General features: G+C 57.5%; 58 protein-coding genes (2 of these 58 cut by a window edge). 32 read left to right on the forward strand and 26 right to left on the reverse strand.

Going from position 1 to position 55,235, the window contains the following annotated elements:
- The 3 genes in view from ACR0AA_RS15025 to ACR0AA_RS15035 are tightly spaced (at most 1 nt apart) and all read left to right on the forward strand, a layout consistent with a single transcriptional unit that may run on beyond the window.
- A protein-coding gene (locus ACR0AA_RS15025; RefSeq protein ID WP_480665374.1) for an NAD(P)H-dependent glycerol-3-phosphate dehydrogenase crosses the window boundary here: on the forward strand, positions 1-292 show its 3' portion. It extends 671 nt beyond the left edge of the window; 292 of the gene's 963 nt are visible here — the last part of the coding sequence; the start codon falls outside the window, past its left edge; its stop codon occupies positions 290-292.
- 1 nt (position 293) lies between these two features.
- Positions 294-563: a YciI family protein gene (locus ACR0AA_RS15030; RefSeq protein ID WP_170563928.1), complete on the forward strand. Its 270-nt coding sequence runs from the start codon at positions 294-296 to the stop codon at positions 561-563.
- Positions 563-985: an EVE domain-containing protein gene (locus tag ACR0AA_RS15035; RefSeq protein WP_480665373.1), complete on the forward strand. Its 423-nt coding sequence runs from the start codon at positions 563-565 to the stop codon at positions 983-985. Before ACR0AA_RS15030 ends, ACR0AA_RS15035 begins: the two co-directional genes overlap by 1 nt.
- Positions 986-994: 9 nt before the next feature.
- On the opposite strand, the gene ACR0AA_RS15040 is transcribed toward ACR0AA_RS15035, so the two are convergent.
- Both ACR0AA_RS15040 and ACR0AA_RS15045 read right to left on the reverse strand, forming a co-directional pair.
- On the reverse strand, positions 995-1,984 hold the full coding sequence (locus ACR0AA_RS15040) for an alpha/beta hydrolase (protein WP_480665372.1): 990 nt from the start codon (positions 1,982-1,984) through the stop codon (positions 995-997).
- 278 nt (positions 1,985-2,262) lie between these two features.
- Entirely contained in the window at positions 2,263-2,604 is a 342-nt protein-coding gene (locus ACR0AA_RS15045) for a DUF2853 family protein (RefSeq protein WP_480665371.1), read from the reverse strand.
- A gap of 200 nt (positions 2,605-2,804) precedes the next feature.
- Between ACR0AA_RS15045 and ACR0AA_RS15050 the strand changes: the two genes are divergently transcribed.
- Positions 2,805-3,452, forward strand: a complete 648-nt coding sequence (locus ACR0AA_RS15050; protein ID WP_480665370.1) for a DUF899 family protein — start codon at positions 2,805-2,807, stop codon at positions 3,450-3,452.
- Between the two features lie 59 nt (positions 3,453-3,511).
- Here the strand turns inward: ACR0AA_RS15050 and ahcY are convergent, their stop codons facing one another.
- Both ahcY and ACR0AA_RS15060 read right to left on the reverse strand, forming a co-directional pair.
- Positions 3,512-4,900 (reverse strand): adenosylhomocysteinase, encoded by a 1,389-nt coding sequence (gene ahcY / locus ACR0AA_RS15055; RefSeq protein ID WP_480665369.1) that lies wholly within the window; start codon positions 4,898-4,900, stop codon positions 3,512-3,514.
- 100 nt (positions 4,901-5,000) lie between these two features.
- Positions 5,001-5,315 carry a hypothetical protein gene (locus tag ACR0AA_RS15060; protein WP_239339490.1) on the reverse strand — a complete coding sequence of 105 codons (315 nt, stop codon included), beginning with the start codon at positions 5,313-5,315 and terminating at the stop codon, positions 5,001-5,003.
- 206 nt (positions 5,316-5,521) lie between these two features.
- Between ACR0AA_RS15060 and ACR0AA_RS15065 the strand changes: the two genes are divergently transcribed.
- Positions 5,522-6,115, forward strand: coding sequence for an HD domain-containing protein (locus ACR0AA_RS15065; protein ID WP_480665380.1), 594 nt, complete (start codon positions 5,522-5,524; stop codon positions 6,113-6,115).
- A gap of 37 nt (positions 6,116-6,152) precedes the next feature.
- Here the strand turns inward: ACR0AA_RS15065 and ACR0AA_RS15070 are convergent, their stop codons facing one another.
- The 3 genes from ACR0AA_RS15070 to ACR0AA_RS15080 form a co-directional block, all read right to left on the reverse strand.
- Positions 6,153-7,079: a DMT family transporter gene (locus tag ACR0AA_RS15070; protein WP_480756351.1), complete on the reverse strand. Its 927-nt coding sequence runs from the start codon at positions 7,077-7,079 to the stop codon at positions 6,153-6,155.
- A 145-nt stretch (positions 7,080-7,224) separates the two neighbouring features.
- On the reverse strand, positions 7,225-7,779 hold the full coding sequence (locus ACR0AA_RS15075) for an ActR/PrrA/RegA family redox response regulator transcription factor (protein ID WP_142637470.1): 555 nt from the start codon (positions 7,777-7,779) through the stop codon (positions 7,225-7,227).
- Positions 7,780-7,865: 86 nt separating this feature from the next.
- Entirely contained in the window at positions 7,866-8,486 is a 621-nt protein-coding gene (locus ACR0AA_RS15080; RefSeq protein WP_480665367.1) for an SCO family protein, read from the reverse strand.
- 92 nt (positions 8,487-8,578) lie between these two features.
- On the opposite strand from ACR0AA_RS15080, the gene regB reads away from it, so the two are divergent.
- The 8 genes from regB to trxA all read left to right on the forward strand — a co-directional run bounded on the left by regB (position 8,579) and on the right by trxA (position 20,409).
- On the forward strand, positions 8,579-9,976 hold the full coding sequence (regB, locus tag ACR0AA_RS15085) for a sensor histidine kinase RegB (protein ID WP_480665366.1): 1,398 nt from the start codon (positions 8,579-8,581) through the stop codon (positions 9,974-9,976).
- A 68-nt stretch (positions 9,977-10,044) separates the two neighbouring features.
- The gene (locus tag ACR0AA_RS15090) at positions 10,045-11,553 is read left to right on the forward strand and encodes a PAS-domain containing protein (protein ID WP_480665365.1); all 1,509 of its coding nucleotides are present in this window, start codon (positions 10,045-10,047) and stop codon (positions 11,551-11,553) included.
- A gap of 41 nt (positions 11,554-11,594) precedes the next feature.
- Positions 11,595-12,068: a tRNA (adenosine(37)-N6)-threonylcarbamoyltransferase complex ATPase subunit type 1 TsaE gene (tsaE, locus tag ACR0AA_RS15095; protein ID WP_480665364.1), complete on the forward strand. Its 474-nt coding sequence runs from the start codon at positions 11,595-11,597 to the stop codon at positions 12,066-12,068.
- Positions 12,065-13,069 (forward strand): aminoglycoside phosphotransferase family protein, encoded by a 1,005-nt coding sequence (locus ACR0AA_RS15100; protein ID WP_480665363.1) that lies wholly within the window; start codon positions 12,065-12,067, stop codon positions 13,067-13,069. The genes tsaE and ACR0AA_RS15100 overlap by 4 nt, the downstream gene beginning before the upstream one ends.
- A complete protein-coding gene (locus tag ACR0AA_RS15105) occupies positions 13,066-13,752 on the forward strand; it encodes a nucleotidyltransferase family protein (protein ID WP_480665362.1) in 687 nt (228 codons plus the stop codon). Before ACR0AA_RS15100 ends, ACR0AA_RS15105 begins: the two co-directional genes overlap by 4 nt.
- On the forward strand, positions 13,745-16,672 hold the full coding sequence (gene addB / locus ACR0AA_RS15110) for a double-strand break repair protein AddB (protein ID WP_480756352.1): 2,928 nt from the start codon (positions 13,745-13,747) through the stop codon (positions 16,670-16,672). Before ACR0AA_RS15105 ends, addB begins: the two co-directional genes overlap by 8 nt.
- Entirely contained in the window at positions 16,669-20,028 is a 3,360-nt protein-coding gene (addA, locus tag ACR0AA_RS15115) for a double-strand break repair helicase AddA (RefSeq protein ID WP_480665360.1), read from the forward strand. Before addB ends, addA begins: the two co-directional genes overlap by 4 nt.
- A 60-nt stretch (positions 20,029-20,088) precedes the next feature.
- The gene (gene trxA, locus ACR0AA_RS15120) at positions 20,089-20,409 is read left to right on the forward strand and encodes a thioredoxin (RefSeq protein WP_170410773.1); all 321 of its coding nucleotides are present in this window, start codon (positions 20,089-20,091) and stop codon (positions 20,407-20,409) included.
- Between the two features lie 101 nt (positions 20,410-20,510).
- Here the strand turns inward: trxA and ACR0AA_RS15125 are convergent, their stop codons facing one another.
- Positions 20,511-20,867 carry a hypothetical protein gene (locus tag ACR0AA_RS15125; protein WP_480756353.1) on the reverse strand — a complete coding sequence of 119 codons (357 nt, stop codon included), beginning with the start codon at positions 20,865-20,867 and terminating at the stop codon, positions 20,511-20,513.
- A gap of 173 nt (positions 20,868-21,040) precedes the next feature.
- Here ACR0AA_RS15125 and ACR0AA_RS15130 point away from each other — a divergent pair, with 173 nt between their 5' ends.
- Complete coding sequence (locus ACR0AA_RS15130) at positions 21,041-21,391, forward strand: Lin0512 family protein (RefSeq protein ID WP_480756354.1); 351 nt, start codon at positions 21,041-21,043, stop codon at positions 21,389-21,391.
- On the forward strand, positions 21,388-21,750 hold the full coding sequence (locus ACR0AA_RS15135) for a Lin0512 family protein (protein WP_480665357.1): 363 nt from the start codon (positions 21,388-21,390) through the stop codon (positions 21,748-21,750). The genes ACR0AA_RS15130 and ACR0AA_RS15135 overlap by 4 nt, the downstream gene beginning before the upstream one ends.
- 61 nt (positions 21,751-21,811) lie before the next feature.
- Here ACR0AA_RS15135 and ACR0AA_RS15140 read toward each other — a convergent pair whose 3' ends face one another.
- Positions 21,812-22,006 carry a DUF1127 domain-containing protein gene (locus tag ACR0AA_RS15140; RefSeq protein WP_480665356.1) on the reverse strand — a complete coding sequence of 65 codons (195 nt, stop codon included), beginning with the start codon at positions 22,004-22,006 and terminating at the stop codon, positions 21,812-21,814.
- Positions 22,007-22,203: 197 nt separating this feature from the next.
- Between ACR0AA_RS15140 and hslV the strand changes: the two genes are divergently transcribed.
- Positions 22,204-22,755: an ATP-dependent protease subunit HslV gene (gene hslV, locus ACR0AA_RS15145; protein WP_480665355.1), complete on the forward strand. Its 552-nt coding sequence runs from the start codon at positions 22,204-22,206 to the stop codon at positions 22,753-22,755.
- On the opposite strand, the gene ACR0AA_RS15150 is transcribed toward hslV, so the two are convergent.
- Both ACR0AA_RS15150 and ACR0AA_RS15155 read right to left on the reverse strand, forming a co-directional pair.
- Positions 22,752-23,993, reverse strand: a complete 1,242-nt coding sequence (locus ACR0AA_RS15150) for an MFS transporter (RefSeq protein WP_480756355.1) — start codon at positions 23,991-23,993, stop codon at positions 22,752-22,754. The genes hslV and ACR0AA_RS15150 overlap by 4 nt on opposite strands.
- 116 nt (positions 23,994-24,109) lie before the next feature.
- On the reverse strand, positions 24,110-24,511 hold the full coding sequence (locus tag ACR0AA_RS15155) for a DM13 domain-containing protein (protein ID WP_480665353.1): 402 nt from the start codon (positions 24,509-24,511) through the stop codon (positions 24,110-24,112).
- A 199-nt stretch (positions 24,512-24,710) separates the two neighbouring features.
- Here ACR0AA_RS15155 and hslU point away from each other — a divergent pair, with 199 nt between their 5' ends.
- The 3 genes from hslU (at position 24,711) to ACR0AA_RS15170 (ending at position 28,434) form a co-directional block, all read left to right on the forward strand.
- A complete protein-coding gene (hslU, locus tag ACR0AA_RS15160) occupies positions 24,711-26,018 on the forward strand; it encodes an ATP-dependent protease ATPase subunit HslU (protein WP_480665352.1) in 1,308 nt (435 codons plus the stop codon).
- A gap of 98 nt (positions 26,019-26,116) precedes the next feature.
- A complete protein-coding gene (locus ACR0AA_RS15165; protein WP_480756356.1) occupies positions 26,117-27,217 on the forward strand; it encodes an alpha/beta hydrolase in 1,101 nt (366 codons plus the stop codon).
- The gene (locus ACR0AA_RS15170; protein WP_480665350.1) at positions 27,214-28,434 is read left to right on the forward strand and encodes an MFS transporter; all 1,221 of its coding nucleotides are present in this window, start codon (positions 27,214-27,216) and stop codon (positions 28,432-28,434) included. The genes ACR0AA_RS15165 and ACR0AA_RS15170 overlap by 4 nt, the downstream gene beginning before the upstream one ends.
- Here the strand turns inward: ACR0AA_RS15170 and ACR0AA_RS15175 are convergent.
- From ACR0AA_RS15175 to ACR0AA_RS15185, 3 genes are read right to left on the reverse strand one after another with little or no spacing between them, the layout of a single operon-like run.
- Positions 28,431-29,018, reverse strand: a complete 588-nt coding sequence (locus ACR0AA_RS15175; RefSeq protein ID WP_480665349.1) for a Smr/MutS family protein — start codon at positions 29,016-29,018, stop codon at positions 28,431-28,433. The genes ACR0AA_RS15170 and ACR0AA_RS15175 overlap by 4 nt on opposite strands.
- The gene (mltA, locus tag ACR0AA_RS15180; protein WP_480665348.1) at positions 29,018-30,052 is read right to left on the reverse strand and encodes a murein transglycosylase A; all 1,035 of its coding nucleotides are present in this window, start codon (positions 30,050-30,052) and stop codon (positions 29,018-29,020) included. Before mltA ends, ACR0AA_RS15175 begins: the two co-directional genes overlap by 1 nt.
- On the reverse strand, positions 30,049-30,708 hold the full coding sequence (locus tag ACR0AA_RS15185; protein WP_480665347.1) for a Tim44/TimA family putative adaptor protein: 660 nt from the start codon (positions 30,706-30,708) through the stop codon (positions 30,049-30,051). The genes mltA and ACR0AA_RS15185 overlap by 4 nt, the downstream gene beginning before the upstream one ends.
- 107 nt (positions 30,709-30,815) lie before the next feature.
- On the opposite strand from ACR0AA_RS15185, the gene ACR0AA_RS15190 reads away from it, so the two are divergent.
- A complete protein-coding gene (locus tag ACR0AA_RS15190; RefSeq protein ID WP_480665346.1) occupies positions 30,816-31,316 on the forward strand; it encodes an FxsA family protein in 501 nt (166 codons plus the stop codon).
- A 54-nt stretch (positions 31,317-31,370) separates the two neighbouring features.
- The gene (gene secB, locus ACR0AA_RS15195) at positions 31,371-31,868 is read left to right on the forward strand and encodes a protein-export chaperone SecB (protein WP_475200587.1); all 498 of its coding nucleotides are present in this window, start codon (positions 31,371-31,373) and stop codon (positions 31,866-31,868) included.
- 27 nt (positions 31,869-31,895) lie between these two features.
- Here the strand turns inward: secB and dnaQ are convergent, their stop codons facing one another.
- From dnaQ to ACR0AA_RS15215, 4 genes are read right to left on the reverse strand one after another with little or no spacing between them, the layout of a single operon-like run.
- Entirely contained in the window at positions 31,896-32,618 is a 723-nt protein-coding gene (gene dnaQ / locus ACR0AA_RS15200) for a DNA polymerase III subunit epsilon (RefSeq protein WP_480756357.1), read from the reverse strand.
- Positions 32,611-33,204: a dephospho-CoA kinase gene (coaE, locus tag ACR0AA_RS15205; protein ID WP_480756358.1), complete on the reverse strand. Its 594-nt coding sequence runs from the start codon at positions 33,202-33,204 to the stop codon at positions 32,611-32,613. The genes dnaQ and coaE overlap by 8 nt, the downstream gene beginning before the upstream one ends.
- Entirely contained in the window at positions 33,201-34,034 is an 834-nt protein-coding gene (locus tag ACR0AA_RS15210; protein ID WP_480756359.1) for a shikimate dehydrogenase, read from the reverse strand. The genes coaE and ACR0AA_RS15210 overlap by 4 nt, the downstream gene beginning before the upstream one ends.
- Positions 34,031-34,630, reverse strand: a complete 600-nt coding sequence (locus ACR0AA_RS15215) for a Maf family protein (protein WP_480665342.1) — start codon at positions 34,628-34,630, stop codon at positions 34,031-34,033. The genes ACR0AA_RS15210 and ACR0AA_RS15215 overlap by 4 nt, the downstream gene beginning before the upstream one ends.
- A 404-nt stretch (positions 34,631-35,034) precedes the next feature.
- On the opposite strand from ACR0AA_RS15215, the gene ACR0AA_RS15220 reads away from it, so the two are divergent.
- The 7 genes from ACR0AA_RS15220 to ACR0AA_RS15250 all read left to right on the forward strand — a co-directional run bounded on the left by ACR0AA_RS15220 (position 35,035) and on the right by ACR0AA_RS15250 (position 42,400).
- The gene (locus tag ACR0AA_RS15220) at positions 35,035-35,484 is read left to right on the forward strand and encodes a CopD family protein (RefSeq protein WP_480756360.1); all 450 of its coding nucleotides are present in this window, start codon (positions 35,035-35,037) and stop codon (positions 35,482-35,484) included.
- A 122-nt stretch (positions 35,485-35,606) separates the two neighbouring features.
- Complete coding sequence (gene rho, locus ACR0AA_RS15225) at positions 35,607-36,878, forward strand: transcription termination factor Rho (protein WP_480665341.1); 1,272 nt, start codon at positions 35,607-35,609, stop codon at positions 36,876-36,878.
- A 30-nt stretch (positions 36,879-36,908) separates the two neighbouring features.
- The gene (gene mnmE, locus ACR0AA_RS15230) at positions 36,909-38,195 is read left to right on the forward strand and encodes a tRNA uridine-5-carboxymethylaminomethyl(34) synthesis GTPase MnmE (RefSeq protein ID WP_480756361.1); all 1,287 of its coding nucleotides are present in this window, start codon (positions 36,909-36,911) and stop codon (positions 38,193-38,195) included.
- Positions 38,196-38,207: 12 nt separating this feature from the next.
- Entirely contained in the window at positions 38,208-40,076 is a 1,869-nt protein-coding gene (mnmG, locus tag ACR0AA_RS15235; protein WP_480665339.1) for a tRNA uridine-5-carboxymethylaminomethyl(34) synthesis enzyme MnmG, read from the forward strand.
- Positions 40,073-40,687 carry a 16S rRNA (guanine(527)-N(7))-methyltransferase RsmG gene (gene rsmG, locus ACR0AA_RS15240; protein WP_480665338.1) on the forward strand — a complete coding sequence of 205 codons (615 nt, stop codon included), beginning with the start codon at positions 40,073-40,075 and terminating at the stop codon, positions 40,685-40,687. The genes mnmG and rsmG overlap by 4 nt, the downstream gene beginning before the upstream one ends.
- Positions 40,680-41,483, forward strand: a complete 804-nt coding sequence (locus ACR0AA_RS15245; RefSeq protein WP_480665337.1) for a ParA family protein — start codon at positions 40,680-40,682, stop codon at positions 41,481-41,483. Before rsmG ends, ACR0AA_RS15245 begins: the two co-directional genes overlap by 8 nt.
- 20 nt (positions 41,484-41,503) lie before the next feature.
- Positions 41,504-42,400, forward strand: a complete 897-nt coding sequence (locus ACR0AA_RS15250; RefSeq protein WP_480665336.1) for a ParB/RepB/Spo0J family partition protein — start codon at positions 41,504-41,506, stop codon at positions 42,398-42,400.
- Here the strand turns inward: ACR0AA_RS15250 and ACR0AA_RS15255 are convergent.
- Genes ACR0AA_RS15255 through rph form a run of 4 tightly spaced genes read right to left on the reverse strand, consistent with a single transcriptional unit; the run spans position 42,390 to position 45,215 of the window.
- Positions 42,390-42,743, reverse strand: a complete 354-nt coding sequence (locus ACR0AA_RS15255; RefSeq protein WP_480665335.1) for a YbaN family protein — start codon at positions 42,741-42,743, stop codon at positions 42,390-42,392. The genes ACR0AA_RS15250 and ACR0AA_RS15255 overlap by 11 nt on opposite strands.
- 3 nt (positions 42,744-42,746) lie before the next feature.
- Positions 42,747-43,901, reverse strand: coding sequence for a radical SAM family heme chaperone HemW (gene hemW, locus ACR0AA_RS15260; RefSeq protein WP_480756362.1), 1,155 nt, complete (start codon positions 43,899-43,901; stop codon positions 42,747-42,749).
- The gene (rdgB, locus tag ACR0AA_RS15265; protein ID WP_480756363.1) at positions 43,891-44,505 is read right to left on the reverse strand and encodes an RdgB/HAM1 family non-canonical purine NTP pyrophosphatase; all 615 of its coding nucleotides are present in this window, start codon (positions 44,503-44,505) and stop codon (positions 43,891-43,893) included. The genes hemW and rdgB overlap by 11 nt, the downstream gene beginning before the upstream one ends.
- The gene (rph, locus tag ACR0AA_RS15270; protein ID WP_480430059.1) at positions 44,502-45,215 is read right to left on the reverse strand and encodes a ribonuclease PH; all 714 of its coding nucleotides are present in this window, start codon (positions 45,213-45,215) and stop codon (positions 44,502-44,504) included. Before rph ends, rdgB begins: the two co-directional genes overlap by 4 nt.
- A gap of 112 nt (positions 45,216-45,327) precedes the next feature.
- Here rph and hrcA point away from each other — a divergent pair, with 112 nt between their 5' ends.
- Together hrcA and ACR0AA_RS15280 are read left to right on the forward strand one after the other, a co-directional pair.
- Positions 45,328-46,392 carry a heat-inducible transcriptional repressor HrcA gene (gene hrcA / locus ACR0AA_RS15275; RefSeq protein WP_480665332.1) on the forward strand — a complete coding sequence of 355 codons (1,065 nt, stop codon included), beginning with the start codon at positions 45,328-45,330 and terminating at the stop codon, positions 46,390-46,392.
- Between the two features lie 10 nt (positions 46,393-46,402).
- Positions 46,403-46,966: a nucleotide exchange factor GrpE gene (locus ACR0AA_RS15280; RefSeq protein ID WP_170468241.1), complete on the forward strand. Its 564-nt coding sequence runs from the start codon at positions 46,403-46,405 to the stop codon at positions 46,964-46,966.
- Between the two features lie 31 nt (positions 46,967-46,997).
- On the opposite strand, the gene mutS is transcribed toward ACR0AA_RS15280, so the two are convergent.
- Positions 46,998-49,613, reverse strand: a complete 2,616-nt coding sequence (mutS, locus tag ACR0AA_RS15285) for a DNA mismatch repair protein MutS (protein ID WP_480756409.1) — start codon at positions 49,611-49,613, stop codon at positions 46,998-47,000.
- 163 nt (positions 49,614-49,776) lie between these two features.
- Here mutS and ACR0AA_RS15290 point away from each other — a divergent pair, with 163 nt between their 5' ends.
- Both ACR0AA_RS15290 and ACR0AA_RS15295 read left to right on the forward strand, forming a co-directional pair.
- The gene (locus ACR0AA_RS15290) at positions 49,777-52,032 is read left to right on the forward strand and encodes an NADP-dependent malic enzyme (protein ID WP_480665331.1); all 2,256 of its coding nucleotides are present in this window, start codon (positions 49,777-49,779) and stop codon (positions 52,030-52,032) included.
- Positions 52,033-52,035: 3 nt separating this feature from the next.
- Positions 52,036-52,908: a ribokinase gene (locus ACR0AA_RS15295; RefSeq protein ID WP_480665330.1), complete on the forward strand. Its 873-nt coding sequence runs from the start codon at positions 52,036-52,038 to the stop codon at positions 52,906-52,908.
- On the opposite strand, the gene msrA is transcribed toward ACR0AA_RS15295, so the two are convergent.
- The 3 genes from msrA to ACR0AA_RS15310 all read right to left on the reverse strand — a co-directional run.
- Entirely contained in the window at positions 52,905-53,576 is a 672-nt protein-coding gene (gene msrA, locus ACR0AA_RS15300; protein ID WP_480665329.1) for a peptide-methionine (S)-S-oxide reductase MsrA, read from the reverse strand. The genes ACR0AA_RS15295 and msrA overlap by 4 nt on opposite strands.
- A gap of 98 nt (positions 53,577-53,674) precedes the next feature.
- Positions 53,675-53,956 carry an SCP2 sterol-binding domain-containing protein gene (locus ACR0AA_RS15305; protein ID WP_480665328.1) on the reverse strand — a complete coding sequence of 94 codons (282 nt, stop codon included), beginning with the start codon at positions 53,954-53,956 and terminating at the stop codon, positions 53,675-53,677.
- Positions 53,957-54,103: 147 nt separating this feature from the next.
- Positions 54,104-55,235 carry the 3' portion of an argininosuccinate synthase gene (locus ACR0AA_RS15310; protein WP_209224461.1) on the reverse strand. 95 nt of this gene lie beyond the right edge of the window, so only the last 1,132 of its 1,227 coding nucleotides appear in the window; the start codon falls outside the window, past its right edge — the gene reads right to left on this strand; it ends in the stop codon at positions 54,104-54,106.

The following is a 55,235-nucleotide window of genomic DNA, read 5'->3' on the forward strand; positions in this document are numbered from 1 at the left end:
CGCGCGGCCCGACACCTTGATGGGGCTGTCTGGTTTGGGCGACCTCGTCCTTACATGTTCGTCCGATTTGTCGCGAAACTACCGCTATGGCCTGTCTCTGGGCCAGAATAGCCAGTTTGATACCCACACCACTGTCGAAGGCGTCGCCACTGCGCGCGCCATGACGGAAATTGCCACCGCCGAAGGGCTCGACATGCCTATCAGTACAACAGTGGCGGACCTTAGCAGCGGTGCCTACAGTGTAACCGAAGCTATCAAAACCCTGCTCAACCGACCCCTGAAGGAGGAATAACATGCTGATCGCCCTTATTGCCCGTGATAAAGACGGCGCGCTGCAAACCCGGCTGGACAACCGCGCGGCTCACCTCGCCTATATCGAGGAAACCGGCGTGGTTTCGCAGGCAGGCCCGCTGCTGGACGGTGACGCGATGATCGGCTCTCTGATCATTCTTGAGGTCGAGGATATGGCCGCCGCGCAAAACTGGGCAGACAATGACCCTTATGCCAAAGCCGGGTTGTTCCAGTCGGTTGACCTGATTGCGTGGAAGAAGGTTATAGGCTGATGGCATACTGGCTGTTCAAATCCGAGCCATCGACCTGGAGCTGGGACCAGCAGGTTGCCAAAGGGGATGCGGGCGAAGAATGGGACGGCGTGCGCAACTATCAGGCCCGCAATTTCATGCGGCAGATGGCAGTCGGTGATCGCGGGTTCTTTTACCACTCGCAAAAGGACAAGGCGATTGTCGGTATTGTCGAGGTTTGTGCCGAGGCGCATCCCGACAGCACCACCGACGACGAGCGTTGGGAATGCGTGGATATCAAGGCGGTGCGCCCCTTCACAACCCCCGTCGCTCTGGACCAGATCAAGGCAGACGAACGTCTGGGAGAGATGGTGCTGGTGAAGAACTCGCGCCTGTCCGTGCAACCTGTCAGCGACGTGGAATGGCAGGTGATCTGCGCGCTTGGGGAAACGCAGGCGGACTGAGCAATTCGCTTACGCGGATTGCTCCGCCTTCTTGATCCAATCAAGCACCAGAGCGGCGATCTGGTCCGAGTTCTCGTCCATCATCATCACATGTGTGTTCCCGGTGATCCCCTCACTGGGAAGGTCCAGCAGCTGAGCTGACCCTCCGTCTGATCGCAATTGATCCACGTACTGATCTGCCTTCGCGCGGTATGAAGTCCAGATCGCAAACTTGTCGATGAAATCGCCCCAGACAAACAGATGCGGTATTTGCGCGGCCTTCCCTATGGTTGGGGGTGCCGAGGCCGGCTCGATGACAACGACTCCTTTGAAGAATTCCGGATGTACTGCGGCGGCTTCCAACGCAAAATTGCCGCCCTGGCTGTGGGCGATGAGCCAGACCGGACCGACCCGGGTAAGCGCCTGATAATACGCATCGAGTGTCATTTCCGCATGCGTCGTCCAGCGCGGCACGAGTTGTGCACCCAGCGTATCCAACGCGTTCAGTGGAAATCTGATCCCGTCAAAAGGGTGTCTGGCGGTATCCTCTGACCTATACGCACCCGCAGGCCCAAACCGGAACATGGTCCAGACGTCATTTTGGGTGCGAAAGACCGGGTTGTCCTTGTAGATCTGCGGGTAAGGCGACCAGCTTGCCCGTCCGCGTTCAACCGCGTCGCAAAGATAGGTGTCAAAGCCTGCATTCAGAAAGAAGTTGTGCCACCCAGTGCGACCGTCCGGTGTGGATTCCCACGTAGCGCCCGTCATACCGCCCCCGTGCCAGAACATGAGCGGCGCATCAAATTTTGGGTCGGATTGAAGAAGATACTGAACATAACATTGCCCTGTGACGTAATCCCCGTTCATGTCGACTGTTCTGGCCGGTGCGTTCCGCGCCACTTGAATTTGCTGAACCGGCTGACCGGAGAGTGTCACCCGGCGCCCACCGGCAAAGAAACTTCCCGTCTCTTTGATCGATACGCCCGGTTTGCCTTGGCTGGTTCGGTTCTTGAATGACATGGAGCCCTCACAAACAACTTTGAATATCGGCCGAGCCTATCCGGCGATACTGTTGATCTCAAAGCAGTTTATGAAAAAAGGGAAGATCCTGACGGATTCAGAACCTTCCCTACCCCGCGTGCTCCCAACTCACCACACGCGTATGGAAATTTTGGCTCTGACCGTCCTGGTCACGTTCTGACACTAACCGATCTGATGTGCGCAGTTCAAACGGCAAGTGCTTAAATTTGAAAACGCCCGCCAGCAATCTGACGGGCGTCGCAAAGAGTGTGGCAGGATCAGCTGTAGACCGACTCTTTGCCGAAATGCTTGGTCAGCATGTAATAGACGACTGCGCGGTACTTGTTGCGCTCGGACATGCCATAGCTTTCCAGAACCTTGTTGATACCTTCCATCAACTCCGGACCATCGGACAGGCCCAGCTTTTTAATGAGGAAATTGTTCTTCACCGTTTCAAGCTCGCCTTCCTGAGTTGCCGCGACGGTCGATGCGTCGGCATCATAGATCGCGGGGCCGCAGCCAATGGTGACTTTGGTCAACAGATCCATATCGGCGTCCACACCGCATTTGGATTTCAGGTCCTCGGCATATTTGGCGATCAGCTCGTCGCGTTTTCCCATAGTCGTCTCCTGGTTCGAATGTGTTTTTGGCCACTCCAGCGCCAAAGACACGGTAACCAGCCACGGAAAATGCACAAAGGGAAAAATCCGCAGCATTCCCCCTTAGGCCCAGTCCTGCCTGATCTGGGGCTTGATTTTGACCTCTCTTTATTTAACAATAATGTTAAATATTATGTTCTTTCCGGGATCAGGAGGTCGCCATGCCCGTGTCACTACCCAATGAAAGCCCACAATACCGAGCCGCCCGAAATACACTGCTGACGGCCGAAGCCGAGCTGCGTGCCCAGATCGAAAACGTTGCAAGCCAGAGGCGCAGCTTGCCCAAAGGCGGGGCCATCCCGCAGGATTATGCGTTCCGCGCAGAGCATGGCGCGCCAGCGCCGCTTTCGTCTTTGTTCGGTTCACATGACACCTTGGCGATTTATTCGCTTATGTACGGGCCCAATGCCGAATCTCCCTGCCCGATGTGTTCAGCCTTTCTGGATGGGCTGAATGGGCAAGTCGCGCATATTTCCCAGAAAACTGCATTTGCCGTTGTGGCTCAGAACACCTGTGAAAAACTGGCGAAACTGAAAGCGGATATGGGATGGGGCAGTCTGCCGCTCTATTCAGCCTTAGGCACGGATTATCAGCGCGATTATCTGGCCGAGTCCGAGGACGGCAGCCAACTGCCGATCCTGAATGTCTTTCAGCGCGACCATGACGGCATTAGCCATTTCTGGAGCTCGGAGCTGTTCTTTGAGCCAAGCGACTGGCATCCCCGGCATGTCGACGTGGCGTGGCCATTGTGGAACATTCTGGATTTCACACCCCAAGGACGTGGGGATTTCTTTCCGTCACTTCGGTGAGGACAAACGAAAAACGGCGGCCAAACTGGCCGCCGTATCTTCTCTGCTAGGTGCAGAAATCAGTAGCGATAGTGCTCGGGCTTATACGGGCCTTCGGGCTTGACGCCGATATATGCCGCCTGCTCGTTATCCATCTTGGTCAGCTTGACACCGATGCGATCCAGGTGCAGACGCGCAACCTTTTCGTCCAGATGCTTGGGCAGGATGTAGACCTCGTTGTTGTACTGGTCGCCTTTGGTGAACAGCTCGATCTGCGCCAGAACCTGGTTGGTGAACGAGGCTGACATCACGAAAGACGGGTGGCCAGTGGCGTTGCCGAGGTTCAGCAGACGGCCTTCGGACAGCAGGATGAGACGATTGCCCGAGGGCATCTCGATCATGTCCACCTGTTCCTTGATGTTGGTCCATTTGTGGTTCTTCAGGCTGGCCACCTGAATTTCATTGTCGAAGTGACCGATGTTGCCGACGATGGCCATGTCTTTCATCTCGCGCATGTGCTCGATGCGGATCACGTCCTTGTTGCCGGTTGTGGTGATGAAGATATCCGCGCTGGCAACTTCGTCTTCCAGCAGGGTGACTTCAAAACCGTCCATAGCCGCCTGCAGGGCGCAGATCGGGTCGACTTCGGTGACTTTCACACGGGCACCGGCACCGCGCAGCGAGGCGGCCGAACCTTTGCCCACATCACCGTAACCACACACAACAGCAACCTTACCGGCCATCATGGTGTCGGTGGCGCGGCGGATACCGTCGACCAGCGATTCCTTACAGCCGTATTTGTTGTCGAACTTCGACTTGGTGACCGAGTCATTCACGTTAATCGCAGGGAACGGCAGATGGCCGTCTTTGACCAGCTGATACAAGCGGTTCACGCCGGTGGTGGTTTCTTCGGATACGCCCTGGATCTGGTCGCGCATCTTGGTGAACCAGCCGGGGCTTGCTTCCATCCGCTTCTTGATCTGAGCTTTGATGACCTCTTCCTCTTCCGAACCCGGAACAGGGATAATGTCCTCACCTGCTTCGGCACGTGCGCCCAGCAGGATGTACAGCGTCGCGTCGCCGCCATCGTCCAAGATCATGTTGGGCCCTTCCTCGAACAGGAAGGATTTGTCGAGATAATCCCAGTGCTCTTCCAGCGTCTGGCCCTTGATGGCGAAGACAGGGATGGCCGCCGCCGCAATCGCAGCAGCCGCGTGGTCCTGTGTCGAGAAGATGTTGCACGATGCCCAGCGCACATCGGCGCCCAGCGCAACCAGCGTTTCGATCAGAACAGCGGTTTGGATGGTCATGTGCAGCGAACCAACAATGCGCGCGCCTTTCAGGGGCTTGCTTTCGCCGTATTCGGCGCGCAGGGCCATCAGACCCGGCATTTCTGTTTCGGCGATATCCAGTTCCTTGCGGCCGAAATCGGCCAGCGAAATGTCCTTAACGATGTAGTCCCCGGCCATCAGATACTCCACTCCGGTATATTTTGATCCGGAGTGCCACTAGCATCCCTTTATGCAAGTGGCAACGAAGATAGGCGGAAACAGGTCTTACGCCCTCAAATCAGCTTGGCGTGCCATCAATCTTGATCTTTGGGATCGCTTCAAAAAAATCCGTGCCGACGGCCACAATGCAGCTGATGCCGTTGGCTTGGGTCAACAGAACGGTATAGGTTCCCGTTTCTTTCGATGACCAGACTTCCAGGACCGATTGCGCGCCACGGGTTTTCTGCAGGCCGCCAAAGGTCAGTTCCTCGGCATAACTGTTCTGCAGTTTGGCAATGACATCCTCGCGTTGCGCACAGCTTTGGGCGAATGCGGGCGGCGCGGTGGCAGCCATTCCAAACGTCAGGGCGATTGCGAACAAGCGTTTGAACATAACAAGCTCCTTTCGATTCAAGTTTCGATTCGAGAGGGGCGCAACTGGGAGGAGTAAGCACCCCCCTCAGTCCATATGTCGGGATCGATACGTGCAGGTTCAAAGCACGAATGCTCAAGAAAATGTTGGCAGCTGGTGATCCAGACAGGTACATCATAGCACAAAAAGGCGACGCAAGCGCGTCCGGCATCGGGGGGCATGGCAAAATGGCAACACAACCCAGAGCATGGCAAAGGATGTTGTCGGGCCGCCGGCTGGATTTGCTGGATCCGACGCCCGTGGACATCGAAATCGAAGATATCGCGCACGGACTGGCCTTTGTGGCGCGCTGGAACGGGCAAACGGCAGGGGATTTCGCCTATTCCGTAGCCGAACATTCCCTGTTGGTTGAAGAGCTTTTTGGCCGGATTTCACCCAAAACACCCGCGAAATGGCGGCTCGCGGCGTTGTTACATGATGCGCCGGAATATGTGATCGGAGATATGATCTCGCCCGTAAAATCCGCCGTCGGCCCCGATTACGGCGCGCTGGATGACCGTCTGGCAGCGGCGATCCACATTCGGTTCGGACTGCCCGCCGAAGTGCCGAAAACGGTGAAACGCCAGATCAAGAAAGCCGACAAGATCAGCGCCTGGATGGAGGCCACCCAGATCGCGGGCTTTTCCGAGGCTGAGGCGACGAAATTCTTTGGACGTCCGGACAAGGCGGTGATGGAGGGATTGGAGATTACGCTGCGCCCGCCGGTTGAGGTCCGAGAGGCATATATGGCGCGGCAGGAGGCATTGATAGCCCTTTTATAGCGTACCAATTTTTCCAATGACGGCTCTAAGCCCAATACTACCGCCTCGGTGATTTTGCGAGCACGGTAGATACGGTGCGCGTCTTTCTACTTCTTGTGATCGCGATTGCGCCCAGCACTAAGGCACATGCAAAAGCTTGAGGAAAAGAGATGGCTTCGCCAAAAGCAAGGTATCCCACGGCAAACATCGTGGGCAATTCGATGCTTCCGACGACCGCGGTTTGGGAAGCCCCAATAACAGGTGAGCATATCGTGTAGATAAGCTGGGGCACGAAAGCGGTAACCAGACCAATACCAACAATGAAAAGCCAATCGGATTGTTCCCTTGGGAGAAGCTCTCCAACCTCAGCACCAAGGATGAGCGGCGCGAGGCCCAGTACAGACCCCAGAGAAACTGACGCGATACGTGCCAACGGCGTAATCCGTGACAACCTGTGTACCAGGACGCAAATTCCGAAGCCAAACCCAAATGGGGCGGCAAGGGATAGCAGCAGCGTTGGTAGGTGTTCCGCAGCCACTGACGCAGGCGAGCCAGCAATGACAGCTGCCACCACAATCAGACCAGCGGCCAACACTGCGCGTCGCGTGGGTGCATCGCCAAACACAGCCCAAGCAATAACTAAGGTGAACACCGGATAGGTCATGTAAAGCACACCCACTGTCGATGCGGGCAGCTTCTCCAGCGCCGTTACATATCCGATCCAACCAAGCCCCATAACGGCTCCGGCTGAAAGACCCCAAGTGATCTCTGGCCATTCTTTTCGGTGCACGATGAGAACAGGAAGCAGAAGAAGAGCCGCAACAATGTAGCGGTAGAATGCGACCGCATAGGGTGCAACACCCTGTTCGGTCAGGCTGCGGCTGAAGTAGGGAACCAGCCCGAAACAGATTGAAGCAAAAAGAACACCAATAACCGCAAATGCATAAGGGATGGATGGTCGATTTCGCGCAGATGTCGTGGCCATAATCTGGAGCTATCACGCATTTGCATCTTCGTCTTTAGAGATTCTACGAATGACTGCTTTGTCCGCTCGCGTCGTCCGCTTAGCTGACCTAAGCGGCATCCTCTGAACACAATCTTGTGTTAGATTGAATCCAACTCGCGGGACACTACCGCGGGCTGCGCTTTGCCAAAATCCGCTGCAACGTCCGGCGGTGCATGTTTAGCCGTCGGGCGGTCTCCGATACGTTCCGGTCGCACAGCTCATAGACCCGCTGGATATGCTCCCAACGGACACGATCCGCGCTCATGGGGTTTTCCGGTGGCGGGGGCAGCTCGTCGCCCTTAGCAAGCAGCGCATTGGTGATGTCGGTGGCATCAGCAGGTTTGGACAGATAATCCGTCGCCCCGATCTTGACTGCAGCAACGGCGGTGGCAATCGCACCGTAGCCCGTCAGAACCACAACCCGGCTGTCGGGGCGTTTCTCGCGCAGCACCTCGACCACGTCCAGCCCATTGCCGTCCTCCAGCCGCAGGTCAACCACGGCGTAGGCGGGCGGGCGGGCGGTGGAAATGGCGCGACCAGCGGCGACGGAACCTGCGGTTTCAACCTCGAACCCGCGTTTCTCCATCGCTTTGGCCAGACGTCTCAGAAACGGTTCGTCATCGTCCACCAAAAGCAGGGATTTATCGGGGCCGATGTCGAGGTCAGAGCTGTCCGCCATATTCTGTTCTTTCCGCTATTTCACGCCTTTGGCTTAACCATGAGTAATAGCAGCGCCATCTCAAAGGTCAAACAACCCGTTGTTCTTCAGATTTTGTCCAGAAAGCAACCGACCTTATCGGCCATCTGTTCGGCGGTGTCGTCGCGGTTGAAAAATTCGATGAAACCATCCTCGGGCGTGACCAGATAAGTAAAGGTCGAATGGTCGACCAGATAGAACTCATCGCTTTTGTCATGGGCCTTGTAATAGGTTTTGTAGGCCTGGCTCGCGGCCTTGACCTGTTCCGGCGAACCGGTCAGCGCAATGGTTTTGCCGCCGAGGTTGAAAGCGTAGTCCGCCATCACTTCGGGGGTGTCGCGGTCGGGGTCGATCGAAATGAACAGCGGTGTCACCGACTGGCCACGCTCGGCCAGGATATCCACGGCCTCGGCATTGCGCGACATGTCGAACGGGCAGACATCAGGGCAGAAGGTGTAGCCAAAATAAACCAGCGTCGGTTCGGTGATCACGTCCTTGTCGGTGACTGTTTCGCCTTTGCCATTGATCAGTTCGAACGGTCCGCCGATTGCGGCCGCACCGCCAGCGATCTGACTGGTCCGGCACTGTGCGAACTCGTCGTCTGAGCCGGCGCCGCGCGTCAGCAGCCACATGGCGCCCAGGCCAACGGCCAGAACAACGGTTGCAAGGATGGCATAAAGACGAACCATGACATCAATCCTGACAAAAGAGGGGTTGTTGATCGTTTCGGCCGGGACACCTATCAAGAAGTTCAGCCGATGCAACAGGACATAATCGACCGATGGCAAATTCCAACATCACAATATGGAGCGGTCAGGAACGCAGCAGCTGGATTCGGCTGCGCACACTGATCCTGTTGCGCTGGGTCGCGATCATCGGCCAGATCACCGCCATTACTGTTGCGCAGCAGACCTATGACATCCAGTTGGATGCCACTCTGTGCTATCTGGCGATCGGGGTGTCGGTCATGGGGAACCTGACTGCGATCCTGCTGTTTCCCCGCAACAAGCGCCTGTCCGAATTTGAAAACTTCCTGATGGTGTTGTTCGACCTGCTGCAACTGGCCATCCTGTTGTATCTGACCGGCGGGCTGAACAACCCCTTTGCGCTGCTGCTGGTGGGGCCGGTCACAATCTCGGCCAGTGTCATGAGCACTCGGTCGACCCTGATCATCGGCGGCGTCGCGATTGTCCTGACCACTCTGCTGGCCGAATTCCATCTGCCATTGCGCACCGCGCTGGGGGCTGAACTGGACATCCCAGCCATATTGCTGTTCGGAAACTGGGCCGCAATCGTCATCGCCATCGTGTTTCTGGGTGCTTATTCGCACCGTGTCAGTTCTGAGGTGCAGTCCATGTCCGAGGCGCTGGCCGCGACGCATATGGCGCTGGCGCGCGAGCAGAAGCTGACCGATCTGGGCGGCGTGGTCGCCGCCGCCGCGCATGAGCTGGGTACGCCGCTGGCAACAATCAAGCTTGCCAGCTCCGAACTGATCGAAGAGCTGGATGACCGGCCCGACCTAATCGAAGACGCCGCCCTGATCCGCGAACAGGCGAACCGTTGCCGGGACATCCTGCGCGATATGGGTCGGGCAGGCAAAGACGATCTGCATCTGCGGCAGGCGCCACTTTCCACCGTTGTTCATGAGGCGGCCGAGCCGCATATCAACCGCGGCAAGACCGTTCACTTTGATGAAGGTCCGGTCGGGGACGGCGATGTCCAGCAACCCTCGATCCTGCGCAAACCCGAGATCATCCATGGCCTGCGCAATCTGATCCAGAATGCCGTGGACTTTTCGCGCGGCAACGTCTGGGTCGAGGCTGAATGGACCTCAAAACAAATCACCGTCAGCATCATGGATGATGGGCGCGGATACCCGTCGCAGATGATCGGGCGAATTGGCGATCCTTTCATGCGCCGCCGCCGAACCGAAACCGACAAGAAAACCCGCCCTGAATACGAAGGCATGGGGCTTGGCCTGTTCATCGCCAAAACGCTTCTGGAGCGCAGCGGAGCGGAACTGGATTTCGCCAACGGTTCCGACCCCTATCAGACCTTATCGGATAATCCGGAACGCCGTGGTGCAATCGTCAGGGTTAACTGGCCGCGTAACCTGGTGGATGCCCAGACCGGCGATACCCCCGTACCTTCGGGCGTCAACCAGCGCTTCCAGACCTGACTCGGGTTAAGACCCCGTTAACCATTGCGGCGCATAGTCTCTTTTCGTGGTTTTACACCGGAGCGCACATGATCGACTGGATCATTCTGGCCATCATCAGCCTTGTTTCGGCCAGTCTTGCGGTGCAATGGCTGCTGCCTCGCCGACGGCAAAGGGGCGACAATTTTGGCCTGTCCTCACCGGCATCCCTGTTTGATGCCGTGTTCCTGTTTGATGGCGACCGGCTCATCAGCCACTCGGACATCGCGCTGGAAGGGTTCGAACAGGTTCGCGACTGGACCGACCTCTGCCGCCTGCTCCACAGGGATTTTCCGTCATTTCCTGAATCGCCTGACAGGATTCGGCGCGAAGGGAACATGGTCATTCCGGCCATTGACTGCACGGTTGAGCGCGATGTGCTGTGCGAATGGATAGACGGCATCGTTCGGGTTCAACTGCGCGACCGAACCGAATGCCCTTCGACAATCCAGCGCGCGCCGAATGATCCAAACCGTCTTGCGATGGAGAAGGCACCCTACCCTGTTTGGCTGCTGGACCACCAAAGTAATGTGCGCTGGTGCAACGCAGCTTATGTTTCATTGGTCCGCAAGGTGCGGGATCAGGACACGGACCTGACTGCGCCGCTGTTTCCGGTCCCCGATGACGACCAAAGGCTTAGCGCAAAGGCCCGCGTCTCCATTTCCTCCGAATTCAGTGACAACAAGTTGTGGTTTGACCTTACCATCGTGGATCACCCCGAAGGCCACCTGTCCTACGCCGTCGACATCAACGCTATCGTCGAGGCGGAAATGGTGCAGCGCAAGTTCGTTCAGACCATGACCAAAACCTTTGCGCAATTGTCTATCGGATTGGCGATCTTTGACCGCAACCGTCAGTTGGCGCTGTTCAATCCAGCACTGATTGACCTGACCACCCTGCCCCCGGATTTCCTGAGCTGTCGTCCCAGCTTGTCCAGCTTTTTTGACCGGCTGCGGGATCAGCACATGATGCCGGAACCCAAGAACTACCGTAGCTGGCGCAGTCAGATGAATGACCTTCTGGAAGCGGCAGAGGACGGAAACTATCAGGAAACGTGGTCCCTGCCCTCAGGATCCGTTTATTCCGTCAGCGGGCGCCCGCATCCGGACGGCGCCGTCGCTTTTTTGTTCGAAGACATCACGGCCGAGATCACATTGACCCGTCGGTTCCGTTCGGAAATGGACCTGATGCAGTCCATTCTGGACAAATTGGCGGACGCCGTCGCCGTCTTCAGCGACGACGGAACGCTAGCTTTTACAAATTACGCCTATCAACAGCTTTGGGGTGACACTGGCGATGCCGGATTCGAAGCGGATACCGTTCTGGAGGTCACGAGAAACTGGCAGGAACTCTGCACCGCCACTCCGATCCTCGGTGAAATTCGGGATTTTGTAGAGATGCGGGAAAACCGCGCCGAATGGTCAGGTGAGATTTACCTGAGAAACGGGACTCCGGTGCTGTGCACAGTCAGTCCGATGCTAAACGGCGCAACCATTGTTCGTTTCGCTCCGGATCGTCGCGCCGTGATGCGGCAAGAGGTACAGCAAATCAGCGCCTGAACCGGGTTGCAGCCAATCGGGCACGGGGCCATTGTGGCGCCATGACCAAATCGCCCTGTAAAGCCACTTTGAACTCACCGGAAGAAACAGCGGAATTTGCTGCTCGCATTGGTGCTGCGCTGTCCCCCGGTGACATCCTGCTGCTTGAGGGCGAGATCGGCAGCGGCAAGACCCATTTTGCCCGCAGCCTGATCCAGTCATTGATGACTGAGCCCGAGGATGTGCCCTCGCCCACGTTCACGCTGGTTCAGGCTTATGACACGACGGCCGGAGAAATCTGGCACTGCGATTTGTATCGTCTCAGCGCCGTCGAAGAAATCGAAGAACTGGGGCTGACCGAGGCTTTTGAAACCGCAATCTGCCTGATCGAGTGGCCGGACAAGCTGGGTCCGCTGACCCCGGAATCCGCTGCCGTTCTATCGTTCAAAACAGACCCTAACACGACCGAAATGCGCCATCTGACCCTTTCGTGGTCGGATCCAAAATGGCCTCAGAAACTAAGGATTCCTGCATGACGAACCGGGCGGTTTTGGCCGAAGCGCTGATTGCGCAGACACCATGGGCCAACGCAACGCACGCGCCATTAGCCGGCGATGCCTCAAACCGAAGCTATGAACGGCTGACCGATCCGGAAACGGGAAAAACGGCGGTCCTGATGGACTCTCCACCGGGCAAGGCGGAAAGCGTCGAGAGCTTTGCACGCGTGGATGAATATCTGCGTTCCATCGGCCTGAGCGCGCCGGAAATCTACGCCGAAGACACGCAGTTTGGGTTCCTGTTGCTTGAGGATCTGGGCGATGACCTGTTTGCCCGCGTGCTAGGGCAAGTACCGCGTATGGAACGCGAACTCTACGAAGCTGCAACCGACGTCCTGATTGATCTGCACAATGCGCCCAGCCTGTCCCTGCAGTCCTACGACCCAACACTGATGACCGAACTGGCCGCACTGTCCTTTACCAAATACGCACAGGCGGTGTTGGGTACTCATGACATCGACGCCAGAAACCGGTTCGAAAACCGGTTCTCTGACATTCTGCATCGTGAGACGTCGGGCACCAAGGTTGTTGTGCTACGCGATTACCACGCCGAAAACCTGATCTGGCTGCCGGATCGCGATGGGGTGCAACGTGTCGGCTTGCTAGATTTCCAAACGGCCATGCTGGGTCATCCGGCTTATGACCTTGTGTCCCTGCTGCAGGATGTGCGCCGTGATGTGGCGCCCGGCACCGAGATGCGGATGGTAAACCGCTATATCACGGCCACCGGCGTGAATGACCACGATTTCCGCACTGCCTTTGCCGTGTTGGGGGCGCAGAGAAACCTGCGGATTCTGGGTGTTTTTGCTCGGCTGGCAACTGAGTATGGCAAGCCGAGCTATGTCGATCTGATCCCGGCGACCTGGGCGCATCTTATGCGGGATCTGGAACATCCTGCGCTGGTGTCTGTCGCAGATCTGCTGCGCAATGCCCTGCCCGCGCCCACCCCTGAAAACCTGGACAGGCTCAGACAGAAATGACCCAACACCCCGAAGCCGTCATGCTTTTTGCTGCCGGGTTTGGCACCCGTATGGGTGTTTTGACCAAGACCAAGCCCAAACCTTTGATCGAGGTCGCCGGCAAACCGCTGATCGACCACGCACTGGATTTGGTGACCGAACTGCGCCCCGCGCGCGTGGTGGCGAACCTGCACTATCTGCCTGATCAGCTTGAGGCACATCTGAGCCCAAAAGGCGTCCTGCTGTCCCATGAAACCCCGGATATCCTTGAAACCGGGGGGGGAATTCGCGCCGCTTTACCTTTGTTAGGCTCGAATCCTGTTTTCACGTTGAATCCCGACGCGATCTGGTCAGGGCCGAACCCCTTATCTATGCTCCGCGACGCATGGGACCCTGATCACATGGATGCGCTGTTGATGTGTGTTCCTGTGGCGCAGACTGTCGGACACACAGGATCGGGCGATTTTACTGCGGATTCCTCCGGTCGGATCACCCGCGGCGGCGGTTTGATCTATGGTGGGGCGCAGATCATGAAGACCGAGGGTCTGATGGACATCCCTGAAAAAGCGTTTTCCCTCAACGTGCTTTGGGACCGAATGAAGCAACGGGACCGTCTGTTTGCTTTGACCTATCCGGGCCGCTGGTGCGATGTCGGTCATCCCGACGGAATTTCGCTTGCCGAGGGGCTGATCGCTGATGTTTGATCCCTGCCCCACGCCGCGCGTTTTTGCCGTGCCGCCCGGTGCGGATTTTCCGAAAATGCTGGTTCAGGGATTACGTGACCGCAGCGCCGGGAACCCGCCCGAAGCACTGGCGCGGGTTCAGTTGGTCGTCAACACTCGGCGCATGGCCCGGCGAGTCCGCGATCTGTTCGATCAGGGTCCGTCCTGCCTGTTGCCGCGCCTTTCTCTGGTCACCGATCTGGGTGAAAGCCTCGACCTGGCGCAGTTACCACCTGCTGTTCCGCCGCTTCGGCGCAGGTTGGAATTGACGCAGCTGATCGCCAAGCTGTTGGAACAACAGCCCGATCTGGCCGCGCGATCCTCATTGTTCGACCTGTCCGACAGCCTGGCGGCACTGATTGATGAGATGCAGGGCGAAGGCGTTTCGCCCGACGCGATCCGGCAGTTGGATGTCAGCGACATGTCCGGACACTGGGCGCGTGCGCAAGCTTTCATCGGGATTGCGGATAACTTCATCGACACTGGTCAGAACGCACTGGACGTACAGGCCCGGCAGCGGCGTGTGGTCGAGAATCTGATCGCGCGCTGGCAGGCTTCTCCGCCGCAGCATCCTGTCATTCTCGCTGGTTCGACCGGTTCGCGCGGCACCACACTGATGCTGATGGAGGCGATTGCCCGTCTGCCTCAGGGTGCGCTGATTCTGCCCGGATATGACTTTGACCAGCCGGATCACGTTTGGCGAGGATTGGACGACGCGCTGATTTCTGAGGATCACCCTCAATACCGTTTTCGCAAGCTGATGACGCAGCTCGATTTAGAACCTGATCAGATACAGCCATGGACCGGCGATCAACCTCCCTCACCCTCTCGCAATCGTTTGATTTCACTTGCATTACGACCGGCACCGATCACCGATGCCTGGATGTCCGAAGGCCCTCAGCTGACCGATCTAGAAGGCGCGACTAAGGAGCTTACTCTGGTGGAGGCGCAATCCCCGCGATCCGAGGCGCTGGCCATCGCACTGCGTCTGCGGCAGGCCGCTGAAACCGGACAGACCGCCGCCCTGATCACACCTGACCGGATGCTGACACGTCAGGTCAGCGCCGCGCTGGATCGCTGGAACATTCTTCCCGATGACAGCGCCGGGTTGCCCTTGCAACTGTCACCACCTGGCCGGTTCTTGCGTCACGTCGCAGGCCTGTTCGCGCGGCGTCTGGATGGCGAGGCGTTGTTGACCCTATTGAAACACCCGCTTTGCCACGATGGCGGTGAACGCGGGACGCATTTGCTGCATACGCGCGATCTTGAACTGGATTTGCGTCGTCACGGCCCGCCATTCCCGGACAGTGTCAGCCTGACCGCTTTTGCCGTCCGCAAAGAGGTGCCCGAGGACTGGGTGCGCTGGCTGACCGGCCATTTCTGCGATCAGCAGATCTCGGGCGAGCTTCTACTGGCGGATTGGGTCATAAGGCTACGCAGCTTGGCCGAAGCGATTTCGGCGGGCAGCACCGGGGACTCCGGGACACTGTGGGACAAAAACGCAGGTCAAAAGGCGTTGGGTGTTCTGACTGCCCTGGACGATGAAGCAGAACATGGCGGCCCGATGACCGCCCATGACTTCGCCGATCTGTTGGGCGCGCTTCTGGCGGGCGAAGAAGTTCGGGACCGCGACGCGCCACATCCGCACATCATGATCTGGGGCACGCTCGAGGCGCGCGTGCAGGGGGCAGATCTGCTGATTTTGGGAGGGCTGAACGAAGGCAGTTGGCCCGAAGCCGCCGCGCCGGACCCTTGGTTGAACCGCCAGATGCGCGACAAGGCCGGGCTTTTGCTGCCCGAACGCCGGATCGGTCTGTCGGCACATGATTTCCAACAAGCCGTCGGCGCGCCCGAGGTCTGGCTGACCCGTGCGACCCGGTCCGATGACGCAGAAACCGTGCCATCGCGTTGGCTGAACCGGATGACGAACCTGCTGCAAGGCTTGCCCGGGCAGGGTGGGCCTGACGCCCTGTCCGGAATGCGCGCACGTGGGCGGCAATGGCTGCGCTGGTCGGAACAGTTAGAGGCTGCGCCGTCAATCGAACCCGCCACGCGGCCATCACCGCGACCTCCTGTGTCATCGCGTCCGAACCGCCTGAGCGTGACAGAAATCAAACGCCTGATCCGCGATCCTTACGCGATTTATGCCAAGCATGTGCTGCGGCTGAAACCACTGGACCCGTTGGTTCAGGCCCCGGATGCGCTGCTGCGCGGTATTGTCATCCACGAAATTCTCGAACATTTCGTCAAGGACAGCGTCCTGGATTCGGCTCTCCTGACCCGGGACAACTTTCTGAAACGCGCGGAAACTCTGCTGGATCAGCATGTTGCGTGGCCTACGGCGCGGAAACTCTGGCTGGCGCGACTGGAACGCATTGCCGATGATTTTCTGTCAGCAGAAACCACGCGGCGCGGTGATGGCGGGCCGGTGGCCTTCGAAGCTGCGATGAAATTGGTGCTGTCACCGTTGGATTTTTCCATCGTTGGTCGTGCGGACCGGATCGACCGGAACGGTCGGGGTGCGCTGCGGATCGTGGATTACAAAACCGGTACGCCGCCCACCGAAAGCCAGCAGGCCAAATTCGACAAACAGTTGCTGATCGAAGCCGCGATGGCCGAGCAGGGTGGCATCGAAGGCTTCGACCCCTCATCCGTGGCCGAAGCGGTCTTTATCGGCATGGGCGGCACGTACAAAGAAGTGCCCGCACCCTTGGCCAAAGAGCCGCCGGACAAGGTTCTTACCGAGCTAAAAGAGCTGATTTCGGCCTATTTAGAGCCTGATCAGGGCTTTTCTTCCCGACGGATGCTGCACAAGGACACGGATATTGGCGACTATGACCATCTGGCCCGGTTCGGCGAATGGGATCGCACCGACAAAACAACGCCTGAGGACATGACATGAGCGCCCGTAATGACGCAACCGAGCGGCAAGTCCAGGCCGCGCGGCCCGATGCATCGACCTGGCTGGCGGCGAATGCGGGCTCGGGAAAAACGCGGGTTCTGACTGACCGGGTAGCGCGTCTTCTTTTAGATGGGGTGCAGCCTCAGCACATCCTGTGCCTGACCTATACCAAGGCTGCGGCCAGCGAGATGCAAAACCGGTTGTTTGATCGCCTCGGACAATGGGCAATGAAGGATGATGCCGGTTTGCTTTCGCAACTGACCGATCTCGGCGTGCCCGGCAAAATAGACCCGCAAAGGCTAGCGCAGGCCCGAACCCTGTTTGCGCGCGCGATCGAAACGCCCGGTGGATTGAAGATCCAGACAATCCACTCGTTCTGCGCGTCGCTGTTGCGGCGGTTTCCGCTTGAGGCCGGGGTCAGCCCGCAATTCTCGGAAATGGAAGATCGCGCCGCAGCGCTGTTGCGCGAAGAAGTCGTCGAGGATTTTGCCGAGGGTCCACAGGCGGGATTGATCGAAGATGTCGCCCGTTTTGTCACCGATACCGGGTTTGACAAGCTGACGGCGGCCATTACTCAAAAGCGCAATCAGTTCGCGCAGGCTATGGAATGGACTGATCTGTTGCAGCGGTTCGACCTGCCAGATGGGTTCGATGAAGATGCCCTGTTGAACCGCGTTTTCCTCGGCGGTGAAGTTGACCTTATCCAAAGCTTGTTGGCCGCGTTGACGGAAAGCGGCGGCAATAACGCCAAGGCTGCGGCGAAACTCGCGGCCTTCACCGAGGCCCGGATCGGCAGTCTGCAAGTGTTGGAAGGCGTTTTTCTAACTGGCAAGTCCGCCAAAGAACCGTTCACGGCCAAGATCAACAGCTTTCCCACCAAAGCCCTGCGCGAAGGGGCGCTGGCCGATCAGATGCCCCAGCTCGAGGCGCTCATGCTGCGCATCGAAGCCGCACGGGAGCACCGGTTGGCGTTGATTGCAGCACGCAAGACGCTGGTGTTGCATCGATTTGCCGCCGCCTTTCTGCCAGAGTACGAACGGCGCAAGCAATTACGCGGGTGGCTGGATTTCGACGATCTTATCCTGCGCGCCAGGCAGGTGTTGAATGACCCGGCTGTGGCCGAATGGGTGCTGTATCGACTGGATGGTGGTATCGACCACATTCTGGTCGATGAGGCGCAGGACACCAGCCCTGATCAATGGGACGTGGTCGAGAAACTGGCGCAGGAGTTCACTAGCGGCGAGGGGGCCCGTTCCGGCATCGAGCGCACCATTTTCGTGGTCGGCGACAAGAAGCAGTCGATTTATTCCTTTCAGGGTGCCGACCCCCAGGCCTTTGACCGTATGCAGGCGGAGTTTGGCAAGAAACTGTCGGAATCAGGCTCTAAACTGTGGGATTCGACGCTGGAATACTCGTTCCGGTCTTCCAGCGCGATCCTGTCTCTGGTCGATATTCTATTCGAAAACAGCACCGATGCGGGGTTTCACAAGGACAGCCAGCACCGCGCGTTCAAGGCGGATCTGCCGGGGCGAATAGATCTGTGGCCGGTGGTCGAAAAGGTCGAGGATGAAGAGGATGGCGACTGGACCGATCCGGTGGATCGACCGGGTGCGCGCCACCACACCGTTATTCTGGCCGAAAAAGTGGCCAAGTCGATCAAACACATGATCGAGCAGGGCGAGACGATCCCTGAAGACGGCGAGACCCCCGGCACATTTGTCCGTCGCAAAGTGCGACCGGGTGATTTCCTGATCCTTGTCCAGCGCCGCTCGGACCTGTTTGCCGAGCTCATTCGCGCCTGCAAGACCGAGGGCCTGCCCATTGCCGGGGCCGACCGACTGAAGGTTGGCGCTGAGCTGGCAGTCAAGGACTTAGCGGCGCTGCTGAGCTTTCTGGCCACACCCGAGGACAGCCTGTCACTGGCCACCGTCCTGAAATCCCCGCTGTTCGGGTGGAGCGAGCAGGCGCTGTTCGATCTGGCCCATCGGCGGCAAGAGAAATTTCTGTGGGCCGCGTTGCGCAACCGGGCCGAAGAATTCCCGGAAACGCTTGCGGTGCTGAACGACCTGCGCGGTCAGATCGACTTTTTGCGCCCCTATGACCTGATCGAACGCATCCTGACCCGCCATGACGGCCGCCGAAAGCTGCTGGGCCGACTTGGAGCTGAGGCCGAGGACGGGATCAACGCGTTGCTGTCGCAGGCGCTGGCATATGAACGCACGGATATCCCCAGCCTGACCGGATTTCTGGTCTGGATGCAGACGGACGATCTGGAAATCAAACGCCAGATGAGCGGTGTGGGCAACATGATCCGGGTGATGACGGTGCATGGCTCCAAAGGGCTTGAGGCACCGATCGTCATCCTGCCTGACACTGGAAAACGGCAAGCCCCGCGTGACGCCGAGATCATGGTTTCGGACAACACACCGTTGTGGAAGGTGCCTGCGGATGCCTCTCCGTCGTTGATCGCCCGCGCGCGGGACGAAGCGCGATCACGCGAAGAGAATGAGCGGTTGCGATTGCTGTACGTGGCGCTGACACGTGCGGAAAAGTGGTTGATCGTCGGTGCCGCCGGAGATGTCGGGAAGGACGGAACCAGCTGGTACCAACTGGTGCAGGCTGCGATGGAACGGGCAGGGGCCGTAGCACTTCCCGGCACCGGAACTTTGCGATTGTCGCATGGGGATTGGGACGCGCCGCCGCTTATGGAAACCGAAGAGACGACCCTAACCGAACTGGAATTGCCCGCCGCGTTCCTTTCGCCCGCTGAATCACCCGAGGCTGAAGCCGAAACGCTCAGCCCATCGGATCTGGGCGGTGCCAAGGCGTTGCCCGGCGATACCGGGCAGGATGAAGAGGCGGCAAAGCTGCGCGGTACGCGCTTGCATCTGCTGCTTGAACATTTGCCCTCAGTCGCTCGGGAAAACTGGCCGCAGCTTTGCGTCCGGGTTCTGCCCGATATGCAGGATGCGGAACGGCAAGAGCTGTTGGACGAGGCCTGCGACGTTTTGACTGCCGCTCATCTCCAACCTGTTTTTGCCGAGGGTACGCTTGCCGAGGTTCCGGTGACCGCCGCCCTTAACGGACACCGCATGCATGGTGTGATCGACCGGTTGGTTGTCACGGAGACCGAGGTTCAGGTCATTGATTTCAAATCAAATGCGACGGTTCCCGACAGCGCGCAATCCTGCCCTGAGGGTTTGCTGCGGCAGATGGGCGCTTATGCCCAGGCGCTGTCGCAGATCTATCCGAACCACGAAATTCGAACCGCAATCCTGTGGACCAGGACAGCTGAGCTGATGTGGTTGCCACACGATCTTGTGACGCTGGCCATGTCTCGCACCCAGATATCTTGACCTTGGAATGTCCGGCCCCTACGTTCAATTCCCGAGTTTACCCCATTCAGGAGACAGAATATGTCGACCGTTGCCGTTACCGACGATACCTTTGACGCCGAAGTCAAGAATTCCGATGTCCCCGTCGTGGTGGATTTCTGGGCCGAGTGGTGTGGCCCCTGCAAGCAGATCGGCCCCGCTCTGGAAGAGCTGGCCAACGAATACGGCGGCAAGGTGAAAATTGCCAAGGTGGACGTGGACAGCAACCCGAATTCGGCGGCTGCCATGGGCGTACGTGGCATCCCCGCGCTGTTCATCTTCAAGGATGGTCAGGTTGTTTCAAACCGCGCAGGCGCAGCACCGAAAGCCGCGCTGCAAAGCTGGATCGACGAGTCGATCTAAAGGTCCAAAGATCTTCGAATCTCGAAAGCGCCCCGTTTTGGGGCGCTTTTTTAGCGCTGAACCTGTCACCCGGTAGAGCATTCCTCGTGCAACGGGCGACCCTATTCGATGTTCCATTGCACCGAAACTCCGGCGCCCTCCTTGTGCGTGAACGTGACTTTGCCGTCATCGATTGTGACCACCTGACAGTCATTGGGTAGGGCGACGCCCTCGATAACAAGTTCCCGGCAGTAGTATTTTCCGCTCCATTCCCACGAACCGCTGATGTCGCCGGCTTTGGGGCCTTTGCCCTCGACCTTGCCGTCCTTGAGAGTTTTCACCCAGGTTTCGCCCTGTACAAGTTTTTTACCGACGATCAATTCCATGAATTTTCGTTGGTCTTCTATTTCTTCAGCGGACACAAATGTCGCCGCAAGCCCAATTACCACTGCTGTTAAAGTGAGGTGAAATGACTTCATCAGATCAAATCCTTCTCTGACAACGAACTAAATTTCTGGGATTTTAGTCGATTTTGCCGACTCAAGCCAATTTTCCGCCCTATCGACCTTGGCCGGATACACATCGTTCTTCTGGTTCTTTCAATTCAGGACAGCTCGTGCAGAGTACCGCTGTAAAAGAAACAGGAGGCGACATGCCCAAAACACGGGTTCTGGTGGAGTTCGGGATGGGAACATCCCTCCGGCGCGAGGATTATACCGAGGCCGCCTTGCGGGCGATCAAGGATGCGCTGTGGCATAACTCGGTGAATATGGCCGAGCTGTTCGGATTTCCCAAAGAGGCGATGATCATTGACGCCGAAGTTGGCGTTCAACAGCCTGACAAAGTCGATACTGAGGCGCTGAAGACGATCTTCCCCTATGGGCAACCCAATATTACGGTGACGCAGGGCGGATTGGATATTGAAAAACCCCACACCGACGGAAGCACTGTTATTGCCAATGCCGCCGTCATCGTCTCATTCGACATGGAGCCCGCCCGATGACCGAGAAGCGTATCATTCTGGAAATGGGTACCGGCAACGATCTTTACGGTCAGAATTACACCAAAGCTGCCTGCCGCGCGGTGCAGGACGCGCTGCATCATTCCTCGATCACGCTGTTTTCCAAGCTTGGAATCGACCACAAGGAAATGCGCGTTCAGGTGACCATCGCCGTACAAAGCCCTGAGGAGGTCGATTGCGACAAGGTTGCTGCCGATCTGCCGCGGGGACGTGCCGAAGTGCGGGCCGTCAAAGGCGGTCTGGATGTCGTGGATGACGCCGCTGGCACCTGCCACGTCATCGCCACCGCCGCGATCGAGGCGTTTCTTCCGGATCAGGCAGGCAAATACGTACAAAGCTGACAAAGAAAAAGCCGCTCGGATCTCCGGGCGGCTGCTTCATGTTCTGGTTCTGATTGCAGGATCAAATCTTTGCGATATCCGCGCGTACCAGGCCGATATCTTCCAGCTGTGCGTCGGTCAGACCCGACAGGATCTTGCGCGTCTTGCGGCTTTCGTAACGCTCAACAGCGGAGTCGAAGAAATTGATGAATGCGTCCACTACGTGCAGGATGGTAGCTGCTCCGAGTGGGGCATGGATGTTTGCAGTCGTTGCCATGTTCCCAGTCCTTATATCTGAAACAGCCGACCCGTTGTCGGTTGTGAGCCTCATGTAGTCCTACGGGCAGGGACTCACAATTGCTGGTCCGGTAACCCCGGATTGCGTTTTGTGCATATCTTTTGGGCAGTTGTGCAACGGGTTGCGCCGGTCCCGCGCCCGGCCCATATATAGCGACTGAGAACACGGAGGCTTTCATGGCGGACAGCGATTTTCCCGGTTGGCACGGGACAACCATCATTGGTGTCAAAAAAGGCGGCCAGGTCGTCATTGCCGGGGACGGGCAGGTCAGCCTGGGCCAGACCGTGATCAAGGGCACCGCCCGCAAGGTGCGCCGCTTGTCGCCAGGCGGGTTCGAGGTTGTCGCCGGGTTTGCCGGGTCGACCGCAGACGCGTTTACCTTGCTGGAACGGCTTGAGGCCAAGCTGGAATCAACGCCGGGTCAGTTGGCCCGTGCCTCGGTTGAGTTGGCCAAGGACTGGCGGACCGACAAATACCTGCAAAAGCTTGAGGCGATGCTGATCGTTACTGACGGCAAGGATCTGTTGGTCATCACCGGAGCAGGGGACGTGCTGGAGCCAGAGCACAACGTGGCCGCCATCGGATCAGGCGGGAATTTCGCGCTGGCCGCGGCCCGTGCGATGATGGGCAGCGACAAAACGGCCGAAGAGGTCGCCCGCGAAGCCATGGCGATTGCCGCCGACATTTGCGTTTACACCAACGGAAACCTGACGGTTGAGACGATCTAAGCCAGCAGCGCCGAGATCTCTTTCCCTTTCCAACGCCTGTACATGCCGACCAGCCCAAGCAGAGCGGTCGCGATGACGATGTAATAAGGCAGGCGGATGTCGATGCTCATCAATCCGCCGCCGATCAGGGACATGACGCCGCCCGCAAGGCAGAAGACCGCCGTCGTGACGCCCATGACCCAACCCTGATCTGCCTCGCTGACGCTGGAAGAAAACACGCCCAGCAAGGTTGGATACGAAACCCCGAAGAAGAAATAGAAGAAAAAGACCGGGACATAGCTCAGTACCCCGTTCGGGCTGAAGGCGAAGGCAAAGCCACAGATCACCATCACCACCAGTGAGGTGTGGATGATCGCATGCTTACTGAATCGTTCTTGCGCCGGTTTCACAAGGAACGTGCTGGAAAACGCCAGCGCAAAGCCGATCACCACCATCGCCATACTGCCGCCAATCACGCCATATCCCCAGGCGCTGGTCAGAAAGTTGTCTACGAACACGTAGAAGGTGACGTTGGCAATCATGAACAGCGCATAGACCGGCAGGATCTTCAAAACCATCGGATGTTCACGCACCGCGATCAGGCTATCGGTGATGTCGCGTGGACGGAATACGAATGCCGCGCGCTCGGTGCGGGTGTCCTTGAAGTAAACGCTCACTAGGAAGATGGCGATCAGCACCAGAACAAACGCGCCATAGAACGGCATCTTGAGCGTCGCGTAGCTGCCCAAAATGGCTGCATCCGACAGAACAGCTCCGATTATCGGGCCACCGACCAGACCAAAGCTGACGCCGGTGATGATGTAGCCCATGTTACGGTCTCGATCTGCTGCGTCGGTACTGCCGTCAATCATCGCCGCCTGTGCGATGGGCTGGTTGCCGGCGGTAAACCCGGTGATCGAGCGACCGAGGATCAGCAGGAACAGACTGTTCATATACAGCGCCACGATGGTGATGGCATAACCAGCCAGAGCTCCGCCCAGGCAAACCAGAAGGGCGTTCTTGCGCCCGATCGAATCCGAAACCTTGGCAACGTAAACAACGCCCAGAAACCAGGACAGAAAGAAACACCCGATGACGAGACCATAGTAGAAGTGCCTCCGCCCCATTGGCGTGCTTTCCGGCAGGAACCCGGATTTTGTTTCCATGATCAGAGAGTTGATGATGGGAAAGACCAGGCCTTGCCCGATCAAATCCACGAATACCACAAACAGCAATGTAATCTTGGCAATTTTCGTCATGAAACACACCCCGGAACTGGTTCCTTCGGGTGAGTGTAACAGACAGGCGCTTTGCCACCTAACGGCTTGTCAGAGGCCGGAAATTTCCCGGCCTCCGGGCGTCTCTCGATGTTGGGTTACGAAAGCGCCGCGACGCCCAGCGGAACGCCAGCGACCTCGCACCAGATGTAAACCTCGTTGTAGCCCGAGATATCCATGGTCGGCGGCACGGCATACTGCTGCTTGCCTTTCAGGTTCAGCAGCGCGCCCAGCTTGGAGTTGGGATCATAGGTGCCGTCCTTGCCGAAGGCCACGCGCGGATCCGGGCCATTGTCCAGCGAGAAGTCATCACCCAATTCGACGATGTAGCGCTCGCCATCCTTGACCACTTTGACCGAACCGGTTGTCACGTGCTTCGAGCGGCCCTCAAATGTGCCCTTTTTCTTTGCACCGCCAGCCAGGGCGACATTGGCGCTGGCCAGGGTCAGGGCCGCGCCGGTGGCGGCCGCATTCAAAAAGAGCGAACGACGAGTCATCATGATTTGGGTCTCCCATTAATCAGTACAGGCGAATTTGCCCGTCGACGCTCACCATGCAGCACGAGACCGCGATCTGGCGATTCACATCACCACGATTTTCCGTGTGCAGAACGTGTGTTGGCGTGAGTTTTCCGTGATCGGCTTGTGTTTTTGCTCGGTATGATTAGGTTCCGCTGCGAAACAGACGGATTGATTTGACATGACCGACCTGACCCCGCGCGAGATCGTCTCGGAACTGGACCGCTTCATCATCGGGCAGAAAGACGCCAAACGCGCCGTAGCCGTGGCGCTGCGCAACCGCTGGCGGCGCAAGCAGCTGGCCGACGATATCCGGGACGAGGTCTATCCCAAGAACATCCTGATGATAGGTCCCACCGGTGTCGGCAAGACCGAGATCAGCCGCCGTCTGGCCAAACTGGCCCGCGCGCCGTTTATCAAGGTCGAGGCCACCAAGTTCACCGAAGTGGGCTATGTCGGGCGTGACGTCGAACAGATCGTGCGCGATCTGGCCGATGCCGCGATCCTGCAGACCCGCGAATACATGCGCGAAGATGTCAAAGCCAAGGCGCATCAGGCCGCCGAAGACCGCGTGATCGAAGCCATCGCCGGCACTGACGCCCGTGAAGGCACCCGCGAGATGTTCCGCAAAAAGCTGAAAGCAGGCGAGCTGGACGACACGGTGATCGAACTGGAACTGTCCGACACCTCGAACCCGATGCCGATGTTCGACATTCCCGGCCAGCCGGGCAGCCAGATGGGGATGATGAATCTGGGCGATATCTTCGGCAAGGCCTTTGGCGGGCGTACCGTCAAACGCAAGATGACCGTCGCCGAAAGCTATGAGGCCCTGATCGGCGAAGAGGCCGACAAGTTACTGGATGATGAAACCGTCACCCGTGTTGCGCTGGAATCAGTCGAACAGAACGGCATCGTGTTTCTGGATGAGATCGACAAGGTCTGCGCCCGCTCGGACGCGCGTGGCGGCGATGTCAGCCGCGAAGGGGTCCAGCGTGACCTGCTGCCCTTGATCGAAGGCACAACCGTGTCCACCAAGCATGGCCCCGTCAAAACCGACCACATCCTGTTCATCGCATCCGGCGCCTTCCACATCGCCAAACCATCGGACCTGTTGCCGGAACTTCAGGGTCGCCTGCCGATCCGCGTGGAACTGCGCGCGCTGACCGAAGAGGACTTCGTTCGTATCCTGACCGAAACAGATAACGCCCTGACCCGCCAGTACACGGCATTGATGGGCACCGAAGAGGTCACGGTCAGCTTTACCGAAGACGGGATTGCGGCGCTGGCGAGAATCGCGGCTGACGTGAACCAAAGCGTGGAAAACATCGGGGCGCGGCGCCTCTATACGGTGATGGAGCGCGTTTTTGAGGATCTGTCCTTTGTCGCCCCAGACAAGGCCGGGACCTCAATTACGGTCGATGCGCAGTTCGTGAACGACAACCTGGGCGAACTGACCAAGTCTACGGACCTCAGCCGTTACGTTTTGTAACACGGCCAGCCGGTTTTCGCCGTTTATTCCGCCTCGTGTCGCTGGACGCGAGGCGAGAATTCAGTAGCGTAGGCGCAATTCACCCTGAGGGCTGGCTCGTGCTGCGCTATTTGACCATTCTGTTCGTTTCCATCTCGCTCAGCGCCTGTGTTGACCGCACGGTGACCGAGATCGTGCCGTCGGCCACAACCGTCGGAACGCCTGAAAAAATACTCGTAAGCACGACCCGAGCGCGCGAAGCAGATGGGACCTATGGGTTTCGGCGAGGGGAAGCGCTGAAATTTCTTGAATCGACCGTATCGATCCCGCCCACGCATACACCGGGAACGCTTAAGTTCTCCTACGCGAACCCAAACCCCAAAAAAGAATTCGTTCTGACAGATGTGACCGAATTGAACGGGGCGCAGGGTTTGCGTGAACATTTACGCGGCGAAGACGATGTCACAATTTTTGTGCATGGCTACAACTCGACTCAGACCGAGACGATTTTCCGTGCGGCACAGCTGACCCATGACATCGGCCTTCCGGGCTCAACACTGGTTTATTCTTGGCCCAGCCGCGCGACGGGCTCTGGGTATGCCTATGATCTGGACAGTATGCTGTTTGCCCGTGACGGGTTGGAGCGAACCATCCGAGACCTGAAAGCCATGGGTGTCAAACGTGTCATTCTGGTCGCACATTCCATGGGCGGCGCTCTGTCTATGGAGATGATGCGGCAGGCGGAACTGCAGGAACCCGGTTGGTCCAACCGAAACATCGAAGGTGTTGTTCTGATCTCCCCCGATCTGGATGTTGACCTGTTCCGCTCACAAATGAACCGGATCAAGAATCCACCCGATCCTTTCCTGGTGATGGTGTCGCAAAAGGATAAGATTCTAAACATCTCGGCACGCCTTCGCGGAACGGATGAAGGTGAGAGATTGGGTAGGATCAGTTCGCTAGATACGCTTGAGGAATTCCCGATCAACGTGATCGATACAACAGCCTTCAATAAGGACGCCCAGTCCTCACATTTCGTGGCCGCCACCTCACCGGCACTCTTGTCGATCCTCAGCTCTTTGCGACGCGTCAACAATACCTTTGGGAGCGAATATCGACCGGGTATCGATTTACTTGTTCCACCCAACCAACGTAATCCTGATGGCGCAACTGAGATTACTCTGACCGAAACAGGGCAGGCGCAGGTCACGACACCGTGACGCGGTTCAGCCTGCGCCAGTATCTGCGGGACAACGCAGCCTGGCTTGGCGCAGGTATTCTGCTGACCTTTCTGTCCAGCTTCGGACAGACGTTTTTCATCTCGGTCTTTGCTGGGAATATCCGCGCAGAGTTTGGCCTTGGGCACGGGGCGTGGGGTGGTCTCTATTCGCTGGGCACCACTGTATCTGCCCTCGTGATGATTTGGGCGGGCGGGCTGACGGATATCTTTCGCGTCCGGGTTTTGGGGCCTGTCGTCCTGGCCGGTCTGGCTTTGGCGGCGCTGGCCATGGCTGTGAACAGTTGGCTCATTCTTCTGCCGCTGGTGGTTTTTTTGCTACGTCTGTTCGGTCAGGGGATGAGCATGCATCTGGCGCAGGTCGCCATGGCGCGGTGGTTCACCGTCACGCGCGGCAAGGCACTTTCGATTGCCTCGGTCGGTTATGCGATAGGCGAGGCGCTGCTGCCGCTCGCCTTCGTGGCTGCAATGGCCGTATTGGACTGGCGCTGGCTTTGGGTGATTTCCGCGGCGATCGTCTTAATGGGAATACCGGTTCTGACACGTCTATTACGTCAGGAGCGCACACCGCAGAGTTTGGCCAGCGAGTATTCGGCAACCGGAATGCAGGGCCGCCATTGGACGCGAAAGGAAACTCTGTTTCATCCCCTGTTCTGGGTTATGGCACCGGCGTTGCTGGGTCCGTCGGCCTTTATCACCGCGTTTTTCTTTCACCAGGTGCATCTGGCCGAGGTGAAAGGTTGGCAGCATATTGATTTGGTGGCGCTGTTTCCGGTCTACACCGGCGTATCGTTGATATCGATGTTTGGGGCCGGTTGGGCGTTGGACAAATGGGGCACGGCGCGGCTGATGCCCTATTACCAAATCCCGATTGCGATTGGCTTTGTCATTGCGGGAATGACGAGTTCAATCGCAGGGGCCATGATCGCAATGGCCTTTCTGGGCCTCACCGTGGGAGCCAACAACACCTTGCCCAGCGCTTTTTGGGCGGAATTTTACGGCACCGGACATATTGGGTCCATCAAGGCGATGGCCACGGCGGTCATGGTGCTTGGATCGGCCATCGGCCCCGGACTGACCGGTGTCCTTCTGGATGCAGATATCTCGCTGGATACGCAATTCCTGTGGATCGGAGGGTTCTTTATCCTCGTCTGCCTCTCTGCAAAGATCGGAATTTCACGGGAAGAGCGCTCGTTTTAACGCGTACGTCGCAGGTAGATGTAATAAGCTCCGTCGCCACCGTGGCTGATATGGGCTGGCGCCACCTGCAACACGGCCTGCGCCAAAGGTGGCAGGGCCAGCCATTGCGGCACCTGATTGCGCAAAACACCGCGTGGGGTGGGAATAGGTCCTGGTTCGTCCCGATCCTTGCCCTTGCCGGTGACAACCAGAACCAGACGTTTGCCCGACGCCTGCGCGGCCAAAACAAAACGGATCAGCGTCGGGTGCGCGGTATCTACGCGCATGCCGTGCAGGTCCAGCTTGCCTTCGGGTTTGATTTTACCCCGCTTCATACGGCCAAACGCCTTGGTGTCCATCTGCACAGGGCTGGCCCGCAGACTGTCTCCGATCATTGGCTTCAACGCATGCCGCGCTGGTTTACCCGCTGCGTTTTGTCCGACCTCGAATGCTTCAAATCGCGGCTTTGGAGTTTTGGTTGGTTTGGGTTTGGGCAAGTTGATCGGATGAACCGACTGCGGGATTTCCGGGTGCATACGCTCAGCCTGTTTGGCGACCTTGCGCCACAGCTCGATCTCATCTGCAGTCAGTTTGCGCCGTGACATCAGAATTCATCCGGTAACAGGGCATAGGCCCGCTGGATCGGCAGCAGCAGAACCATCCGACCCGGATCCTTCAAGCGCCCGGCGGCCTGGCCGGCCTCATCGCCAGTGCCAAAGAAGATATCCGCGCGCTGCGCACCCTTGATGGCCGCACCTGTATCCTGCGCGATCATCAGCCGACGCAATGGCGTCTTGCCGTCCTTTTCCACCCAGACCGGAGCACCCAGCGGCGTATAAGCCGGATCAGCCGCGATGCTGCGCATTGTGGTCACTGACCGGTTCATGGCGCCCAGTGGCCCAAGTTCGGGTGCGACACGCGAGACTTCGCGAAAGAACACATATGAGGGATTGTGGAACAACAGTTCGGCCCCGGCTTCGGGGTTCTTGCGCACCCAGGCGCGGATCATCTGGGCACTGACCTCGTGCGCGCCCAACGCGCCCTGACGGATCAGCTCGGCACCAATCGAACGGTAAGGATGACCATTCGCGCCGCCATAACCGACGCGCAACGCGCTGCCATCCGGCAAGCGGACACGGCCCGAGCCCTGGATTTGCAGAAAGAACAGCTCAACCGGGTCATCCACCCAGGCAATCTCAAGTCCGCGACCCTGCATTGTGTCACCGGTCAGGATTTCGCGACGGCTGAGCCATGGTCCTTCGGCCCGCGCCTCGGGCGGCATCTTGTAGATCGGGTATTTGAAACGATCCGTCCGTGTTTTGGACCCGTCCAGTTCAGGTTCGAAATAACCGGTGAAAAGCGCCTTTTCACCGTCCTCTACCAGAACCGGTCGAAAGAACAGTTCAAAGAACGACCGAGCCGCATCCGCCTCATAGGTGCGGGCGACGCCACACAACGCTTGCCAGTCCGGATCATCCAGATCACCGCAGGTGTTCAGAAAAACCGAAAGGGCCGCCCCGTGATCGTCGGCAGCCCATCCATCCAGATCGTCAAAAGAAAGAATAGATCGCGTCGGTTCAGCGCTGGCGGCAGTGGTCATAGCTGCCACCAGTAATAGCGACCTGAGCGCGCCAATCATGCGTCCGTGGCAACAAGCAGCCAGTTCGGATCATCAGAGCCCATGACACGGGCAAAGGTCCAGCTGTCCTTTTGGCGTTTGACGGTGTTCGGGTTGCCTTCGATGATGTCGCCACCACGGTCACGTACGACCGAGGTCAGCTCTCCGACAAACCGCATGGTGATTTCCGCCTGGTTTGTATCTTTGTCGAACTTTGCATCAGCCAGCGTGGTTTCACGCACACCGATGAACTCGGCCTCGATTGTCAGACCCTGATCTTCGCGGGCCGCAACGACTGATACGAATGTGTCGAACACCTCTTCGGACAGGAAGGGCTGGATTTCATCCAGATTGCCCTTTTCGAACCCCATGACGATCATCTCGTAGGCACCGCGCGCGCCCTGCACAAACTCAGTGACGGAAAAGCTGGGTTCAACCCGCTTCATCGCGGCCAGAGTTTGTGCCTGTTCGCTGTCTTCGGCCACATGGTCTGTGATGTCATGATCCGGGCCGCCTTCGATCACCTCGAACCCGCGACGCGATTTGTTCGTATCGGGTTGCTGTTGAACAGGAGGTTTCTCAAAACCCTCACGCGTGCCCAGCACGCTTTTCAGGCGCAGGATCAGGAAAACGGCAATTCCGGCCAGGACCAGCAACTGGATCATCGGTTCGTTCATTTCATCCTCTTTTCAGACCGCGACTTTGTATACGCAGCCTCTTGCCACTATGTAGGTGACAGATCGTGGCAAGTCCACAGCCCGGCCTATGGTAAAGGATAACGCAAATGTATCTGTTCTTGGCATTTTTATTAGTGCCCATCATCGAGATCGCCCTGTTCATACAGGTTGGCGGCCTGATCGGCCTGTGGCCAACACTGGCGATCGTAGTCCTGACAGCCGTAATCGGCACCGTTTTGGTCAGGACACAAGGTCGCATGGCACTGGCCAATCTGCAGCGGTCCTTTGCTGAACTGGACGATCCGACCGAGCCACTGGCCCACGGCGCGATGATCCTGTTGTCCGGCGTTTTGCTGCTGACACCGGGGTTCTTCACTGATGCTGTTGGTTTTGCGCTGCTTATTCCCGGCGTTCGGGTGGCTGTTTTCCGCTATCTGAAATCCAAGGCCACCATCACGCACTTTCAGATGGGTACCGGCGCGCAGTTTCGCACTGGTCCGACTCCGTTTGATCAGGATGACGTGATCGACGGCGAGTTCACCGAGGTTCGACCACGTCAGAACCCTTCGAAGCCATCCAAATGGGTCGAAGGTCCGCACCAGCATTGAGGTGTCGCGCCCAACTTGCTAAGCAATGGCGAATTTCATTTTCGGAGTAGATCCATGGCTGACGAAAGCCCTGCAGAAAACACCGCGGCACAGGCCGCTCCTCAGATCCAGATGCGCGTTCTGGGACAATTCATTCGCGATATGTCATTTGAAAACGTGATGGCGCAAAAAGGCGTGTCGGGCGACGTGCAGCCCGAGATCGCCGTGCAGGTGAACCTGGACGCCAAAAAGCGCCCGACCGAGCATCAGTACGAAGTTGCCGTGAAGCTGAACCTGACGTCCAAAGCCAAAGGCATGGAAGACGTCCTGTTCCTGTGCGAGCTGGATTATTGCGGTCTGTTCCACATCGAAGGCGTCGCCGACGATCAGCTGCACCCGTTCCTGATGATCGAGTGTCCGCGCATGCTGTTCCCCTTCCTGCGCCGTATCGTCAGCGACATCACCCGTGACGGTGGCTTCCCGCCGGTCAACCTGGACAACATCGATTTTGTTGCGCTGTACCGCAACGAATTGATGCGCCGTCAGGCCGAAGCTCAGAAAACCGAAGCTTAATCGGTTGCACCCGCGCCGGGCAGGGGCTCAGGCGCGGGTCCACAGGGCGTTTTCGCCCAACTTCTCTACAAAAGCATCATGAGCCGCGCGTTCGTCTGCGGTGATCTTCGACGGCAAGGCCGTCGGGCGCGCTGTCGGACGCCAATCATCGCCGCCACCGGCAGCAGAGGCTGCGCTCGTGGACAGGCCGAAATCCGGCTGCCGCCCGCCAATCAGCTCAAGATACACCTCGGCCAGAATTTCGGAGTCGAGCAGCGCCCCGTGCAGCACACGGTTGGTGTTGTCGATGTTGAACCGGCGGCACAACGCATCCAGCGACGCGGGCGAGCCCGGAAATCGTTTGCGCGCAATCGCAAGCGTATCCAGCGCCTGATCCATCGGAAGGGTCGGCAATCCCATCCATTTCAACTCGGCGTTCAGGAATTTCATGTCGAAGGACGCGTTGTGGATGACCAACTTGGAATCCCTGACGAAGTCCAGAAACCCCTGACCAACCTTGGCAAAAACCGGCTTGTCCTTCAGCGTGACCTCACCCTTTTCCGGCCGCCGCGGATTTTCCAGCAGGTCGGGGCCAATACCGTGCACGCCAAATGCCTCATCCGGCATCGAACGTTCCGGATTGATATATACGTGATAGGTTTCACCCGTAGCAACGTGGTTCCACAGTTCCACCGCACCGATTTCGACAATCCGGTCGCCGCTTTCGGGATCAAACCCCGTGGTTTCGGTATCGAGTACAATCTCACGCATCTGCCAGCCCCGCCCGTATCTGCCTGACCACATCCTGCACCTGCGCGCGGGCGTGGTCCAGAGTGTCGGTTACGATCACGAAATCCGACCGCGCGCACTTTTCGTCATTCGGCATCTGTTTGGCACGGATCTGTTCGAACTGTGCCTCGGTCATCGTTCCGCGTTCCATTACGCGGCGTTTTTGTTCATCCGCCGGAATCGAAACACAGGCGACCGCATCCATCGCTGCATCTCCGCCCGTTTCGAACAGCAATGGCACATCAAAGACCAAAATGTCCGCCGTGGCAGTTTCCCTAAACTCGGCACGGTCAGCGGCCACAAGGGGATGGACGATGGCCTCAATCCCTTTCAACGCGGCGGGGTTCTGCGCGATGATCTGCTTCAGCGCATCCCGGCTGACACAGCCGTCTACAACAGCATCCGGAAACTCCGCCCGCATCGGCTCAACCGCAGCACCTTCCCTTGAATAGAGTCTATGTACAGCCGCATCGGCATCCCAAAGCGCACAGCCTTCGTCCACGAACATCTGCGCCGTGGTGCTTTTCCCCATACCAATCGAGCCCGTGAGGCCAAGAGCAAAGCTCATTCCAGCACCGCCGCGCGCAGATCATCCGTCACTTCGGGTCGGTGACCGAACCAACGTTCAAATCCCGGAACCGCCTGATGCAGCAACATGCCCAGACCGTCGACCGTTGTACATCCGGCTTCCTCGGCCGTCCGCAACAAACGAGTTTTAAGCGGCGCGTACACCAGATCGGTAACGACGGCACCCGGCTGCAACCCATCCAGAGGAACCCGCAGTTCAGGCTGCCCCTGCATTCCCAATGAGGTTGTGTTCACCACCAGCTCAGCATTCTCGATGACGTTGCCAGCCTTCACCCAATCGACCACCTTGATGCGCGGCCCGAACTCTTCTTTCAATTGATCGGCGCGTTCGCGTGTACGGTTGGTCAGCAAAATCTCTGGGACTCCGGCATCCACCAACGCCTGCAGAACGGCACGTGCGGCGCCGCCTGCGCCGAAGACCACTGCGGGCCCATCTTCCGGGTTCCAATCCGGCGCACCAGCGCGGAGGTTCTCCATGAAACCGTAGCCGTCAGTGTTGTCTGCGTGGATCGAGCCGTCATCCTGAAAGACCAGCGTATTTGCCGCACCAATTTTGGCCGCGCGATCCGACACGTGATCCGCCAGACGTAGTGCCGCCTCTTTATGGGGGACGGTCACATTTGCGCCGACATATCCGGCTTTGGGCAAAGTCCGCAGAACGCTCTCCAAATCCTCTGGCGCAACGTCCATGGGAATGTAGTGACCAGCCAACCCGTGCGTCTTTAACCAATGCCCATGCAACTTAGGGGACTTAGAATGTGCAATCGGATGCCCGATCACCCCGGCCAGTGGAATTCGGTTCTTGGTCATTGATCGATCACCCCTTTGACGGCCAGAAAATTCAACAGCTCCAACAGGGGCATACCCAAGACATTAAAATAGTCGCCGTCAATGGTGGCGAACAGGCGAACACCTTCTTCTTCCAGCTTATACGCGCCCACCGCGTGACGAATGCTATCCCAGTTGCGGTCAATATAGCGTCGCAGATAGGCATCCGAACTCATCCGCATCTTCAGGCGCACTTGTCCCACATGCCGCCAGATTGGTTCGCCATCCCGGTAGATGACAGCGGCGGACAGCAGCATATGCCGCTTTCCCCGCATCGCCTTGAGCTGTGCCAGCGCATCTTCAGGCGACTCCGGCTTGGACAGTAACCGCCCATCAAAATCCAGCACCTGATCACAGCCCAGAACCATCGCACCGGGGGACTTGTCGCTGACTTTGCGGGCTTTCATTTCAGCCAGGGTGTCCGCAATATCACGCGGCGGCGCGTCTTCGGCCAACAAGGCGCGTTTGGCGGTGTCCTCGTCCACCCGCGCGGTCTGCACCGTGAACGGCACGCCCGCGCTGCGCAGCAGCTGCGCGCGGATCGATGACCCCGAGGCAAGGATGATGGGGACAGACATGTGGAAAACCCCCTGAGCAAATCGTTGAGTGTTCTGGGATGGTTTGTATGGTTTTCCGGTTGACACGCAACCCCGGGCATATCGCGAAAATCTTACCCGAGTCGCCCGAACACCATCCATTTGGGACAAGGATAACCTGAGAACACGGGAAAACCCGGATGTCCCGTTTTACCCAACGGGTTATCCCCAGAAACATCCATATCATATAATCGCAACCATTTGAAAATGCTATATTTAATTTCCAATCAACAGAATCAGATGGCAAAAGCGAAACTTTGTCCACCTGGGGAAAACACATGGGTAAAAAAGTAATCCACCGATTTTACTCACCCTACAAAACCATCTTCCTTTTTCTTTTCTTATTTTTTTATTAGGGAGAGTTCCGAACAACGTCCGGAGCCAGAATGACTGATCTTCTTTTCACGATTTACCCGTGGGTGAAGTCTGTACACATAATGGCCGTAATCTCATGGATGGCCGGGCTGTTCTATTTGCCCAGACTATTCGTCTATCACGTGGAAAAGGCGCAATCTGTCGACGGAGCGCAGGAAATCTTCTTTGAAATGGAAGAAAAGCTGCTGCGTGTGATCATGCGCCCAGCGATGTACGTGGCGTGGGTGTGCGGCCTGATCATGGTCTTCACGCCGGGCATCGTCGGATGGGACTGGTCTTGGCCTTGGGTCAAGGGTGCTGCCGTGATTGGCATGACCTGGTTCCATCACTGGCTGATGGCACGACGCAGGGATTTCCTTGAGGGCCGAAATAAGCTCACTGGGCGGCAGTTTCGCATGATGAACGAGGTTCCGACCGTTTTGATGATTATCATCGTTCTGGCGGTCGTTCTGAAGTTCTGAGGGCCTGTTTGACTCGGGCGGCTGTCACGCTTATGTAGGGAGCAACACGCCCGTCCGGGCGGCGTATCTTCCGTACTGAAATTCCACTTCGTGCCGCGGTGTCAGCGGCGAAGGTATATATAATGTCCACTGAATCCCTGAATCTGGCCGACCTGAAGGCCAAAAGCCCAAAAGACCTTCTAGCCATGGCCGAAGAGCTGGAGATCGAAAACGCCTCGACCATGCGAAAAGGCGAGATGATGTTCCAGATCCTGCGCGAACGCGCGGATGAAGGCTGGACCGTCGGTGGTGACGGTGTGCTGGAAGTGCTGCAGGACGGCTTCGGCTTTCTGCGCTCGCCTGAAGCGAATTATCTGCCGGGTCCGGACGACATCTATGTTTCGCCCGATATGATCCGCCTGCATTCGCTGCGCACCGGCGACACCGTTGAAGGTGAAATCAAGGCGCCTGATGACAATGAGCGCTACTTTGCGCTGACCAATGTCACCAAGATCAACTTTGAAGATCCTGAGAAAGCCAAGCACAAGATCCTGTTTGACAACCTGACGCCGCTCTATCCTGATGAGCGTCTGAAGATGGAAATCGAAGATCCCACCATCAAGGACAAGTCGGCCCGGGTGATCGATCTGGTGGCTCCGATCGGTAAAGGTCAGCGGTCGCTGATCGTGGCACCGCCGCGGACCGGTAAAACGGTGATCCTGCAGAACATCGCGCACTCGATCGAACAGAACCACCCCGAGTGTTATCTGATCGTCCTGCTGATCGACGAACGCCCGGAAGAGGTGACCGACATGCAGCGTTCGGTGAAGGGCGAGGTTGTATCTTCGACCTTCGACGAACCGGCGACCCGCCACGTGGCTGTGTCGGAAATGGTCATCGAAAAAGCCAAGCGTTTGGTCGAACATAAACGAGATGTTGTTATCCTTCTTGATTCGATCACAAGACTTGGTAGAGCGTTTAACACTGTGGTGCCGTCCTCGGGTAAAGTTCTGACCGGTGGTGTGGACGCCAACGCTTTGCAGCGTCCCAAGCGATTCTTCGGTGCCGCACGGAACATCGAAGAGGGTGGGTCGCTGACCATCATCGCCACCGCGCTGATCGACACCGGCAGCCGCATGGACGAGGTGATCTTTGAAGAATTCAAAGGCACCGGTAACTCGGAAATCGTTCTGGATCGCAAGATTGCAGACAAGCGCGTGTTCCCGGCCATCGACATCCTCAAGTCCGGTACAAGGAAAGAGGACCTGCTGGTCGACAAGGGTGATCTGGCCAAGACCTTCGTTCTGCGCCGCATCCTCAACCCGATGGGCACCACCGATGCGATCGAGTTCCTGTTGTCCAAGTTGAAACAGACCAAGACGAACGGAGAGTTCTTCGATTCGATGAACACCTGACACAGGTCTTAACTGACGCGAGGCCTTCGAATGGATACGATATTCGCCTTGGCCAGCGCGCAAGGCAAAGCCGGGGTGGCGGTCATACGCCTCTCTGGCCCTCAGGCGCATTCCGCTGCGGGCAAATTAACCGATGGCACGTTGCCGGCCCGTGGCATGCGGGTGCGGTCGCTGCATGCGGCCGATGGCTCGCGCCTGGACGATGGCTTAATCCTGACATTCCAAGGCCCGGCCAGCTTTACTGGTGAAGATGTCGCCGAGCTGCAGATACATGGCAGCACCGCCTCGGTAAACGCAGTGATGCGAACCCTGTCCGATATGTCCGGGCTACGGCTTGCGGAGCCCGGGGAATTCACACGCCGAGCGCTGGAAAATGGCAAGATGGACCTGACACAGGTCGAAGGTCTTGCCGATCTAATAGACGCTGAAACCGAAGCGCAACGTAAACAGGCGCAGACCATTCTTGCGGGTGAGTTGGGCACATTGGCCGAGCGCTGGCGGCGCGATCTGATCCGGGCGGCATCGTTGCTGGAAGCTGTGATTGATTTCGCGGATGAGGAAGTCCCGACCGACGTCACTCCTGAAGTAAAATCCCTGATTGCCGGCGTCATGGCCGATCTTCACAGAGAAGCAGAGGGTGTGAAGATCGCAGAGCGGATTCGAACAGGGTTTGAAGTTGCGATTGTAGGACTTCCGAACGCAGGAAAGTCGACTTTGCTGAATGCGTTGGCAGGGCGCGAAGCGGCGATAACGTCAGAATATGCCGGAACGACCCGGGACGTGATTGAAGTTCGAATGGACCTTGCTGGGTTGCCTGTCACGCTGTTGGACACAGCGGGTCTGCGCGAAACCGAAGACCACGTTGAAAACCTCGGGATCGAGTTGGCCAAAAAACGGGCGGAATCAGCTGATCTGCGTGTGTTTCTGACTGAAAACCCCGAGGAACTAGGTGTTCTAATGTTGTCTGATGATATCCAAGTGGTGCCCAAGTCTGATCTTCGGGAACCGTCTGAAGGCGGAATCTCTGGAAAAACCGGGCAGGGTATCGATAGGCTTATCTCCCAGATTTCGCGCGTACTGAGCAATAGAACTACAAGCAGTGGTATTGCGACGCGAGAACGACATCGTGCGGCGCTGAATACGGCGCATAAGGCGCTTGCAGCAGCGATGGCGGTTCTGGAATCAGGTCCGGACTTGTATGATATCGCAGCAGAAGAAATGCGCACGGCGATCCGTGCCCTTGAAACCTTGGTTGGCAGAATAGGGGTGGAGGACCTTTTGGATGAAATCTTCTCGAGCTTCTGCCTGGGTAAGTAAGGAGTGTTTCACGTGAAACATTCAGAATTCGATGTGATCGTTGTTGGCGCTGGGCATGCAGGAACCGAGGCTGCTCATGCGGCGGCTCGTATGGGTGTCAAAACGGCCTTGGTGACATTGTCTGCTTCGGATATCGGAGTTATGTCTTGTAATCCGGCAATTGGCGGGTTGGGCAAGGGCCACTTGGTCCGGGAAATCGATGCGCTTGACGGCGTCATGGGACGCGTCGCGGATCAGGCGGGAATTCAGTTCCGCCTGTTGAATCGCCGCAAAGGACCAGCAGTTCAGGGTCCTAGAACGCAGGCCGACCGTGCCTTGTATCGTGCCGCGATGCAAAGGGAAACGCAAAAACAACCTAACCTATCTGTCGTGGTCGGCGAGGTCGCCGACTTTCTGATGGTTGGAAGCAGCATCGCTGGCGTCAAACTGGCTGACGAATCAGAAATAAAGGCGAAAGCTGTCATTCTTACATCGGGTACGTTCTTGCGCGGCGTTATTCATATTGGAGACGTATCACGACCTGGCGGGCGTATGGGAGATCGTCCGTCGATCAAGTTGGCGGAACGTCTCGACAGTTTTGAACTGCCATTGGGGCGATTGAAAACGGGTACGCCACCGCGGCTGGACGGTCGCACAATTGATTGGAGCGATCTTGAACAACAGAACGGTGACGATGAGCCGACCCTGTTTTCTTTCTTGTCTACAGAAGTGATCGCCCCGCAGATTTCCTGTGGAATCACACATACAAATGCGCGTACGCACGAAATCATCGAAAAAAACCTGTCCCGATCCGCTATGTATGGTGGTCATATTGACGGGGTAGGGCCCAGATATTGCCCGTCAATCGAAGATAAGATCGTCCGCTTTGCCGACAAAGATTCGCATCAGATCTTTCTGGAGCCCGAAGGTGTAGAAGATCACACAATCTACCCGAACGGGATTTCAACATCCTTGCCTCAGGACGTTCAGCTGGAATATGTGCGATCCATTAAAGGTCTTGAAGCGGCGGAAATTCTGCAACCGGGTTATGCGATTGAATACGACTATGTCGACCCCCGCGTTTTGACATCCTCCCTCGCGCTGCCAGAAGTTGAAGGCCTATATTTAGCGGGTCAGATCAATGGCACCACAGGATATGAGGAAGCGGCGGCCCAAGGCCTTGTCGCTGGTTTGAATGCCGCCCAAAAAGTGCTGGGTCGGGAACCTATCCACTTCACACGAGCGGACAGTTACATCGGCGTCATGATCGATGACCTGACAACGCGTGGTGTCGCAGAGCCCTATCGGATGTTCACCTCTCGGGCGGAATTTCGGCTTTCCTTGCGGGCTGACAACGCAGACCAGCGTTTGACACCCATTGGCCTTGATATTGGGTGTGTCGGGCAGGAACGCCGGTCGAAATTCACCGATAAGATGAAGAAACTGTCAGGTGCAAAGTCCAAACTGACCGAGCGGACATTTACGCCAAAAGAAGTCCGGGCGGCGGGTATCAACGTCAATCAGGACGGCAACCGCCGGGATGGTATGGCGATTCTGGCCTTTCCGGACGTTCATTTTGATGACCTTTTGCCATTGGTTCCGGAAATTTCTGATGTTGATCGTGAAATCCGTCTGCAAGTGGAGCGGGACGCGCTTTACGCGAACTATATTGCGCGACAGCGGAAAGATGTCGAAGCGATGAAACGTGACGAAGCTTATGAGATTCCGCGAGGTTTTGACTATTTCGCGATGGAAGGGTTGTCTTCGGAAATGAAGCAAAAGCTCTCAAACGCAAAGCCTCAGAACATAGCACAGGCTGGGCGTGTCGAAGGTGTTACACCGGCCGCGCTTACACTTGTACTTGCTAAACTTCGCCGCGATCAGAAGGTTCGCAAAGCATGAATAAAGCCATTCTCGACGATTTGGGTGTTTCACGTGAAACATTTGAACGTCTAGCGACCTATGTTGAGCTTGTGAAGCGCTGGAATCCAAAGATCAATCTGGTTTCACGGAAAAGCCTGGATGAAATCTGGGTTCGGCATATCAAAGACTCGGTTCAGGTCTACAGATGCGCTCGGCCTTTTGAGAACTGGGTGGATCTAGGAAGCGGTGGCGGTTTCCCCGGAATGGTTTGCGCCATTATGGCTGTTGAGGATGCGCCGAAGGCCCAATTTACCCTCGTTGAAAGCGATCAACGAAAATCCGCGTTCCTGCGCAACGCCGCCCGTGTATGTGGTGTGAATTGCAGTGTGATTTCAAAGCGAATCGAGGTAGTTGATCCCTTGAATTCTGACATCCTTTCAGCGCGGGCTCTGGCGGATCTGCGTACACTATTATCCTTTTGTGACAGACATTTGTGTAAATCAGGTCTGGCGCTGTTGCCGAAAGGCGAAAAGTGGAAAAAAGAGCTGGAAGAGGCGCGGGAAGAATGGAATTTCGATGTCGACCCGATTACAAGTTTAACTGAGCCTCAGGCCGTTATCCTTAAAATAAAAGGAGTTTCACGTGGTTGATTTGTCTCGTCCCTCAGGGCCCCGAATTATTGCGGTTGCCAATCAGAAGGGCGGGGTCGGAAAAACCACTACGGCAATCAATCTAGCCGCGGGCTTGGCTGAGGCAGGGTGCAAGGTGTTGGTTGTTGACCTTGATCCACAGGGTAATGCGTCCACCGGGTTGGGGGTCGAGGACCGGGATTGGACAACCTACGACCTGATTTTAGATGATGCGCCATTGGAGGCCGTTGTCCAGGAAACGGAAATCGAGGGTTTGTTCGTCGTTCCGGCAACAGTTGATCTGAGTTCGGCTGATATCGAGCTGATTTCCAACGAAAAGCGCAGCTATCTTTTACATGACGCTTTGCGTCAGACCGCGATTGACAAGTTTGAACTGGACTTTGTGCTGATTGATTGCCCTCCGTCTCTCAATTTGTTGACTGTGAACGCAATGGTCGCAGCGCATTCCGTACTGGTTCCGCTGCAAAGCGAGTTCTTTGCATTGGAGGGATTGTCACAGCTGATGCTGACCATTCGAGAGGTTCGTCAGACCGCGAATCCGGACCTTAGAATCGAAGGTGTTGTGTTGACTATGTATGACAACCGCAACAACTTGTCCCGTCAGGTCGAAAAAGACGCGCGTGACAATCTGGGTGAGATGGTATTTAAAACCAAGATACCCAGAAATGTGCGGGTCAGTGAGGCGCCGTCTTACGCATTGCCTGTTTTGCAATATGACTCGGGATCTCTGGGGGCGATGGCCTATCGGCACCTGGCCCGGGAAGTCATGCATAAAAACAAGAAAATCGCCGCATAAGCGGCAGCGAGGAGGGCACCGTGGCCGCCAAAAAAGCAAAACCCAGAGGTTTAGGTCGGGGGCTGTCTGCTCTGATGGCGGATGTGACGCAGGATACGGAAGGCTTGAGGCCATCGGAGCCCCGCCGCCCGGACATGAAGGTCCCGATCGAAAAGCTACGCGCCAATCCTAACCAGCCCCGCAGAACATTCTCGCCGGAGCAACTGGATGAGCTTGCGGCCTCGGTCAAGGAAAAGGGCATCATTCAGCCACTGATCGTGCGTGAGGTTGGCGGCGGAAGCTACGAAATCGTAGCAGGTGAACGCCGTTGGCGGGCGGCTCAGATGGCGCAGTTGCACGATATTCCTGTGATCGTACGGGATTTTGACGACACCGAAGTTCTGGAAGTCGCCATTATCGAGAACATTCAGCGCGCGGACCTGAACGCGGTTGAAGAGGCGGCTGGTTACAAACAACTGATGGACCGGTTTGGCCATACGCAAGAAAAGCTTGCTGAAGCGCTGGGAAAGAGTCGCAGTCATATCGCGAACCTCTTACGGTTGTTGTCGCTGCCTATGGATGTTCAGACGCTGGTTATCGAGGGAAAACTGTCAGCAGGACATGCCCGAGCCCTGATTACGGCAGAAAATCCGTCAGAACTGGCGAAAATCGTCGTCAAGGACGGGCTTTCGGTACGTGCGACCGAAGCGTTGGTGAAAAAGCAGCAGCAGGGTGATGCGCCACAAGCAGCTCCGCGGTCCAGAAACCTGAATGCGGGTAAGGATGCAGATACGCGCGCGCTGGAAAAAGATCTTTCGGCGATATTGGCGATGAAGGTGGCGATCAACCACAAGGCGGGATCGGAAACAGGGCAGGTTGTTCTGACCTATGAGAACCTGGATCAGCTGGACGATCTGTGCGCCAAACTCAGCCGCTAGGGCGGGTCCATATAAAGATCATCACGCCGCCGAGGACGACTGCCTGAATGATCAGGATGTGACTTGGAAGCGCAAGAATGACTGACAAACCAAAAACAGCGGCGACCGAGAGGGTGGCCGCTTTTTTTGCGGCCGGACGAATGGCGCCTGAACGTTGCCAGTCCAGAATCATAGGTCCAAAAGTCCCGTGGCTGACCAACCAGTTGTGCAAACGGGATGAAGACCGGGCAAAAAAGAACGCGGCCAGCAAAAGAAACGGGACCGTCGGCAAGAGAGGCAATGCAATGCCGATCACTGCCAGCCCGACACATAGTAAGCCCAACGCGGCCCAGAGGTATTGCATCTGTTATCCCAACAACTCTCGGATGACCGCATTCAGAACTGCGCGACCGTCTTTGGTGGCAACCAGACGGCCATCTTCCAAATCTATCATACCAATTTCTTTCAGGTCATTTAGCTTGTCTTCCGGCAATGGCTGGTCCGACAATCTGTTGTAACGATCAATATTTAGACCTTCGGTGACTCTCAACCCCATCATAAGGTATTCACTGGCCTGATCTTGAGTAGGAAGTCGGGTTCTTTCTTTCTCACCGCTCCCCTTAGCAACTGCATCCAGCCACGCGTTGGGTGACAAATGCGTCTCGGTCGCCATTTTCTGGCCTTCCAGCGTGACGCGGCCATGTGCTCCGGGACCGATGCCGACGTAATCTCCATAGCGCCAGTAGATCAGGTTGTGCCGAGATTCTGACCCGGGGCGCGCGTGGTTTGACACCTCATAGGCAGGCAGACCATGCGCTTCGCAGATCTCCTGTGTCGCCAGATACATATCGGCGGCGTGGTCATCCTCGGGCAGGCCGCGCAGCTTGCCAACGGCATAGCGATCCCCAAAGGCGGTGCCTTCCTCGATCGTCAATTGATACAGCGAGAGATGATCGACGGCCATCGAAAGCGCCTCAGTCAGCTCGGCGCGCCAGGCGTCCAACGTCTGATGTTGGCGGGCATAGATGAGATCAAAGCTGACGCGGTCAAAGCAGGTGCGCGCAATATCAAAGGCAGCACGGGCCTCGGCAACGGTGTGGATACGCCCCAGACGCCGCAGATCTTCGTCGTTCAGGGCCTGAACCCCCATCGAGACCCGGTTTACACCCCCATCCCGGTAGGCGGCGAACCGACCGGCCTCGACCGATCCCGGATTGGCCTCAAGCGTAATCTCCATGTCATTGGCAGGCCGCCAACAAGAGCGAGCCTCGTCAATAATGGCAGCGACAGTGTCAGGCGCCATCAAGGACGGCGTACCACCACCAAAGAATATTGTATTCAGAACCCGGTCCGGCGTTTCGGACGCCGTACGCTGCAGTTCGCTCAGATATGACTTAAGCCATTGTTTTTGATCAATATTTTTTGAAACATGGCTGTTAAAGTCGCAATAAGGGCATTTGGCCTCGCAAAAAGGCCAATGCACGTACAGGCCAAAGCCCCCGTTGCGCCAATCATCCGCCAAAGCAGCCTTTCACGAACATCTCCACCGCGCGACCGCGATGGCTGATCTTGTTCTTTTCCCAGCGATCCATCTCGGCAAAGGTAATGTCGTACCCGTCGGGGACAAACATCGGGTCATATCCAAAACCGCCTTCACCCCGAATTGGCCAAACCAGATGACCCGGCGCGATGCCCTCGAACACTTCGTCATGTCCATCGGGCCAGGCCAGCACCAGCGTGCTGCGGAATTGCGCAGTGCGAGGATGGGCGGCGTTCTTCGCCTCCAGCTCATTATGCGCGCGGGTCATGGCCATCAGGAAATCGCGACCGTTGCCCGTTTCTGCCCAATCGGCGGTGTAAACACCCGGCGCACCGTCCAGCGCGTCGATGGTGATCCCGGAATCGTCCGACAGGGCAGGCAGGCCGGTCGCCTTGGCGGCGGCATGGGCTTTGATCCGGGCGTTACCGACGAAAGTGTCCTCGGTTTCCTCGGGTTCGGGCAGGTTCATTTCGCCTGCGCCCACAACCGTCACACCAAAGGGTTCGAGGAGATGGGCCATCTCCTCAAGCTTGCCCTTGTTGTGCGTGGCCACCAGCAGCCTGTCGCTGTCGAACTTTCGGGTCATGCGGTGGCAGCCTTTTGCGCCGCAGCCAGTTCACTAACGCCTTTTTCCGCCAAGTCCATCAGTTGGTCCATTTGGGCACGGCTAAAGACCGAACCCTCTGCGCTCATCTGAACTTCGATCAGCTTGCCCGAACCGGTCATGATGAAGTTGCCGTCTACGCCGGCCTCGCTGTCTTCGGGGTAGTCCAGATCCAGAACCGGTTGGCCGGCATAGATGCCGCAGGACACCGCTGCCACCGGATCGACCAGCGGATCAGAGATCACGTCGCCAGCCTTCATCAGCTTGTTCACGGCAAGACGCAGCGCAACCCAACCGCCGGTGATCGAGGCGCAGCGGGTGCCGCCATCGGCCTGGATCACGTCGCAATCCACAGTGATCTGACGCTCACCCAGCGCAACGCGGTCCACGCCTGCACGAAGGGCGCGACCGATAAGACGCTGGATCTCCACGGTACGACCACCTTGCTTGCCCGAGGCCGCCTCACGCCGCATCCGGGTGTTGGTTGCACGGGGCAGCATACCGTATTCAGCGGTGACCCAACCCAGGCCCGAACCCTTGATGAACGGCGGCACGCGATCCTCGATCGTTGCGGTGCACAACACGTGGGTATCGCCCATCTTGATCAGGCACGAACCTTCGGCATGTTTGGTAAAGCCCGTCTCAATTGAAACGGCGCGCATTTCGTTTAAATCACGTCCTGAGGGTCGCATGGAAAATCCTTTGTTTGCTGGGTTGGGGATAACGTCCCCGTGCCTTAGGATGCAACCCCGATTGACCTTTCATATGCCTGCGATTTAATGCCGATCCAGCAGGGGATTGCCGATGAGCGAAGCAAGTAGAGTTCTGGATGAAATGAACGACCGGTCACGTGAAGTGTTCCGGCTGATCGTCGAGAGCTATCTGGACAGCGGAGAACCGGTCGGAAGCCGTACGCTGACCCGCACACTGTCGGAAAAAGTCAGTGCTGCCACCGTGCGCAACGTCATGCAGGATCTGGAGTTTCTGGGCCTGCTCGATAGCCCGCATGTTAGCGCAGGCCGAATTCCTACGCAGCAAGGGTTGCGGATGTTCGTGGACGGATTGCTTGAAGTTGGGGATCTGGGTGCCGATGATCGGCAGAAGCTCGACGAAACATTAGGCTCTAATGCAGGCGATGTGGGCGGAATGCTGGATCGTGTCGGCTCGGCTTTGTCACACGTGACACACGGTGCTTCGCTGGTTCTGACCCCCAAGCATGAATCCGAGATCAAGCATATCGAGTTTGTTTCGCTAGCGCATGACCGCGCTTTGGTGGTTCTGGTGTTCGCAGATGGGCATGTGGAAAACCGTCTGTTCACGCCCCCTCCGGGGCAGACACCCAGTTCGATGCGCGAGGCGGCGAACTTCCTGAATTCGCTGATCGAAGGACGTACGCTTAGCGAAGTGCGCCGTCAGATGCAGACTCAGATCACCGCGCGCCGACAGGAAATCGATGTGCTGGCCCGAGAGATGGTCGAAAGCGGCATGGCCGTATGGGATGGAGACGGCACCGACTCGGCCCGTTTGATCGTGCGCGGACGTGCGAATCTATTGGGAAAACCCGGCGAAGCCGAAGAGCTGGACCGAATCCGAACGTTGTTTGATGACCTCGAACGCAAGCAGGACATCGCCGAATTCCTCGAATTGACCGAGGAAGGCGAGGGTGTGCGCATTTTTATCGGGTCTGAGAACAAACTTTTCTCACTTTCGGGTTCCTCTTTGGTGGTGTCTCCATATATGAACGCTGATCGTAAGATAATTGGTGCGGTTGGGGTCATAGGGCCCACACGTCTAAATTATGGACGGATCGTGCCGATCGTGGATTATACAGCGCAACTGGTCGGAAAACTGATTTCCGACCGGAGCTAGAGGGTAAGAGATGGCAGAGCCCAAGAACGAAGATTTTCTGGACGATATCGCAACCGCCGAGGCGGAAGAGCTGGCCGAGGAATTTGCCGAGATCAGCGAAGAAGCGCTGGAAATTGATGCGCTGCGTGCTGAGCGGGACGATTTCAAGGACAAGTTCATGCGCGCATTGGCGGATGCCGAAAACGCGCGCAAGCGTGGCGACAAAGCGCGCCGCGATGCCGAACAGTATGGCGGATCGAAACTGGCTCGCGACATGCTGCCGGTTTACGACAACATGAAACGAGCGCTCGAAGCCGCAACCGACGAGCAGAAAGAAGTGGCAGGCCCGCTTCTGGAAGGCGTCGAGCTGACCATGCGGGCGCTGAAGGACGTGTTCCAAAAGCATGGAATCGAAGTGATTACGCCTGAAGTTGGTGACCGGTTCGATCCGAACATCCATGAGGCGATGTTTGAGGCACCGGTTCCTGGCACCCGTGCTGGTGACATCATTCAGGTTTCGGCCGAGGGCTTCATGCTGCACGATCGCCTGCTGCGCCCGGCACAGGTTGGAGTTTCTTCGACGCCTGCGAGTTAAGCGGGTTCAGATCCAGAGTGTTACGAGGCGGTCAGGTTCTGGCCGCCTCTTTCAGTTTGTAGATCAGGTCGAGCGCCTGACGCGGGGTCAGCTCGTCCGGCAGGATATCATCGAGCATGTCCGCGACGGGTGACGCTTTGGGTGTTGGTGGCGGTGGAGGCGGCGCAGCCGAAAACAAAGGCAGATCGTCTATCAGAGCTTTTTGCTTACCACCTTCGCGTTCCGTTTTCTCCAATTGATCCAGCACGATACGGGCACGCTCGACCACAGATGCCGGTAGTCCGGCCAGCTGGGCGACTTGAACACCGTAGGATCTGTCTGCCGCGCCTTTGTGGACTTCGTGAAGGAAGATGACTTCGCCTTCCCACTCCTTGACTGCGACTGTGGCGTTTTCAACTCCCTCAAGTTTGCCCGCCAAGACCGTTAGCTCGTGATAATGCGTGGCAAACAGTGCGCGGCATTTGTTGGATGCGTGAAGATGTTCAAGCGTGGCCCAGGCGATTGAAAGGCCGTCATATGTGGCGGTACCGCGACCGATTTCATCCAGAATGACGAGGGCGCGGTCATCGGCCTGATTGAGGATGGCGGCAGTCTCGACCATTTCGACCATAAAGGTCGAACGCCCTCGGGCCAGATCGTCGGACGCTCCGACGCGGCTGAACAACTGGCTGATAAGGCCAACATGCGCCTGCTCTGCGGGGACGTAGCTGCCCATCTGGGCCAGCAGGGCAATTAGCGCATTCTGGCGTAGAAAGGTTGATTTACCGGCCATGTTAGGACCGGTCAGCAGCCAGATCGCCGCGCCATCGTTGGCGCTGAGATCGCAGTCATTCGCGATGAAGGCGTCACCGCTTTGCTGGCGCAGGGCGTGTTCGACAACCGGGTGTCTACCACCCTGAACATCGAATGCGCGCGTGGCATCGACCTGCGGGCGGCACCAGTTTTCTCCGCGCGCAAGATCGGCCAAAGCAGTTGTCAGATCCAGTTCAGCCAGCCCGCGTGCAGCCTGGTTCAGGTGTGCGGCTTTGTCCAGAATTTCGTCAGAAAGCCTTTTATAGAGCCGTTTTTCAATCTCAAGTGCCAGATTTCCGGCGTTCAGGATGCGGGTTTCGATCTCGGACAGCTCGACGGTTGTGAACCGCACCTGGTTCGCGGTGGTCTGGCGGTGGATATAGGTCTCGCTGTGAGGCGGGTTCAGCATTTTCTCGGCGTGGGTGGCCGTGGTTTCAATGAAGTAGCCCAGCACATTGTTGTGCTTGATCTTCAGTGACGTGATGCCGGTGTGTTCTGCGTATTTTTGTTGAAAGCCAGCGATGACCGAGCGACCTTCGTCGCGAAGGGTACGGGCTTCGTCCAGTTCGGAATCGTACCCCGGGGCTATGAAGCCACCGTCGCGAGCCAGAAGCGGCGGTTCGGCAACAAGGGCGTCATCCAGCAGGTTCAACAGATCGTCGAAACCAACCAGGTTTTGCAGGGCTGTTGCCAGAAGGAGAGGTATGTCCTGATCCGTGCAAAGCTCGGCAATCGTCGAAGCCTGGGTCAGGCCGTTGCGAATGGCAGAAAGATCACGGGGGCCGCCGCGATCCAGTGACAGGCGCGATAGGGCGCGGTCCAGATCGGGAGTTTTGCGCAGAGCCTCGCGCAGGTCCGATGCGATCAGGCTATCTTCGGCGGCAAAACTGACCGCATCCAGCCGTCCGTGAATAACATCCAGATTACGCGAAGGGCTGGACAGACGCTGCTCCAACAACCGTGCGCCGCCGGGTGTGACGGTGCGATCCACCACGGACAGCAGTGACCCGGCGCGGCCGCCGGACAGCGATCGGGTCAACTCCAGATTGCGCCGTGTGGCGGCGTCGATCTGAACCACACGGTCCTCGGATTCCTTCAATGGCGTCTGCAGCAGGGGTAGTTTGCCTTTTTGCGTGATCTCCAGATAGTCGATCAGCGCACCCATGGCCGAGATCTCGGCGCGTCCAAAACTGCCGAACGCATCCAGAGCTCCCACGTGAAACAATCCGCAGATGCGCTTTTCCGCCGCAGTGCTGTCAAAGCTGGCGCGCCCGATCGGGGTCAGCGAGATACCCAGATCCATGACAGGTTCGGTCAGTTTGTCCTGAACCCCATCGGCCACGATCAGCTCGGATGGTGCCAACCGAGCCAGTTCGGGACTAAGACGAACAGAGGTCAAAGGCATCACGTGAAACGCCCCTGTCGAGATATCGGCCCAGGCCAGTGCAGCCTCATCCCGAACCTCGGCATAAGCGGCCAGAAAGTTGTGGCGGCGGGCCTCCAATAGCGCGTCTTCTGTCAGAGTGCCGGGCGTCACCAGACGCACGACATCGCGTCTTACCACCGATTTAGAGCCTCTTTTCTTCGCTTCAGCAGGGCTCTCCATCTGCTCGCATACGGCGACACGAAACCCTTTGCGGATCAGTGTGAGCAGATACCCTTCGGCGGAATGTACGGGCACACCGCACATCGGAATGTCGGTTCCGTTGTGCTTGCCGCGTTTGGTCAGCGCGATGTCCAACGCCTCGGCGGCGTTGACGGCATCCTCAAAGAACATCTCGTAAAAGTCGCCCATACGATAAAACAGCAGGGCGTCTGTATGGACCTCTTTGATCTCGAGATATTGTGCCATCATCGGCGTGACTGTGGACAAAACCGGCCCCCTTTTGGCGTATTCCGGGCGCGACCTTACAAATCCCGCATCTTCTGTAAAAGCCGAAAACTCATTCTCGTTGAGGCGCGCGCGCGCCTGCGCTATGAGGCAAAAGTCCCGCAGATGTAAAGAAACGACCCATCACATGCCCAAAGCGAAGATCACCAAAGAAGAGGCGCTGGCCTTTCACCTCGACCCGACCCCCGGAAAGTGGGAGGTGCAGGCCACCGTTCCCATGACAACGCAGCGCGATCTGTCGCTGGCTTACAGTCCCGGCGTCGCTGTTCCATGTGAAGCAATCGCCGAAGCGCCGGAAACCGCCTACGACTATACCAACAAGGGTAATCTGGTGGCCGTGATCTCGAACGGAACGGCCGTTTTAGGCCTCGGAAACCTTGGTGCGCTGGGCTCAAAACCGGTGATGGAGGGGAAATCCGTACTGTTCAAACGGTTTGCCGATGTGAACTCGATCGATATCGAGTTGGACACCGAAGACCCCGACGAGTTCTGCCGCGCCGTGCGTCTGATGGGGCCGACCTTTGGTGGGATCAACCTGGAAGACATCAAGGCGCCTGAATGTTTCATCATCGAACAGCGCCTGAAGGAAGAGATGGACATTCCGGTTTTTCACGATGACCAGCACGGCACAGCGGTGATCTGCGCGGCGGGTCTGTTGAACGCGCTGCAAATCTCGGGCAAAAAAATCGAAGATGTGAAAATCGTTCTGAATGGCGCGGGTGCGGCAGGTATCGCCTGTATCGAGCTTCTGAAGTCGATGGGTGCCAAACACGAAAACTGCATCGTCTGTGACACCAAGGGCGTGATCTATCAGGGTCGGACTGAGGGTATGAACCAGTGGAAATCGGCCCATGCCATCACCACGGATCTGCGTACCTTGGAAGAGGCTATGGATGGCGCGGACGTCTTCCTTGGCGTGTCGGTCAAAGGGGCGGTAACGCAGGACATGGTTGCGTCGATGGCGGACAATCCGGTGATTTTCGCAATGGCGAACCCGGACCCAGAGATCACGCCGGAAGAGGCGCACGAGGTGCGGGTCGATGCGATCGTTGCCACCGGACGCAGCGACTATCCGAACCAGGTGAACAACGTTCTGGGCTTCCCTTACCTGTTCCGCGGCGCGTTAGATATTCACGCCCGGGCCATCAACGACGAGATGAAAATCGCCTGTGCCCATGCGCTGGCCCGACTGGCGCGTGAAGATGTGCCGGATGAGGTCGCAATGGCCTATGGCAAATCGCTGACTTTTGGGCGTGATTACATCATCCCGACGCCGTTTGATCCGCGTTTGATCCACCGTATCCCGCCAGCAGTTGCCAAAGCGGGGATGGATACCGGTGCAGCCCGTCGTCCGATCATCGACATGGACGCATACGAGCTGAGCCTGAAGTCCCGCATGGACCCGACCGCCAGCATCCTGCGCGGCCTGAACGCCCGTGCCCGTGCCGCCCAAAGCCGGATGATCTTTGCCGAGGGCGACGATCCGCGCGTGTTGCGCGCAGCGGTGATGTATCAGCGTTCCGGCTTCGGCAAGGCTCTGGTTGTCGGGCGTCCCGACGATGTAAAAGAAAAACTGGAAGCCGCCGGTTTGGGCGACGCCGTGCGCGAACTTGAGGTCGTGAACGCCGCCAACACCACACATCTTGATGCGTATAAAGACTTCCTTTACCAGCGCCTGCAGCGGCAAGGGTTCGACCGCAAGGATATTCACCGGCTTGCAGCGCGGGACCGCCACGTATTCTCGTCTCTGATGCTGGCGCACGGCCATGCCGATGGTCTTGTGACCGGGGCGACCCGTAAGTCGGCGCATGTGCTGGACCGGATCAACCATGTATTCGACGCTGATGCAGAGCACGGCGCTGTTGGCGTGACCGCGTTGCTGCACAAGGGCCGGATCGTTCTGATCGGCGATACACTGGTGCACGAATGGCCGGATGAAAACGATCTGGCCAACATCGCCGAACGGTCCGCTTCTGTGGCACGTAGCATGGGGCTTGAGCCGCGCGTCGCCTTTGTCAGCTTCTCGACCTTTGGCTATCCGGTTTCCGAACGCGCCGAAAAGATGCATGTCGCGCCCGAGGTTCTCGACAAACGCGGCGTCGATTTCGAGTACGAAGGCGAAATGACCGTGGATGTGGCGCTAAACGTGGACCAGCAATCGGCCTATCCGTTCTCTCGTCTGACCGGTCCGGCGAACATCCTGATTGTACCCGCTCGCCACTCGGCGTCGATCTCGACAAAGCTGATGCAAGAGATGGGCGAAGCCACCGTCATCGGACCGATCCTGTCGGGGATCAATAAACCGATCCAGATCTGCTCGACCGTTTCGACTGCGAATGACATTCTGAACATGGCCATTCTGGCCGCCTGCGATATTGGATAAGCCGTGACGATCTGGAACCTAGGCTCAATCAATGCGGATATGGTCTATGGCCTGCCGCATCTGCCCAGTGCCGGTGAAACCCTGGCCGCTTCAAATCTGGAGCGGTTTCTGGGCGGCAAAGGCGCAAACATGTCCGTTGCGGCGGCGCGGGCCGGGTCGCGGGTCGCGCATATTGGCGGCGTCGGGTCGGATGGGCGCTGGGCGCGGGATCGCATGACCGAATATGGCGTCGATACTCGGTTTATTTCCGAGGTCGACGTACCCACCGGTCACGCCATTATCGCAGTGGATGCGCAGGGTGAGAATCAGATCATTCTGTATCCGGGGGCTAACCATGCCATCAAACAGGATCAGTTGGGGAAAGCTCTGTCGCAAGCAGCTCCGGGTGATCTGCTAGTCATGCAGAATGAGACCAACGCTCAGGTCGAGGCTGCCCGCATGGGGCGCGATCTGGGACTGACTGTCTGCTACGCCGCCGCGCCCTTTCAGGCCGACGCGGTTCAGGCCGTATTGCCTTACCTCGACTTTCTGATTCTGAACGAGGTCGAGGCGGAACAGTTGCGCGAAAGCACGGGCTTGTCGGTTGCCGATTTGCCTGTGAAGCATGTTCTGGTGACGTTGGGATCAAAGGGTGCTCGCTATTTTCCCAAAGACGGCGATGTTCTCGAAATAGCCGCGCACAAGGTAAAGGCGGTGGACACGACCGGCGCGGGCGATACGTTCACCGGCTATGTTCTGGCAGGAATGGATCGTGGGCTGCCGATGCCGCAGGCGATTGCACAAGCAAATCGTGCCGCGGCCCTGATGGTCACGCGGCACGGAACGGCGGATGTGATCCCCGACCTCAAAGATGTGCTTGAGGCCCGGTTCGGTTAGGATCCAGCGAAGGGTGCGTTGCTGCCCCAAAGCTGCTTGACCCGCGCATCGCGACCGCAAGCCTTGCGGTATGCTTTGTACGCATTTTTCTGGCGTTTCGGACCAAACCGGGTAAGCACCAGCTTGTCACCCTTGTAGTAGTCCTGATGGTACGCCTCGGCCGGATAGAACGCACCAGACTGCAGAATAGGTGTGACCACGGTTTGCCCCAGCGCGTTTTGCGCATCGGCCTTGGCCTGCTGCGCAAGTGCCTTTTCGCCAGTGGTAGAGACAAAAATCGCCGTCCGATAACTGTTACCCCGATCGCAGAACTGACCGCCCGCGTCGGTTGGATCGACCGAGCGGAAAAACATGCTCAGCAGCGTTTCACGGGAAACCCGCGCGGGATCGAAGGTGATCTGGACAGCTTCGTAATGTCCCGTGCCCCCCTTAGAAACCTGATCATAAGTCGGGTTTGCGGTTTTGCCGCCGGTATAGCCCGAGACTGCTCCGATCACACCGGGAACGGATTCAAAATCGGATTCAACACACCAGAAACAGCCTCCGGCCACTGTCAGGGTTTCAGTTCCAGCCGCAGGCGCAGGCAGGGCGCGCAGCATGGCGGCCAGCGTGATCAGTCCAAACAGAAGGCTTGGTTTGAAGAAATCGAGGTAAGCAGTCCGGTTCATGGCAGATCTCCTTTTGAGATCAAGCTGCCCGGACTTTTCCGTCGTGGCAATCCGCTGACATCGATTGTCACGCGCTGGTGAGACGAGTTTATCGGCGCTCAGCCCAGCAACTGTCCCAGCTTCATCGCCACACCCATATTGCCCGAGATCTTGAGCTTACCCAGCGCAACGCCGGTCATCGGGTTCAGCTTGCCAGTCAGCAGCTTGGTCAGGTTTTCCTGGGAAATACGGATGGTGCAATCCGTATCCTGATCCTGTGTGGTGGCCTGATTGTCGGCCAGCACAATCACGCCATCATCACCGCAGTCAAACTTGAGTGATCCGTCAAATGTCTTGCCGTTCAGACCCTTCTGAATCCCGTCGGCGATGTCCTGAAGCATGGTGCGTCCTTTCCCTATTGACCTTTGGGTAAAGACAAACAGACAAAACTGGCAAGGGTGACGCTGCTGGAACTCACACAGTGACGACAAAGAAAAACCCGGCATCCATCTAGGGCGCCGGGTTTGTCATCATAGCGAAGGCTTGAATTACTTCGACAGACGCTTTTCGCGCGAGGCCAGAAGTTTCAGGCGCAGGGCGTTCAACTGGATGAAGCCTGCAGCGTCTTTCTGATCATATGCACCGGCATCGTCTTCGAAGGTCACATGCTCTTCGGAGTACAGCGAGTGATCCGACCAGCGGCCAACAGTTGAGGCCAGACCTTTGTAAAGTTTCACGCGGACGGTGCCGGTGACGTGTTCTTGCGACTTGTCGATCGCGGCCTGCAGCATTTCCCGCTCGGGCGAGTACCAGAAACCGTTGTAGATCAGCTCAGCATATTGCGGCATCAGCTGGTCCTTCAGGTGCATCGCGCCGCGGTCCATGGTGATGGACTCGATACCGCGGTGCGCTTCCAGAAGGATGGTGCCGCCGGGTGTTTCGTAAATGCCGCGCGATTTCATACCGACGAACCGGCCCTCGACCAGGTCCAGACGGCCAATTCCGTGCTTGCCGCCGTATTCGTTCAGCTTGGTCAGGATGGTGGCCGGGCTCATCGCCTCGCCATTGATGCTGACCGCGTCGCCTTTTTCGAATCCGATCTCGATGAATTCCGGTTCGTTCGGCGCGTCCTCGGGGTGGACGGTGCGTTGATAGACATAGTCCGGCGCCATATCGGCGGGATCTTCCAGAACCTTGCCCTCGGACGAGGTGTGCAGCAGGTTGGCATCGACTGAGAAGGGTGCCTCACCGCGCTTGTCCTTGGCGATCGGGATCTGGTGGGCTTCGGCCCATTCCAGCAGACGCGTCCGGCTGGTCAGATCCCACTCACGCCACGGCGCGATTACTTTGATGTCGGGGTTCAACGCGTAAGCCGCCAGTTCAAAGCGGACCTGATCGTTGCCCTTGCCGGTCGCGCCATGTGCCACGGCATCGGCACCGGTTTCTTTGGCGATCTCGACCAGACGTTTGGAAATCAGTGGGCGGGCAATCGATGTGCCCAGCAGGTACAGGCCTTCGTACTGCGCATTGGCGCGGAACATCGGGAAGACAAAGTCACGGACGAATTCTTCGCGGATGTCCTCGATATAGATGTTCTCGGGCTTGATCCCCAGCATCTCGGCCTTTTGGCGGGCGGGCTCCAGCTCTTCACCCTGACCCAGATCGGCGGTGAAGGTGACA

This window comes from Ruegeria sp. CE8 (assembly GCF_056537465.1).

What these genes read in the sequence shown, in the direction of transcription:
- ACR0AA_RS15090 (WP_480665365.1), top strand. Translation starts at nt 10,045, where the DNA reads ATGATCGACTGGATCATTCTGGCCATCATCAGCCTTGTTTCGGCCAGT.
- ACR0AA_RS15175 (WP_480665349.1), bottom strand. Translation starts at nt 29,018, where the DNA reads ATGTCACGGCGCAAACTGACTGCAGATGAGATCGAGCTGTGGCGCAAG.
- mnmE (WP_480756361.1), top strand. Translation starts at nt 36,909, where the DNA reads ATGGATACGATATTCGCCTTGGCCAGCGCGCAAGGCAAAGCCGGGGTG.
- ACR0AA_RS15080 (WP_480665367.1), bottom strand. Translation starts at nt 8,486, where the DNA reads ATGGTTCGTCTTTATGCCATCCTTGCAACCGTTGTTCTGGCCGTTGGC.
- ACR0AA_RS15280 (WP_170468241.1), top strand. Translation starts at nt 46,403, where the DNA reads ATGGCAGAGCCCAAGAACGAAGATTTTCTGGACGATATCGCAACCGCC.
- secB (WP_475200587.1), top strand. Translation starts at nt 31,371, where the DNA reads ATGGCTGACGAAAGCCCTGCAGAAAACACCGCGGCACAGGCCGCTCCT.
- ACR0AA_RS15155 (WP_480665353.1), bottom strand. Translation starts at nt 24,511, where the DNA reads ATGATGACTCGTCGTTCGCTCTTTTTGAATGCGGCCGCCACCGGCGCG.
- ACR0AA_RS15035 (WP_480665373.1), top strand. Translation starts at nt 563, where the DNA reads ATGGCATACTGGCTGTTCAAATCCGAGCCATCGACCTGGAGCTGGGAC.
- ACR0AA_RS15105 (WP_480665362.1), top strand. Translation starts at nt 13,066, where the DNA reads ATGACCCAACACCCCGAAGCCGTCATGCTTTTTGCTGCCGGGTTTGGC.
- ACR0AA_RS15030 (WP_170563928.1), top strand. Translation starts at nt 294, where the DNA reads ATGCTGATCGCCCTTATTGCCCGTGATAAAGACGGCGCGCTGCAAACC.
- ACR0AA_RS15135 (WP_480665357.1), top strand. Translation starts at nt 21,388, where the DNA reads ATGACCGAGAAGCGTATCATTCTGGAAATGGGTACCGGCAACGATCTT.
- ACR0AA_RS15070 (WP_480756351.1), bottom strand. Translation starts at nt 7,079, where the DNA reads ATGGCCACGACATCTGCGCGAAATCGACCATCCATCCCTTATGCATTT.
- ACR0AA_RS15040 (WP_480665372.1), bottom strand. Translation starts at nt 1,984, where the DNA reads ATGTCATTCAAGAACCGAACCAGCCAAGGCAAACCGGGCGTATCGATC.
- ACR0AA_RS15290 (WP_480665331.1), top strand. Translation starts at nt 49,777, where the DNA reads ATGCCCAAAGCGAAGATCACCAAAGAAGAGGCGCTGGCCTTTCACCTC.
- hslV (WP_480665355.1), top strand. Translation starts at nt 22,204, where the DNA reads ATGGCGGACAGCGATTTTCCCGGTTGGCACGGGACAACCATCATTGGT.
- ACR0AA_RS15140 (WP_480665356.1), bottom strand. Translation starts at nt 22,006, where the DNA reads ATGGCAACGACTGCAAACATCCATGCCCCACTCGGAGCAGCTACCATC.
- ACR0AA_RS15050 (WP_480665370.1), top strand. Translation starts at nt 2,805, where the DNA reads ATGCCCGTGTCACTACCCAATGAAAGCCCACAATACCGAGCCGCCCGA.
- dnaQ (WP_480756357.1), bottom strand. Translation starts at nt 32,618, where the DNA reads ATGCGTGAGATTGTACTCGATACCGAAACCACGGGGTTTGATCCCGAA.
- ACR0AA_RS15220 (WP_480756360.1), top strand. Translation starts at nt 35,035, where the DNA reads ATGACTGATCTTCTTTTCACGATTTACCCGTGGGTGAAGTCTGTACAC.
- mutS (WP_480756409.1), bottom strand. Translation starts at nt 49,613, where the DNA reads ATGATGGCACAATATCTCGAGATCAAAGAGGTCCATACAGACGCCCTG.
- ACR0AA_RS15045 (WP_480665371.1), bottom strand. Translation starts at nt 2,604, where the DNA reads ATGGGAAAACGCGACGAGCTGATCGCCAAATATGCCGAGGACCTGAAA.
- hslU (WP_480665352.1), top strand. Translation starts at nt 24,711, where the DNA reads ATGACCGACCTGACCCCGCGCGAGATCGTCTCGGAACTGGACCGCTTC.
- ACR0AA_RS15305 (WP_480665328.1), bottom strand. Translation starts at nt 53,956, where the DNA reads ATGCTTCAGGACATCGCCGACGGGATTCAGAAGGGTCTGAACGGCAAG.
- rdgB (WP_480756363.1), bottom strand. Translation starts at nt 44,505, where the DNA reads ATGACCCGAAAGTTCGACAGCGACAGGCTGCTGGTGGCCACGCACAAC.
- ACR0AA_RS15100 (WP_480665363.1), top strand. Translation starts at nt 12,065, where the DNA reads ATGACGAACCGGGCGGTTTTGGCCGAAGCGCTGATTGCGCAGACACCA.
- regB (WP_480665366.1), top strand. Translation starts at nt 8,579, where the DNA reads ATGGCAAATTCCAACATCACAATATGGAGCGGTCAGGAACGCAGCAGC.
- ACR0AA_RS15150 (WP_480756355.1), bottom strand. Translation starts at nt 23,993, where the DNA reads ATGACGAAAATTGCCAAGATTACATTGCTGTTTGTGGTATTCGTGGAT.
- ACR0AA_RS15075 (WP_142637470.1), bottom strand. Translation starts at nt 7,779, where the DNA reads ATGGCGGACAGCTCTGACCTCGACATCGGCCCCGATAAATCCCTGCTT.
- mltA (WP_480665348.1), bottom strand. Translation starts at nt 30,052, where the DNA reads ATGATTGGCGCGCTCAGGTCGCTATTACTGGTGGCAGCTATGACCACT.
- ACR0AA_RS15210 (WP_480756359.1), bottom strand. Translation starts at nt 34,034, where the DNA reads ATGACCAAGAACCGAATTCCACTGGCCGGGGTGATCGGGCATCCGATT.
- rsmG (WP_480665338.1), top strand. Translation starts at nt 40,073, where the DNA reads ATGAATAAAGCCATTCTCGACGATTTGGGTGTTTCACGTGAAACATTT.
- addA (WP_480665360.1), top strand. Translation starts at nt 16,669, where the DNA reads ATGAGCGCCCGTAATGACGCAACCGAGCGGCAAGTCCAGGCCGCGCGG.
- ACR0AA_RS15255 (WP_480665335.1), bottom strand. Translation starts at nt 42,743, where the DNA reads ATGCAATACCTCTGGGCCGCGTTGGGCTTACTATGTGTCGGGCTGGCA.
- tsaE (WP_480665364.1), top strand. Translation starts at nt 11,595, where the DNA reads ATGACCAAATCGCCCTGTAAAGCCACTTTGAACTCACCGGAAGAAACA.
- ACR0AA_RS15190 (WP_480665346.1), top strand. Translation starts at nt 30,816, where the DNA reads ATGTATCTGTTCTTGGCATTTTTATTAGTGCCCATCATCGAGATCGCC.
- ACR0AA_RS15185 (WP_480665347.1), bottom strand. Translation starts at nt 30,708, where the DNA reads ATGAACGAACCGATGATCCAGTTGCTGGTCCTGGCCGGAATTGCCGTT.
- rph (WP_480430059.1), bottom strand. Translation starts at nt 45,215, where the DNA reads ATGCGACCCTCAGGACGTGATTTAAACGAAATGCGCGCCGTTTCAATT.
- coaE (WP_480756358.1), bottom strand. Translation starts at nt 33,204, where the DNA reads ATGAGCTTTGCTCTTGGCCTCACGGGCTCGATTGGTATGGGGAAAAGC.
- ACR0AA_RS15130 (WP_480756354.1), top strand. Translation starts at nt 21,041, where the DNA reads ATGCCCAAAACACGGGTTCTGGTGGAGTTCGGGATGGGAACATCCCTC.
- trxA (WP_170410773.1), top strand. Translation starts at nt 20,089, where the DNA reads ATGTCGACCGTTGCCGTTACCGACGATACCTTTGACGCCGAAGTCAAG.
- ACR0AA_RS15125 (WP_480756353.1), bottom strand. Translation starts at nt 20,867, where the DNA reads ATGAAGTCATTTCACCTCACTTTAACAGCAGTGGTAATTGGGCTTGCG.
- rho (WP_480665341.1), top strand. Translation starts at nt 35,607, where the DNA reads ATGTCCACTGAATCCCTGAATCTGGCCGACCTGAAGGCCAAAAGCCCA.
- ACR0AA_RS15065 (WP_480665380.1), top strand. Translation starts at nt 5,522, where the DNA reads ATGGCAACACAACCCAGAGCATGGCAAAGGATGTTGTCGGGCCGCCGG.
- addB (WP_480756352.1), top strand. Translation starts at nt 13,745, where the DNA reads ATGTTTGATCCCTGCCCCACGCCGCGCGTTTTTGCCGTGCCGCCCGGT.
- ACR0AA_RS15060 (WP_239339490.1), bottom strand. Translation starts at nt 5,315, where the DNA reads ATGTTCAAACGCTTGTTCGCAATCGCCCTGACGTTTGGAATGGCTGCC.
- ahcY (WP_480665369.1), bottom strand. Translation starts at nt 4,900, where the DNA reads ATGGCCGGGGACTACATCGTTAAGGACATTTCGCTGGCCGATTTCGGC.
- hrcA (WP_480665332.1), top strand. Translation starts at nt 45,328, where the DNA reads ATGAGCGAAGCAAGTAGAGTTCTGGATGAAATGAACGACCGGTCACGT.
- msrA (WP_480665329.1), bottom strand. Translation starts at nt 53,576, where the DNA reads ATGAACCGGACTGCTTACCTCGATTTCTTCAAACCAAGCCTTCTGTTT.
- ACR0AA_RS15215 (WP_480665342.1), bottom strand. Translation starts at nt 34,630, where the DNA reads ATGTCTGTCCCCATCATCCTTGCCTCGGGGTCATCGATCCGCGCGCAG.